At 71.3% G+C, this 56,202-nt stretch carries 57 protein-coding genes and 1 tRNA gene (2 of these 58 only partly in view); 34 read left to right on the forward strand and 24 right to left on the reverse strand.

All coding sequences use genetic code 11. From position 1 onward, the window contains the following. Positions 1–2,260 carry the 5' portion of a glycoside hydrolase family 2 protein gene (locus BM290_RS17815; protein WP_093615350.1) on the reverse strand. 209 nt of this gene lie to the left of the window's left edge, so 2,260 of the gene's 2,469 nt are visible here — the first part of the coding sequence; it begins with the start codon at positions 2,258–2,260; the stop codon falls past the left edge of the window. A gap of 108 nt (positions 2,261–2,368) precedes the next feature. On the opposite strand from BM290_RS17815, the gene BM290_RS17820 reads away from it, so the two are divergent. The 8 genes from BM290_RS17820 (at position 2,369) to BM290_RS17855 (ending at position 9,989) form a co-directional block, all read left to right on the forward strand. Beyond that, on the forward strand, positions 2,369–4,501 hold the full coding sequence (locus tag BM290_RS17820; RefSeq protein WP_093615352.1) for an alpha-galactosidase: 2,133 nt from the start codon (positions 2,369–2,371) through the stop codon (positions 4,499–4,501). Further along, positions 4,498–5,718: an ROK family transcriptional regulator gene (locus BM290_RS17825; protein WP_093615354.1), complete on the forward strand. Its 1,221-nt coding sequence runs from the start codon at positions 4,498–4,500 to the stop codon at positions 5,716–5,718. The genes BM290_RS17820 and BM290_RS17825 overlap by 4 nt, the downstream gene beginning before the upstream one ends. Positions 5,719–5,791: 73 nt before the next feature. Next, complete coding sequence (locus BM290_RS17830) at positions 5,792–6,352, forward strand: hypothetical protein (protein WP_093615356.1); 561 nt, start codon at positions 5,792–5,794, stop codon at positions 6,350–6,352. A 5-nt stretch (positions 6,353–6,357) separates the two neighbouring features. Next, the gene (locus BM290_RS17835; RefSeq protein ID WP_203779234.1) at positions 6,358–6,810 is read left to right on the forward strand and encodes a P-loop nucleotide/nucleoside kinase family protein; all 453 of its coding nucleotides are present in this window, start codon (positions 6,358–6,360) and stop codon (positions 6,808–6,810) included. Positions 6,811–6,891: 81 nt separating this feature from the next. Further along, the gene (locus BM290_RS17840; RefSeq protein WP_093615358.1) at positions 6,892–7,242 is read left to right on the forward strand and encodes a hypothetical protein; all 351 of its coding nucleotides are present in this window, start codon (positions 6,892–6,894) and stop codon (positions 7,240–7,242) included. A gap of 92 nt (positions 7,243–7,334) precedes the next feature. Then, complete coding sequence (locus BM290_RS17845; RefSeq protein ID WP_093615773.1) at positions 7,335–7,964, forward strand: HEAT repeat domain-containing protein; 630 nt, start codon at positions 7,335–7,337, stop codon at positions 7,962–7,964. Positions 7,965–7,986: 22 nt separating this feature from the next. Then, positions 7,987–8,994, forward strand: a complete 1,008-nt coding sequence (locus tag BM290_RS17850) for a HEAT repeat domain-containing protein (RefSeq protein ID WP_093615360.1) — start codon at positions 7,987–7,989, stop codon at positions 8,992–8,994. 32 nt (positions 8,995–9,026) lie between these two features. Next, positions 9,027–9,989 (forward strand): hypothetical protein, encoded by a 963-nt coding sequence (locus BM290_RS17855; RefSeq protein WP_093615362.1) that lies wholly within the window; start codon positions 9,027–9,029, stop codon positions 9,987–9,989. On the opposite strand, the gene map is transcribed toward BM290_RS17855, so the two are convergent. Next, positions 9,986–10,753 carry a type I methionyl aminopeptidase gene (gene map, locus BM290_RS17860; protein WP_093615364.1) on the reverse strand — a complete coding sequence of 256 codons (768 nt, stop codon included), beginning with the start codon at positions 10,751–10,753 and terminating at the stop codon, positions 9,986–9,988. The genes BM290_RS17855 and map overlap by 4 nt on opposite strands. Positions 10,754–10,817: 64 nt before the next feature. On the opposite strand from map, the gene BM290_RS17865 reads away from it, so the two are divergent. Next, positions 10,818–11,084: a helix-turn-helix domain-containing protein gene (locus BM290_RS17865; protein WP_093615366.1), complete on the forward strand. Its 267-nt coding sequence runs from the start codon at positions 10,818–10,820 to the stop codon at positions 11,082–11,084. Positions 11,085–11,191: 107 nt separating this feature from the next. Then, on the forward strand, positions 11,192–12,103 hold the full coding sequence (locus BM290_RS17870; RefSeq protein ID WP_093615368.1) for a GNAT family N-acetyltransferase: 912 nt from the start codon (positions 11,192–11,194) through the stop codon (positions 12,101–12,103). Here BM290_RS17870 and BM290_RS17875 read toward each other — a convergent pair. Genes BM290_RS17875 through BM290_RS17895 form a run of 5 tightly spaced genes read right to left on the reverse strand, consistent with a single transcriptional unit; the run spans position 12,100 to position 17,269 of the window. Continuing rightward, the gene (locus BM290_RS17875) at positions 12,100–12,900 is read right to left on the reverse strand and encodes an ABC transporter ATP-binding protein (protein ID WP_093615370.1); all 801 of its coding nucleotides are present in this window, start codon (positions 12,898–12,900) and stop codon (positions 12,100–12,102) included. The two genes, BM290_RS17870 and BM290_RS17875, sit on opposite strands and share 4 nt — an antisense overlap. Beyond that, positions 12,897–13,733, reverse strand: coding sequence for an ABC transporter ATP-binding protein (locus tag BM290_RS17880; RefSeq protein WP_093615372.1), 837 nt, complete (start codon positions 13,731–13,733; stop codon positions 12,897–12,899). Before BM290_RS17880 ends, BM290_RS17875 begins: the two co-directional genes overlap by 4 nt. Next, the gene (locus BM290_RS17885) at positions 13,730–14,608 is read right to left on the reverse strand and encodes an ABC transporter permease (RefSeq protein WP_093615374.1); all 879 of its coding nucleotides are present in this window, start codon (positions 14,606–14,608) and stop codon (positions 13,730–13,732) included. Before BM290_RS17885 ends, BM290_RS17880 begins: the two co-directional genes overlap by 4 nt. Next, positions 14,605–15,594, reverse strand: coding sequence for an ABC transporter permease (locus BM290_RS17890; RefSeq protein ID WP_093615376.1), 990 nt, complete (start codon positions 15,592–15,594; stop codon positions 14,605–14,607). Before BM290_RS17890 ends, BM290_RS17885 begins: the two co-directional genes overlap by 4 nt. 7 nt (positions 15,595–15,601) lie before the next feature. Next, positions 15,602–17,269 carry an ABC transporter substrate-binding protein gene (locus BM290_RS17895; RefSeq protein ID WP_093615378.1) on the reverse strand — a complete coding sequence of 556 codons (1,668 nt, stop codon included), beginning with the start codon at positions 17,267–17,269 and terminating at the stop codon, positions 15,602–15,604. Between the two features lie 205 nt (positions 17,270–17,474). Here BM290_RS17895 and BM290_RS17900 point away from each other — a divergent pair, with 205 nt between their 5' ends. Next, complete coding sequence (locus BM290_RS17900) at positions 17,475–18,851, forward strand: cellulase family glycosylhydrolase (protein WP_093615380.1); 1,377 nt, start codon at positions 17,475–17,477, stop codon at positions 18,849–18,851. 103 nt (positions 18,852–18,954) lie between these two features. Next, positions 18,955–20,568, forward strand: coding sequence for a methyl-accepting chemotaxis protein (locus tag BM290_RS17905; protein ID WP_093615382.1), 1,614 nt, complete (start codon positions 18,955–18,957; stop codon positions 20,566–20,568). 162 nt (positions 20,569–20,730) lie between these two features. Here the strand turns inward: BM290_RS17905 and BM290_RS51075 are convergent, their stop codons facing one another. After that, positions 20,731–21,099 (reverse strand): ClpX C4-type zinc finger protein, encoded by a 369-nt coding sequence (locus BM290_RS51075; RefSeq protein ID WP_093615384.1) that lies wholly within the window; start codon positions 21,097–21,099, stop codon positions 20,731–20,733. A 163-nt stretch (positions 21,100–21,262) separates the two neighbouring features. On the opposite strand from BM290_RS51075, the gene BM290_RS17915 reads away from it, so the two are divergent. The 13 genes from BM290_RS17915 to BM290_RS17975 all read left to right on the forward strand — a co-directional run bounded on the left by BM290_RS17915 (position 21,263) and on the right by BM290_RS17975 (position 31,650). Beyond that, positions 21,263–21,490 carry an SHOCT domain-containing protein gene (locus tag BM290_RS17915; RefSeq protein WP_203779235.1) on the forward strand — a complete coding sequence of 76 codons (228 nt, stop codon included), beginning with the start codon at positions 21,263–21,265 and terminating at the stop codon, positions 21,488–21,490. A 155-nt stretch (positions 21,491–21,645) separates the two neighbouring features. Further along, entirely contained in the window at positions 21,646–22,875 is a 1,230-nt protein-coding gene (locus BM290_RS17920; RefSeq protein WP_093615388.1) for an ROK family transcriptional regulator, read from the forward strand. An 89-nt stretch (positions 22,876–22,964) separates the two neighbouring features. Beyond that, positions 22,965–23,450, forward strand: a complete 486-nt coding sequence (locus tag BM290_RS17925; protein ID WP_093615390.1) for a flavin reductase family protein — start codon at positions 22,965–22,967, stop codon at positions 23,448–23,450. Positions 23,451–23,471: 21 nt separating this feature from the next. Then, a complete protein-coding gene (locus BM290_RS17930; RefSeq protein WP_093615392.1) occupies positions 23,472–24,530 on the forward strand; it encodes an ABC transporter substrate-binding protein in 1,059 nt (352 codons plus the stop codon). After that, positions 24,527–25,369 carry an ABC transporter permease gene (locus tag BM290_RS17935; protein WP_093615394.1) on the forward strand — a complete coding sequence of 281 codons (843 nt, stop codon included), beginning with the start codon at positions 24,527–24,529 and terminating at the stop codon, positions 25,367–25,369. Before BM290_RS17930 ends, BM290_RS17935 begins: the two co-directional genes overlap by 4 nt. Next, on the forward strand, positions 25,345–26,082 hold the full coding sequence (locus tag BM290_RS17940; RefSeq protein ID WP_093615396.1) for an ABC transporter ATP-binding protein: 738 nt from the start codon (positions 25,345–25,347) through the stop codon (positions 26,080–26,082). The genes BM290_RS17935 and BM290_RS17940 overlap by 25 nt, the downstream gene beginning before the upstream one ends. Further along, positions 26,072–27,385, forward strand: coding sequence for an LLM class flavin-dependent oxidoreductase (locus tag BM290_RS17945; protein WP_093615398.1), 1,314 nt, complete (start codon positions 26,072–26,074; stop codon positions 27,383–27,385). The genes BM290_RS17940 and BM290_RS17945 overlap by 11 nt, the downstream gene beginning before the upstream one ends. Beyond that, the gene (locus BM290_RS17950; RefSeq protein WP_093615400.1) at positions 27,382–28,716 is read left to right on the forward strand and encodes an LLM class flavin-dependent oxidoreductase; all 1,335 of its coding nucleotides are present in this window, start codon (positions 27,382–27,384) and stop codon (positions 28,714–28,716) included. The genes BM290_RS17945 and BM290_RS17950 overlap by 4 nt, the downstream gene beginning before the upstream one ends. A 26-nt stretch (positions 28,717–28,742) precedes the next feature. Then, positions 28,743–29,846 carry an LLM class flavin-dependent oxidoreductase gene (locus tag BM290_RS17955; protein ID WP_093615402.1) on the forward strand — a complete coding sequence of 368 codons (1,104 nt, stop codon included), beginning with the start codon at positions 28,743–28,745 and terminating at the stop codon, positions 29,844–29,846. Positions 29,847–29,850: 4 nt separating this feature from the next. Continuing rightward, positions 29,851–30,228 (forward strand): YccF domain-containing protein, encoded by a 378-nt coding sequence (locus tag BM290_RS17960; RefSeq protein ID WP_239143463.1) that lies wholly within the window; start codon positions 29,851–29,853, stop codon positions 30,226–30,228. A gap of 27 nt (positions 30,229–30,255) precedes the next feature. Continuing rightward, entirely contained in the window at positions 30,256–30,612 is a 357-nt protein-coding gene (locus tag BM290_RS17965) for a hypothetical protein (RefSeq protein WP_143133812.1), read from the forward strand. A 31-nt stretch (positions 30,613–30,643) separates the two neighbouring features. Then, positions 30,644–31,033, forward strand: a complete 390-nt coding sequence (locus BM290_RS17970; protein WP_143133813.1) for a hypothetical protein — start codon at positions 30,644–30,646, stop codon at positions 31,031–31,033. A gap of 59 nt (positions 31,034–31,092) precedes the next feature. Then, the gene (locus BM290_RS17975; protein WP_093615408.1) at positions 31,093–31,650 is read left to right on the forward strand and encodes an alpha/beta fold hydrolase; all 558 of its coding nucleotides are present in this window, start codon (positions 31,093–31,095) and stop codon (positions 31,648–31,650) included. Between the two features lie 245 nt (positions 31,651–31,895). On the opposite strand, the gene BM290_RS17980 is transcribed toward BM290_RS17975, so the two are convergent. Then, positions 31,896–32,105 (reverse strand): dodecin, encoded by a 210-nt coding sequence (locus tag BM290_RS17980; protein WP_093615410.1) that lies wholly within the window; start codon positions 32,103–32,105, stop codon positions 31,896–31,898. A 162-nt stretch (positions 32,106–32,267) separates the two neighbouring features. Here BM290_RS17980 and BM290_RS17985 point away from each other — a divergent pair, with 162 nt between their 5' ends. Genes BM290_RS17985 through BM290_RS18005 form a run of 5 tightly spaced genes read left to right on the forward strand, consistent with a single transcriptional unit; the run spans position 32,268 to position 37,786 of the window. Further along, positions 32,268–33,716, forward strand: coding sequence for a GGDEF domain-containing protein (locus tag BM290_RS17985; RefSeq protein WP_177319767.1), 1,449 nt, complete (start codon positions 32,268–32,270; stop codon positions 33,714–33,716). Positions 33,717–33,729: 13 nt separating this feature from the next. Beyond that, complete coding sequence (locus BM290_RS17990) at positions 33,730–34,269, forward strand: GrpB family protein (RefSeq protein WP_093615414.1); 540 nt, start codon at positions 33,730–33,732, stop codon at positions 34,267–34,269. Between the two features lie 45 nt (positions 34,270–34,314). Further along, positions 34,315–34,836 (forward strand): PadR family transcriptional regulator, encoded by a 522-nt coding sequence (locus tag BM290_RS17995; protein ID WP_093615416.1) that lies wholly within the window; start codon positions 34,315–34,317, stop codon positions 34,834–34,836. Positions 34,837–34,856: 20 nt separating this feature from the next. Then, positions 34,857–35,540 carry an ABC transporter ATP-binding protein gene (locus BM290_RS18000; protein ID WP_093615418.1) on the forward strand — a complete coding sequence of 228 codons (684 nt, stop codon included), beginning with the start codon at positions 34,857–34,859 and terminating at the stop codon, positions 35,538–35,540. After that, positions 35,537–37,786 carry an ABC transporter permease gene (locus tag BM290_RS18005; RefSeq protein WP_093615420.1) on the forward strand — a complete coding sequence of 750 codons (2,250 nt, stop codon included), beginning with the start codon at positions 35,537–35,539 and terminating at the stop codon, positions 37,784–37,786. Before BM290_RS18000 ends, BM290_RS18005 begins: the two co-directional genes overlap by 4 nt. Before the next feature lie 263 nt (positions 37,787–38,049). On the opposite strand, the gene BM290_RS18015 is transcribed toward BM290_RS18005, so the two are convergent. From BM290_RS18015 to BM290_RS18025, 3 genes are all read right to left on the reverse strand, one after another. After that, the gene (locus tag BM290_RS18015) at positions 38,050–38,667 is read right to left on the reverse strand and encodes a VC0807 family protein (protein ID WP_093615422.1); all 618 of its coding nucleotides are present in this window, start codon (positions 38,665–38,667) and stop codon (positions 38,050–38,052) included. Between the two features lie 106 nt (positions 38,668–38,773). Next, positions 38,774–40,285: a histidine kinase N-terminal 7TM domain-containing diguanylate cyclase gene (locus tag BM290_RS18020; RefSeq protein ID WP_177319768.1), complete on the reverse strand. Its 1,512-nt coding sequence runs from the start codon at positions 40,283–40,285 to the stop codon at positions 38,774–38,776. 170 nt (positions 40,286–40,455) lie between these two features. Next, complete coding sequence (locus BM290_RS18025; protein WP_093615426.1) at positions 40,456–41,109, reverse strand: hypothetical protein; 654 nt, start codon at positions 41,107–41,109, stop codon at positions 40,456–40,458. 32 nt (positions 41,110–41,141) lie between these two features. On the opposite strand from BM290_RS18025, the gene BM290_RS18030 reads away from it, so the two are divergent. Further along, positions 41,142–41,774 carry a TetR/AcrR family transcriptional regulator gene (locus BM290_RS18030; RefSeq protein WP_239143464.1) on the forward strand — a complete coding sequence of 211 codons (633 nt, stop codon included), beginning with the start codon at positions 41,142–41,144 and terminating at the stop codon, positions 41,772–41,774. 11 nt (positions 41,775–41,785) lie between these two features. Here BM290_RS18030 and BM290_RS18035 read toward each other — a convergent pair whose 3' ends face one another. The 5 genes from BM290_RS18035 to BM290_RS48365 all read right to left on the reverse strand — a co-directional run bounded on the left by BM290_RS18035 (position 41,786) and on the right by BM290_RS48365 (position 46,668). After that, a complete protein-coding gene (locus BM290_RS18035) occupies positions 41,786–42,793 on the reverse strand; it encodes an ABC transporter permease (protein ID WP_093615430.1) in 1,008 nt (335 codons plus the stop codon). After that, the gene (locus BM290_RS18040; protein WP_093615432.1) at positions 42,790–43,743 is read right to left on the reverse strand and encodes an ABC transporter permease; all 954 of its coding nucleotides are present in this window, start codon (positions 43,741–43,743) and stop codon (positions 42,790–42,792) included. Before BM290_RS18040 ends, BM290_RS18035 begins: the two co-directional genes overlap by 4 nt. Beyond that, entirely contained in the window at positions 43,740–45,272 is a 1,533-nt protein-coding gene (locus tag BM290_RS18045; RefSeq protein WP_093615434.1) for a sugar ABC transporter ATP-binding protein, read from the reverse strand. The genes BM290_RS18040 and BM290_RS18045 overlap by 4 nt, the downstream gene beginning before the upstream one ends. Positions 45,273–45,331: 59 nt before the next feature. Beyond that, positions 45,332–46,417, reverse strand: a complete 1,086-nt coding sequence (locus BM290_RS18050; RefSeq protein ID WP_093615436.1) for an ABC transporter substrate-binding protein — start codon at positions 46,415–46,417, stop codon at positions 45,332–45,334. An 86-nt stretch (positions 46,418–46,503) separates the two neighbouring features. After that, a complete protein-coding gene (locus BM290_RS48365) occupies positions 46,504–46,668 on the reverse strand; it encodes a hypothetical protein (RefSeq protein ID WP_177319769.1) in 165 nt (54 codons plus the stop codon). Between the two features lie 61 nt (positions 46,669–46,729). On the opposite strand from BM290_RS48365, the gene BM290_RS18055 reads away from it, so the two are divergent. Beyond that, a complete protein-coding gene (locus BM290_RS18055) occupies positions 46,730–48,244 on the forward strand; it encodes a ricin-type beta-trefoil lectin domain protein (protein ID WP_093615438.1) in 1,515 nt (504 codons plus the stop codon). Between the two features lie 45 nt (positions 48,245–48,289). Beyond that, positions 48,290–49,729: a GGDEF domain-containing protein gene (locus tag BM290_RS18060; protein ID WP_093615440.1), complete on the forward strand. Its 1,440-nt coding sequence runs from the start codon at positions 48,290–48,292 to the stop codon at positions 49,727–49,729. On the opposite strand, the gene BM290_RS18065 is transcribed toward BM290_RS18060, so the two are convergent. The 7 genes from BM290_RS18065 to BM290_RS18085 form a co-directional block, all read right to left on the reverse strand. After that, the gene (locus BM290_RS18065; RefSeq protein WP_093615442.1) at positions 49,696–50,220 is read right to left on the reverse strand and encodes a gamma carbonic anhydrase family protein; all 525 of its coding nucleotides are present in this window, start codon (positions 50,218–50,220) and stop codon (positions 49,696–49,698) included. The genes BM290_RS18060 and BM290_RS18065 overlap by 34 nt on opposite strands. 222 nt (positions 50,221–50,442) lie before the next feature. Further along, a complete protein-coding gene (locus BM290_RS18070; protein ID WP_093615444.1) occupies positions 50,443–50,967 on the reverse strand; it encodes a hypothetical protein in 525 nt (174 codons plus the stop codon). A gap of 555 nt (positions 50,968–51,522) precedes the next feature. Then, a complete protein-coding gene (locus BM290_RS18075) occupies positions 51,523–52,188 on the reverse strand; it encodes a hypothetical protein (protein WP_093615446.1) in 666 nt (221 codons plus the stop codon). A gap of 171 nt (positions 52,189–52,359) precedes the next feature. Beyond that, positions 52,360–52,487: transfer RNA gene (locus tag BM290_RS48370), tRNA-OTHER, on the reverse strand. Positions 52,488–52,742: 255 nt separating this feature from the next. Further along, positions 52,743–53,183 carry a hypothetical protein gene (locus tag BM290_RS47350; RefSeq protein ID WP_143133814.1) on the reverse strand — a complete coding sequence of 147 codons (441 nt, stop codon included), beginning with the start codon at positions 53,181–53,183 and terminating at the stop codon, positions 52,743–52,745. Positions 53,184–53,411: 228 nt separating this feature from the next. After that, positions 53,412–53,873 (reverse strand): DUF6924 domain-containing protein, encoded by a 462-nt coding sequence (locus tag BM290_RS18080; RefSeq protein ID WP_093615448.1) that lies wholly within the window; start codon positions 53,871–53,873, stop codon positions 53,412–53,414. Between the two features lie 328 nt (positions 53,874–54,201). Further along, entirely contained in the window at positions 54,202–55,521 is a 1,320-nt protein-coding gene (locus BM290_RS18085; protein WP_093615450.1) for a lipase family protein, read from the reverse strand. A gap of 292 nt (positions 55,522–55,813) precedes the next feature. On the opposite strand from BM290_RS18085, the gene BM290_RS18090 reads away from it, so the two are divergent. Beyond that, a protein-coding gene (locus tag BM290_RS18090; RefSeq protein WP_143133815.1) for an AfsR/SARP family transcriptional regulator crosses the window boundary here: on the forward strand, positions 55,814–56,202 show its beginning. 2,431 nt of this gene lie beyond the right edge of the window; only the first 389 of its 2,820 coding nucleotides appear in the window; its start codon is at positions 55,814–55,816; its stop codon lies beyond the right edge, outside the window.

Below are 56,202 nucleotides of genomic sequence, written 5' to 3' on the forward strand. Positions count from 1 at the left end.
TCACGGTCACCGAGTATCCGCCGTCGACGGCGACGGTGTGCGCCCGGACCGCGGCGGGGTCGTAGCGCAGGTCGGAGTCCTCGGCGAACAGGTGGATCGCACGCAGCCCACCGGCGTCGGCGACCAGCACCTCACGATCGGTCTCGGACACGTCGAGCAGTGCGGGGCCGAGATCGATCAGCGCCACCGAGCGTGCGGCCACGTCGAGGCCGGTGACGGTCTCGGCGAGGACGGCGCCGTCGAAACGGACACGCCGCAGGCGGGCGCTCTCGCGCCAGGGCTCCTCCCGGTCGTTGATCACGGCCAGGACGGTCCGTCCGTCCCGCTCCCGGATCGAGAGCACCACCGGGGCGTACGCCCGGCGCAGCGCGAACCACGAGGGCTTGAGCCGCCCGGCCGAGTCCACGACGGCCCACGAGGTGACCGGCCAGCAGTCGTTGAGCTGCCAGATGATGCTGCCCATGGTCCGCGGGGCGTGGCTGCGCAGGTGCTCGACCGCGTACGCGGTGGCCCGCGCCTGGTTGAGCTGGGTGGCCCAGTGCCAGTCGGAGAAGCCGGCCGGCACCCGCATGTGGTGGGCGAGCCCGCGGTCGAGTTTGCCGTTGCCGTCCTCGGCCTTCTGGTGCAGCAGGAACACCGGCGAGTCCTTGCGCAGGTCCTCCGGGGCGATCGCCGAGGTCAGCGTGGCCCAGGTGGGCGGCGCCTGCCAGCCGAACTCGGAGCAGAACCGGGGCACGAAGTTGTCGTGGTACGTGTAGTCCTCCCGGTTCCAGGCCTCCCACTCGTGCCTGGTCCCGTACCGGTCGTCGTTGGGGTGGACCACCTCGGGGTCGTGACCGGGGCTCGACGGGCTGCCCGGGTGGTAGGGGCGGGTCGGGTCCAGCTCGGCCAGCAGCGCCGGGAAGTCCTCGTAGTAGTAGCGAGCGCCCCACGTGCGCCCGGCCAGCTCGGCCTTCCAGCCCCAGTCCTCGTGGCCCCAGATGTTCTCGTTGCCGCCGTTCCACAGGATCAGCGACGGGTGCGGGGCGAGCCGGGCCACGTTCTCCCGGGCCTCGGCGAGGATCTCGGAGCGGATCGGCTCCTCCTCGCTGTAGGCGGCGCAGGCCAGCGGGAAGTCCTGCCAGACCAGCACGCCCCGTTCGTCGCAGACCTGGTAGAAGTCGTCGGACTCCCAGATGCCGCCGCCCCAGATGCGCAGCAGGTTCGCGTTCGCGGCGACCGCCCGGTCGACGGCGGCGGTGAGGCTCGCGCGGGTGATCCGGGTGAGCAGGTGGTCCTCGGGGATCCAGTTGAGGCCGCGGACGAAGATCTCCCGCCCGTTGACGACCAGGGTGAACCTGCTGCCGTACGCATCGGGGGTCTCGTCGAGACGGACGGACCGGAAACCGACCCGCGCCGCGTGCGTGTCGAGGGTCCCGGATCCGCTGGAGAGGGTGACGGCGACGTCGGTGAGCGGTTGGTCACCGTGGCCGGCCGGCCACCAGACCGGCGCGCCGGGGACTTCCAGTTCGAGGAGGGTACGGTCGGCGCCGGGCTCGATGACCGCCTCGGCGCGCAGGAAACCGGCGGTCAGCTCGACGCGCAGCTGCTCGTCGGTGGCACGCTCGACGGTGACGTGGACGGTCAGCCGGCCGGTGCGCCCGTCGGTGTCGAGGGTGGCCAGCGGGCGGACCTCGGCGAGCCGGGCGGTGTGCCAGCGCTCCAGGCGCACGCCCTTCCAGATGCCGGCGGTCTGCAGGTCGGGGCCCCAGTCCCAGCCGAACGAGCAGGCCATCTTGCGGACCGCGTTGAACGGATGGGGGTACGGCCGGGGCCGGCTGCCGACCTGCTCCTCGATGCGCTCGGCATGGTCGAGCGCCGAGTCGAAGCGCACGCTGAGCGGGACGCCGCCGCCGGTCAGCAGGTGCCGCACGTCGAAGCGGTAGCCGCGGTGCATGTTCGCGGTACGGCCCAGCTCCTGGTCGCCGAAGGTGACGGTGGCGACCGTGTCGAGGCCGTCGAAGACGAGGTCGACGCGCTCGCCGGGCCCGGCCGGGGCCGCGGTCACGGTGGTGTCGTACCGCCAGGCGCTGCGGTGGAACCAGGCGAGATCGGCCTCGTTGCCGCCCAGGTACGGGTCGGGGATCAGGCCGGCGTCGAGCAGGTCGGTGTGCACGGTGCCGGGGACGGTGGCGGGCAGCGGGGCGGCGGCGATCTCCGGCGGGACCGGTCCACCGGCGGCCCGGACGGTCCAGCCGGTGTGCAGGTCGGTCTTGTGCATGTCGGGAGACTCCCTGTCGAGTGGGTGCGGGGTTGCCGCCGCGCCGGGGCTCCCACATTCTTAAGCAACTGAACGAAGTCCGTCAACGCGGGTGGAGCGGAGGTACGGGTGGCTGATTTCGTCCATCTGAGCAGGGACGGCGTGAGTGTGGTGCTGGACTGCCGAGGGCCGTCACTGCCCGCGATCGTGCACTGGGGAGCGGCCCTCGGCCCGGTCGACGAGGCGGAGCTGGCGCTCGCCGCGGCGCCGCAGCCGATCGGGTTCTCCGCGGACGGGACGGTCCGGGTGTCGATCCTGCCCGAGCAGTCGGCCGGCTGGCTGGGGCGGCCGGGACTCGCCGGGCACCGGGACGGCCGCGCATGGTCCAGCGCCTTCGTCGTGTCCGGCATCGATCGGAGCGGAGTGGCCGTACGCATCCATGCTCGTGATCGGGAAGCCGGCCTGGAGCTGACCGCCGACCTGGAGTTGGCGCCCGGCGGGGTGTTGCGCGCTCGCGCGCGGTTGCGCAGCGTGGCGCCCGGGACGTACTGGCTGGAGCATCTGATGGTGTTCCTGCCGGTGCCGGACCACGCCGTGGAACTGCTCGACTTCACCGGTCACCACCTGCGCGAACGTTCGCCGCAGCGGACCGCGTTCACGCACGGGCTGCGGGTGCGGGAGAACCGGACCGGGCGCACCGGATACGACTCGGCGTATGTGCTGTGCGCCGGGACCGCGGGCTTCGCGAACCGGTCGGGGCAGGTCTGGGGAGTGCACACGGCGTTCTCCGGTGGGGCGCGGACCATTGCGGAACGTGACTATCACGGGCATGCGGCGCTGGGCGGCGGGGAGTTGCTGCTGCCCGGCGAGGTGGGGCTCGGCGAGGGCGAGTCATACACGTCACCGTGGGTGTACGGCGTGTTCGGGGCGGCCGGGCTGGACTCGGTGTCCGGGCGGTTCCACACCTGGCTGCGGTCCCGTCCGCATCATCCCACGCGGCCGCGGCCGGTCGTGGTCAACACGTGGGAGGCCGTCTACTTCGATCACGACCTGCGGCGGCTGACCGCTCTGGCCCAGGCCGCGGGCGAGGTCGGGGCGGAGCGGTTCGTGCTCGACGACGGCTGGTTCGGGTCGCGGCGCGACGACACGTCCGGGCTCGGGGACTGGCAGGTGTCGGCCGACGTGTGGCCGGACGGGCTCGGTCCGCTGATCGCGGTGGTGCGGGGGCTGGGGATGGAGTTCGGGCTGTGGGTGGAGCCGGAGATGGTCAACCCGGACTCGGACCTGGCCCGCGCCCACCCGGACTGGATCATGGGGGTCGGTCACCGTCTGCCACCGGCGGCGCGGTCACAGCAGGTCCTGGACCTGCACCACCCCGACGCCTTTCGATACGTGCTCGGGCGTCTCGACGCGCTGCTGACCGAGAACGACATCGCCTGTCTGAAGTGGGACCACAACCGGGATCTGGTCGAAGCCGGGCATCCCGGCAGTGGGCGGCCCGGCGTCCACGACCAGACCCTCGCCGTGTACCGGCTGCTCGATGAGCTGCGGGCGCGGCATCCCGGGGTGGAGATCGAGTCGTGCTCGTCCGGCGGCGGACGGGTCGATCTGGAGATCCTGGAACGCACCGACCGGATCTGGGCATCGGACTGCATCGACGCGCACGAGCGGGTGGCGATCCAGCGATGGACCTCGCTGCTGGTGCCCCTGGAGCTGATCGGGTCGCACGTGGGCGCGGCGACCTCGCACGCCACGCACCGCACCCTGCCGCTGGCCACGCGTGCGGCGAGCGCCCTGTTCGGGCACTTCGGCATCGAGTGGGACCTGTCGGCGGCCACGGCGGAGGAACGGGCCGAACTGGCCGCGTGGATCGCCCTCTACAAGGAGGTACGCGGGCTGCTGCACACCGGCACGCTGGTGCACGGCGATGTGGCCGACCCCGCGTACACGCTGACCGGCGTGGTCGGCGCGTCCGACGCGCTGTTCGCCCTGACCGCGACGGCGACCAGTGTGTCGTACCCACCCGGCGTCCTGACCCTGCCCGGCCTCGACCCGGACCGCCTCTACCACGTCCGCCCGCAGCCACCCGGCGACGTCCCCGACGGCAACGCCGCAGCCTGGGGCGCTGCGCTACCCTGGTGCACGCCGCAAGGCGTCCGCCTCAGCGGGCGCGCGCTCGGCGCCTCCGGGCTCCGGCCGCCGGTGCTCTACCCCGACCGTGTCCTGCTCGTCCGTGTGACCCCGACCGAGGTGGCTGAGTGAGGGAAACGGTCGGCGAGCCGGCGCCGAGCCGTCCGGGCCGTGGCCGCCGGCCCGCCGCCCGGGAGAGCATCCTCGACGCCATCCGCGCCTCCGAGCAGCTCAGCCGCGTCGAGCTCGCCGCCGTGACCGGCCTGACCGAGGCCGCCGTGTCGATGACCGTGCGCCGCCTGCTCGACGAGGGCCTGGTCGTCGAGACCGGCCGCACCCCCACCGGCGGCAAACCACGCACCCTGCTGCGCCTCGACCCGGCCGCCCGCCTGGCCGTCGGCGTCCACCTCGACCGGGACGTGACCACGTTCGTCCTGACCGGCCAGACCGGTGGCGTGATCTCCCGCCTGACCCGCCCGGCCCCTGGCGCCGCGGACGGCGGCCTGCTCGCCCACCTTGCCGCGGGCATCGCGACGCTGCTCGCCGCCTCCGGAGTGGACCATGCCCGCTGCCTCGGCGTCGGCGTCGTCTGGCCGGCTCCCGCCGGTGGCCTGCCGCCCGGCTGGGACTCGCCGCCGCACCTGCGCGACTGGGACGCCGACGGTCTCGGCCGCCGCCTCGCCGAGGAGACCGGCTGGCCGGTGCTGGTGGAGAACGACGCGACCGCCGCCGCCGTCGGTGAGTACTGGGTGGCCCGCGTCGGACCGGAACGCGCGTTCGCCGCCCTCTACATGGGCAGCGGCATCGGCGCGGGCATCGTCGCCGAGGGTCGCGCCGTCCGCGGCGGCCACGGCGCGGCCGGCGAGTTCGGTCACGTCTGCGTCCAGGTCGACGGGCCGCCCTGCTGGTGCGGCAGCCGCGGCTGCCTGGAGGCGCTGGCCGGCCCGCGCACCTTGGTCGTCGCCGCCCGCTCCGACCCGGCCGCGCTGGCCGAGGCGGGCCTGGGCAACACCACCGGCCGCGGCGTGGCCGCGGATTTCGCCGCGGTGGCCCGGGCCGCGCGCGCGGGCGCACCCCGGTGCCTGGCCCTTCTCGAGAATTCCGCGCGGTACGTGGCAGCCGCCGCCGAATCGGTCGTCAACCTCCTCGACGTGGACCTGGTGGTGCTGACCGGCCCCGGTTTCGCCGCGGCGTCGTTCGTCTACGGCCCGGCCATCATGCGCCGGGTGGCCCCGGCCGACACGAAGACGTGGCGCCGATCGGTGACGGTCACCGTCTCGCTGGCCGCCGCCACCGCCTCGGCCACCGGCGCCGCAGCCCTGGTCCTGCAGTCCCACCTGCGCCGCTGAGCCCCGTGACGATCATCGACATCGGACGATCGACGCCCCACCGTGCTGATCATCGTCGATAGGATCGGCGACCATGACGGGGACTCGACGGCCTGACGGCCTGATGATCGGATCGCTGATCGCGATCTCGTTCGGCACGGTGTTCGTGATGGTGAACAGTGCGGGACTGCCCGCGCCGTGGCCGCTGGTCATCCGCGTGACCGGCGCGGTGGTCGCGGCAGCCCTGCTGGTCGCACTGTTCCGGACGGCCCGCACCGGTCCGGCGGGCCCGCCCGCAGGCGGCGGCTTCCAGGACCGGCGCTACTGGGCGATCGTCGCGGTCGAAGTGGTCGCCCTCTTCGGCGGCCTCTACGTGATCAACGGGGTCCTGCACCGCTCAGAGATCGCGATCGCCTGGGTCGCGGTCGTCGTCGGCATCCACTTCTTCGCCCTGGCGTGGGCCTGGCGACTGCCGCTGTTCCACTGGCTGGGCACCGGGATGACCGCCCTGGGCGTGCTCGGCTTCGTCGTCGACGCGCTCGGCGCCACCCCGGCCACCGTCGCCCTGATCGCCGGCGTCGGCTCCGGGCTGTGCCTTTACGGCATGGTCCTGGCCGCCCTGCTCCAGGCACGCGGCCTGACACCGGGACAATAGCCGCCGTGACGGGTGTGCTCATCATCGTCTGCGGGCTGCCCGGAAGCGGCAAGACCACCACGGCGAAGCAACTGGCCGCCCAGCGGGGTGGTCTGCGGCTCGGGCCGGACGACTGGATGACGATGCTCGGCGTCAACCTGTGGGACTCCGGCATGCGCGACCGGGTGGAGGCATTGCAATGGTCGGTGGCGCGGGAGATCCTGGCCCACGGCGGGACGGTGATCCTCGAATGGGGGACCTGGGCCCGTTCCGAGCGCGACACCCTGCGGGAGCAGGCACGGGGGCTGGGCGCTGCCGTACATCTGCTGCATCTCGACGCCCCCGACGACGAACTGTGGCGACGCATAAGGGCCCGCGACGCCGAGGACCCGCCGATCCGCCGCGCCGACCTCGACCAGTGGCGACGCCTGTTCCAGCCACCCGACGAGCAGGAGCTGAGCCTGTACGACCCGTTCTAGCCGAGTCCGCAGCGAGCGACCGTCGCCCTCCGGCGAGAGCCGTTGCTTGATTCGAGCGGGGGTTCGCCGATAGATGTGGGCATGCCGAAGAAGAACCAAGCCCAGGCGTTGTACGGACTGGCGACCGCGAACGCCACCGAGACCTTGGTGGTCGGCACCCTTCGCAACAACACTCTCGTCCCGGCGACCCAGCTGGTGGCCCTGCTGCACAAGGCGCCGTCCGACGCATACGTGACCATGGTGAAACTCAGTGACGGGAGTTACTCATGGGGCACCACGGCCTACCCGTCAGGGCTGGACATCGTGCAGTCCGCCGGCGTGTGCGTCAACCCGGCGGCTCTCAACGGGCCCACGGACAAGGAGGTGCTCCTCGGAGCGCTGGCGGCTGTGATCGTCCTGGCGTTCATGGCGCTGATGTTCAGCTTGACGTAACTGCGTGCCCACACCTGCGCCGTGACCTCAACCGCTTGACCTTGACACTGTGACAACGTCTTCACTGGGGCGCGGAGGTGATCCCGGTGATCATGCAGGCTCTCCAGGCACTGGAGAATTCGAGCTCGTCGGTGCGGTTGCAGGCGGTCATGGCGATCGGCACCGCCCCGGATGTCGCCTATCTGGACCGGCTGGTCGCGCGGTGCTCGGCCGAGCCCGACTTCTACGTGCGGGACATGCTGACCTGGGCGATCACCCGGCATCCGGCGGCCGAGACGGTTCCGCGGCTGGTCGCCGAGCTGACGTCGGCCGATCCGCGGGCGCGGAGCCAGGCGCTGCACACGCTGTCCAAGATCGGGGACCGGCGGGCGTGGCCGGCGATCACCCGCGAGCTGCTGACCGACGCCGACGACGAGGTGGCCCGGACCGCGTGGCGTACCGCAGTCGTTCTCGTACCGGATGAGGATGTCGAAAGGCTCACGGCGGTGCTTGTCACCCAGCTCGGGCGCGGCGACCGGGCGACGCGGCTGAGCCTGAGCCGGGCGCTGGTCGGGCTCGGTGAGACAATCGGCTCGGCCTTGGCGGCCGCGAAAACCGACACCGATCCGGCGGTACGCGACCACGCGCTCGCCACGGAACGGCTGCTCCGCGACCCGGACGCCGGCTTCGAGCTGGCGGTCGAGGAGGCGAAACGCATCGTGGCCCTCGGCCCGGAGCGGTGACAGGCGGGAGTAGTGACGGGCGGTGCTGATCGGTGAGGTGGCGCGGCGGTCCGGGGTGAGTGCCCGGATGCTGCGCCACTACGAGTCGCTGGGCCTCGTGCAGCCGACCGGCCGCAGCCACGCCGGCTACCGGGAGTACACCGGTGAGGACATCCGGCGGATCTTCCACGTGGAGAGCCTGCGGTCGCTGGGCCTGTCGCTGCGCGACGTCAAACGCGCACTGGAGGACCCCGCTTTCACGCCCTCGAAACTCGTCGACGATCTGATCCGGCGGACCAGGGAGCGCATCGCCCGCGAGACGGAGCTGCTCACCCGGCTGCGCCTGATCGGTGACACGGAGCCGTCCGGCTGGCCGGACGTGCTGCAGGTCGTCGCGCTGCTGCACGCCCTCGGCTCGGACAGCCCGGAGCGCCGCCAGCGGGCGGCCCTCGCCACGGACACCACCGCCGCGCCGGTGGAGGCGCTGGTCGAGGCGGCGCTGAACGAGACCGACCCGAACGTGGCCGGCGCGCTGCGCTGGGCGCTGGCCCAGGCCGGCGACACCGGTCCGGCGCTGCTCGCCGACGGCCTGGCCGCCGCCCGTCCCGAGGTGCGCCGGCGTGCCGTGCGGGCGCTCGCCGAGATTCCCACCGACACCGCGACCGAGCTGCTGCGAACCGCCCTCACCAACGACGACCTGGCGGTACGGCAGCACGCGGCCCTGGCTCTCGGCCCCCGCGGTGTGGCCGAGACCGTACCCACGCTGATCGACATGGTCGTCGACGCCGTGAACGACGTGGACGCCGCCGACGCCCTGGGGGCTCTCGCGGCCGACCCGGAACTGGCCGAGCGGATCGCCACCGGGCTGACCGCCCGCCTCTCCCCCGGCTTCGCCGCAGCACCGGTGCGCCGCCGCCTCGCCCAGGCGCTGGCCGACATCCCCGGCGCCACGGCGACACGCACGCTGGAGACCCTGTCCGACGACGAGGACCGGGGGGTCGCGCTGACCGCCGCCTATGTCCTCACCCTGCGTGTCACCGTTAATCCGTAGGGCCACCGGCCGTCCTGCGCTTAGATGCGTCTATGCCTGATCTGCGCGGCCGCCTGCTCGCCCTCCTCACCGACGGAAAGTCCGGCGACGGCCGCGGCTGGCACAGCGAGGTACGGGGAAGCCTCGAACGCATCAGCGCCGTCGGGGGCGGCCTCCTCATCTTCGGCACCGTCGCCAGCCTGCTCGATGTGACCGGCTGGGCGGCCCTGGCGCTGGTCGTCGCCGGTGGAATCGGCTTCGCGACGGCGGTCGGCCGGTGGCGGTCGTCCCCGCGACAGGCGGTGACCGGCGGCGCCGTCGCCCTGGTGAGCCTGCTGTGGATCGGGTTCCTGCAAGCCGACGCCGACCCCGACTTCAGCCTGCAGGTCGCGGTGCAGGCGTCCGGTACGGAGTGCGGGGGCGGCTACGTCGTGCCCGGCGAGCCCGGCGACCTCGACGAGGTTCCCGGCACGGGCCTGGCGGGCTGGGCGGCCGAGAACGGCGGGATTCCGGCTGAGCTGCTCGGGATCACCTTGACCATCGACACGGAGAACGAGGAGAAGGTCACCCTCCACGACATCCGTCCCGTCGTGACCAAGAGGTCCCGCCCGTCCACCGGGACGCAGGTCTCCGTCGCGGGCTGCGGAGGTGATCTGGTCTACCGATGGATGAGCCTCGACTTCGACTCCGATCCGCCCAAGCGAAGTGTCCAGGTCGACGAGATCGCGGAGCAGGATTCCCCGCCGGCCGAGAGGAAGCCGATCGCGTTTCCCTATTCGGTGTCCAGCACCGACCCGGAGAACTTCTACCTCTTCAGCTCGACGTCCCGGGACGATGTCGAGTTCCACCTGGAGATCGACTGGGCCTTCCACGGTCGCCGGGGCACGCTGCGCGTGGACGACAACGGTTCCCCGTTCCGCATCAACGCCGTCGGCCCGGACACCCTGAAATGCATCTACCCCGCGGACCGGAACTTCCCCGCGGACACCCCCGCCGGCTGCCCCGGACGCCGCTAGGGGCGGCGGGTCAGGACCTGGGGGCCGGTGGGGGTGATGGCGACGGTGTGTTCGGAATGGGCCGTACGGGAACCGTCGGCGGAGCGGATCGTCCAGCCGTCCTCATCGAACTTGATCTTGTCGGTGGACCGGCAGAACCACGGCTCGATGGCGATCGTGAGGCCCGGGTCGAGCCGCATGCCGCGGCGGGCCCGGCCGCTGTTGGGGACGTGCGGGTCCTCGTGCATGGTGCGGCCGATGCCGTGGCCGCCGAACTCGCCGTTGACGCCGTAACCGTAGGAGCGGGCGACCTCGCCGATCGCCGCGGACACGTCGCCGAGACGGCCGCCGGGCTGGGCGGCGGCGATGCCCGCCTCGAGGGCGACCTCGGTGGCCTCGATGAGTTTGACGTCCTCCGGGTCGGGGGCGCCGACGATCACCGAGAGCGCGGAGTCGGCGACCCAGCCGTCGATGCCGACCGCCATGTCGATGCTGAGCAGGTCGCCGTCGCGCAGCACGTAGTCGTGCGGCAGGCCGTGCAGGACCGCGTCGTTGACCGACAGGCACAGCACGTTGCGGAACGGGCCGCGGCCGAACGACGGGGCATAGTCCCAGTAGCAGGACTCGGCGCCGCGCTCCTTGATCCGGCCGCGGGCGTGGTGCTCGATGTCCATCAGGTTGACGCCGACGGCGGCGACACCCTTCAGCTCGGCGAGCAACTCGCCGACGAACTGGCCGGCCACCCCCATCCGGCCGATCTCCTCGGCGGACTTCAGCTCGATCACGACAGCCTCCCTCTCCGTGTGCGGTATTTTTATACCACGCAGCCGGGGCGGCTATCCTGCGGGCATGGTTCGGCAACCACTCACTCCCGAGCAGATCGCCGCGGGCCGGCGTCTCGGGGCGGCGCTCCGGGCCGCGCGGGGCGGGCGCAGCCTGGCCGAGGTGGCCCTGGCGGCCGGCATCTCCCCGGAGACCCTGCGCAAGATCGAGACGGGCCGGCTGCCCGCTCCGGCGTTCGGCACCGTCGTCTGCCTCAGCCAGGCCCTGGACATCCCGCTGGCCGATCTGGCCGACGTCTGGCTGGCCGGCGCCCTGCTCCCCCAGGCCTCCTGAGCGGGCGGTGAGCCGCACGGGCCGGCGCCTCACCGAGTTCCACCGGACCGAGCAGGAGCGGCCGAATCCGGTTGCCCGCGCCGCGGGCCGATCCCTACGGTGCCGGCATGACGGTGATCCGGACGGCAGAGACCGATGCCGACCTGGCGGCCTGGCGTCAGGTGCGCCAGGAGGTCGTGCCGGGCGAGCGCAACCCGACCGTCGCGGAGTTGCGGGCGATGGCGTCGCCGCGGCGCCTGCTGCTGCTGGCCGAGTCGCCCGAGGGACATGTCACCGGCTCGGGCGTCGCCGACGAGTCCAGCCTGGGCGGCGGTTACGTCAGCGTCCGGGTGATCCCGGCGGCCCGCCGGCGCGGCATCGGCACGGCGCTGCTGCTGGCCCTGGCCCGGTGGTGTGCCGCCGACGGGCACGCCACCGTCTCGGCCGGCGTCCAGGACCCGGGCTCGCTGGCCTTCGCCACCCGGTTCGGGTTCGCCGAGATCGACCGTGAGGTGGAGCAGGTCCGCACGGTGGGCGCCGAGCCCGACCCGGTGATCCCGGCCGGGATCACGATCGTGACCGTCGCCGAGCGCCCGGAGCTGTGGGAGCAGGCCTACCACGACGTCTACGACACGTTCGGGGACATGGCGCTGACGTCGACACCGACGGTCCCGCTCGCGGAGTGGACGACCGAGTGGATCACCACGCCGGAGGCGTCGTTCCTCGCCCTGGCCGGCAGCGCCGTGGTCGGGGTGGCGTCGCTGCTGCTGGATCCGGACGATCCGGGCCGCGCCGAGAACGGTTACACGGCGGTCCGCCGGGCGTGGCGCGGCCGGGGCATCGCGGGCGCCCTCAAACGCACGGCTCTCACGTGGGCGGCCCGGCACGGCATCCGCGAGGTCTACACCTGGACGCAGCAGGGCAACGACGACATGCGCGCGGTGAACGAGAGGCTCGGCTACCGCTACGGCGAGGTGAGCATCCGGGTCCGGGCACCGCTTCCGCTGCCGGGATCACCCCTGCCGGGACAGCACGGCTAGCGCGGAGCCGGGCCGAAGCGGCGCTCCGGGTCGGGGGTGGCGTCGGCGAGCAGGCGGGTGTATTCGTGTTTCGGGTTCAGGATCACCTCGTCGGCGGGCCCGTGCTCGACGATCCGTCCGCGGTACATGACCAGGATGTCGTCGGAGAAGTGCCGGGCCGTCGCCAGGTCGTGGGTGATGTAGAGGACACCCAGGTCCTCCTCCCGCTGCAGGGTGGCCAGCAGGTTGAGCACGCCCAGGCGGATCGACACGTCCAGCATGGAGACCGGCTCGTCGGCGATCAGGATGCCCGGCGACGGGGCCAGGGCCCGGGCGATGGCGACCCGCTGGCGTTGCCCACCGGACAGCTCGTGCGGGCGGCGCCCGGCCATGGCGGGGTCGAGCTGGACGCGTTCCAGCAGGTGACGGATCCGCGCGTCGACGTCGGCGCGGCTCAGCTCCGGGTGGTGCAGGCGCAGCGGGCGGGCCAGGTGGTGGGCGACGTCGTGGTGCGGGTTCAGCGACGCGAACGGGTCCTGGAAGACCATCTGCACCAGCCGCCGGTAGCGGATCAGCCCGGCGCCGCGACGCGCGACCGGCCGCCCGTCCAGCCGGATCTCGCCCGCCGTCGGGCGTTCCAGCTGCAGCAGCAGGCGGGCGATCGTCGACTTGCCGCTGCCGCTCTGGCCGACCAGCGCGACGGTGCGCCCGTGGTCGAGGGTGAACCCGACGTCGTCGACGGCCCGCAGCCGGGTGGACCGCAGCCCGTCGCGCAGCCGGTAGTCCTTGACCAGCCCGCGCACCTCCAGACTGGTCATGACGCGACACCTCGGACGAACGAGCCGCGGTCGCCGGTGAGGCTGGGGAACGATGCCAGCAGCGTCCGTGTGTACTCGTGCCGCGGCGCGGTGTAGAGCTGCGCCGCGTCGCCGAGCTCGACGATCCGGCCGTCGCGCATGACCGCGATCCGGTCGCTGATCTCCAGCAGCAGAGGCAGGTCGTGGGTGATGAAGACGACGGCGAACCCGAGCTCGTCGCGCAACCGGCTGATCTCGCGCAGGATGTCGCGCTGCACCACCACGTCCAGGGCGGTGGTCGGCTCGTCCATGATCATGATCTGTGGCTCCAGGGCCATGGCCATCGCGATCATCACCCTCTGCCGCATGCCGCCGGAGAGCTCGTGGGGATAAGACCTCAGCCTGGTACGGTCCACGCCAACCCGTTCCAGCAGGTCACCGCAGCGCCGCCGGCGGTCGGCACGCGACATCCCCGGCCGGTGCGTCAGGAACACGTCCTCGAACTGGTCACGGATCGAGATCACCGGGTTGAGCGAGTTCATCGCGCCCTGGAAGACCATCGAGATCCGGTCCCAGCGCGCGGCCCGCAGCTGTTCGGTGCTCAGTTCCCCCCAGTCGACGCCGGTGCCGTCCTCGGCATGGAAGACAGCCCGCCCCGCCGTGACGGCCGCCGGTGGTTTGAGGAGACGGACCAGTCCGTACGCAAGAGTGCTCTTGCCGCAACCGCTCTCGCCGGCCAGGCCGAGGATCTCGCCCCGCCGCAGCGTGAAGGAGACGTCGCGGACCGCATGCACGACCGGGTCCACCAGATAGTCGACGCTGAGGTTCTCGACGGTCAGCACCGGACGGCTCACAGCGTCACCTCCCTGGCCCGGCGCAGCTGCTCGCGCGACATCCGCCAGCCACGGCGGGCCGCCCGTGTCTGGTTGCGCAGCTTCGGGTCGATGATCTCGTCGATCGAGAAGTTGATCAGCGCGAGGGCCGCGCCGAACAGGGCGAGGAGCAGGCCGGGTGGTACGAACCACCACCACGCGCCGAGTCGCAGGGCGAGCCCGTTCTGCGCGTAGTACAGCATGGTCCCCCAGGTGAACGACTCACTGGCGCCCAGTCCCAGGTAGGACAGGCCGGCCTCGCCGAGGATCGCGAAGATGACCGCGAACACCACCTGGGAGGCGAGCAGCGGGACCAGGTTGGGCAGGATCTCGACCAGGATGATGCGCCACCGCTTCTCCCCGGCCACCCGGCTCGCCAGCACGTAGTCACGGTTGCGCAGGCTCAGGGTGGAGCCGCGCAGCACCCGCGCCGATCCGGCCCAGCCGGTGATCGCCAGCACCAGCGAGACCAGCAGCAGGCTGCGGTCCGGCAGGTACGCCGAGATCACGATCACCACCGGCAGCCCCGGGATGACCAGCATGACGTTGATGAACAGCGAGAACGCCTCGTCCAGCCAGCCGCCCGCGTACGCGCCGACGATGCCGAAGAACCCGGACAGCAGCAGCGTGAGCACCCCGACGACGGCGCCGACGATCAGCGAGCCGCGGGTGGCGTACGCCAGCTGGGCCAGGACGTCCTGCCCGGTCTGGGTGGTGCCGAGCAGATGCCCGGCCGCGGGCGCGGTCAGCCCGATGTCGTCGACCCGGGACGGGTCCTGCACGACCAGCGGGCCGAGCAGCCCGAACAGCGCGATCGGCACGGCGATGACCAGCCCGGCGGTCAGCTTGCCGGTCACGACGTGACCCGGGTGCGCGGGTCGATGACCGAGTAGAGCAGGTCGACGATCAGGTTGGCGCCCAGCACCGACAGCGTGATGATCAGGAAGACGCCCTGCATGAGCGCGTAGTCGTTGCCGCCGACCGCCTGCAGCAGCGCGGACCCGATGCCGGGGTAGGAGAAGACCGCCTCGGTGACGATCGAGCCGGCGACCACGAAGCCGAGCGAGATGGCGAACCCGGAGATCGACGGCAGGATCGCGTTGCGTGCGGCGTACCGTCTCATGATCCGTCCGGGTCTGAGGCCCTTGGCCTCGGCGGTGATCATGTAGTCCTCGGAGAGCGTGGAGACCATCATGTTGCGCATGCCGAGCATCCAGCCGCCGATCGACGAGATGATGATGGTGAGCGCCGGCAGGGTGCCGTAGTAGACGACCGAGCCGAGGAACCGCCCGTTCCAGCCGGGCGTGACGTCGTAGACGTCGTAGCCGCCGTTGAGCGGGAAGACCGGCCAGATGCTGCCGAAGACGAAGAGCAGGATCAGGGCGAGCCAGAAGTACGGCACCGACTGGAACATCGTGGTGACCGGGATGAGGTTGTCCGTCCACGATCCCCGTTTCCAGCCGGCGAGCGTGCCCAGGCCCACGCCGGTCAGGAACGAGATGATCGTGGCCAGGCCGATCAGCCCGATCGTCCAGGGCAGCGTCTGACCGATGATCGAGCTGACCGGGGCCGGGAAGAAGACCAGTGACACACCCAGGTCGCCGTGGGCCAGCCCGGCCAGGTAGTCGGCGTACTGCGACCAGATCGGCCGGCTGGAGTCGGAGCCGAGCAGAGCCTCGATGGCGCGGCGGGTCTCCACGGTCACCGGGCCCTTCTGGCCCATCTTCGACAGCATGATCTCCACGGGGTCGCCCGGCATCATCCGCGGGATCGCGAAGTTGACGGTCAGCGCCGCCCACAGGGCGACCGCGTAGAAACCGAGCTTGCGCAGCAGGTGACGCACGCCGGCGCTACTTGGCGGGCCGGAGGTTGGCCAGCACGATGCCGTTGTCCCAGATCTTCCAGGAGGCGGGCAGCGCGTACTTGTCGTCGTTTGTCGGCCAGCCGGTCGCGCGGCTCGTGTTGAACTCGGTGAGGAGCGAGTTCACATAGATCGGGATGTACGGCAGATCCCGCACGATCTCCCTCTGGATGATCGTGTACTGCTCCTTCTGCACGGCCTCGTCGTTGGTGCCGCCGGCGACGTCGAGCGCCTTGTCGACCGTGGCGTTGCTGTAGCGGGCGAAGTTGCCGCTGGTCTGCGCCGCCTCACCGACCTTCGCCGTGGTGACCGTGGCGTATTTGGCCTGGTAGGTGTGGTACGGGTTGGAGTTGGCGCCGAGGCCGATCGAGTCCAGCGAGAGCTGGTAACGGCCCTGCACCTGGTTGTTGTTCCACTCGTTCCAGGACAGCTGGGTCGGCTTCAGCTCGATGCCGGCCTCCTTGAGCTGCTGCGCCATCGCGTCGTTGAGCGAGATGAAGTCGCTCCACCCGCTGACCGTCTGGATGGTCAGCGACAGCCGCTGCCCGTCCTTGGCCCGGATGCCGTCGGCGCCCTTGGCCCAGCCGGCCGCGTCGAGGATCCGGTCGGCCTGCGCCACGTCGGGCGTGCCCGGGACGGTCACCTGGGCCGGGTCGGCGATCCACTTCCGGTCCCGCTCGGGCAGCAGCAGCGTGGGCGAGGCGACTCCGGCGTAGCCGCCCCCGGCCAGCTTGTTGAGCTGATCCCGGTTGAGCGCGTGATGGATGGCCTGGCGTACGGCGGTGTCGGTCTGCGGGCCGGAGCATCCGTAGGCGGTGCTCGAACACGTGAAGATCGACGCGGTCAGGACCGGCGTGTTCACGTACGACAGATCCTTGTGGTTCTTGAGCAGTTGATCCAGACCGGGCAGGAAGGAGCTCATCCAGTCGACCTGGCCGGCGGTGAGCGCCGCGCTCGCGGCGTCGGCGGTGGCCAGCGAGATGTAGCGGACGTTCTGGATCTGCGGCTTGCCCGGCTGCCAGTATTTCGGGTTCTTCTCCAGGACATAGCTCTGGGAGGAGAAGGACTTCAGCTTGTACGGCCCGGTGCCGACCGGGTTCGGGTTGATCGTCTTCGCCGGGTCGTCGATCTTGCTCCAGACGTGCTCCGGGACGATCGGGGTGTGCCCGATGATCGACGCCTCGTCGGTGTACGACTTGGTGTTGAAGGTGAGGACCGCGGTCTTGTCGTCCCTGGCGACCGAGGACTTGAGGTCCAGGCCGGTCGCGTTGATCGCCTTGGTGCGCCGGATCAGGTCGAAGGTGAACGCCACGTCCCTGGCGCTGAACGGCTGCCCGTCGTTCCAGCTGACGCCCTCGCGGGTGGTGACGGTCAGCTCGGTGCCGTCGGCGTTCCACCGGTAGGCGGTGCCGAGCATCGGCGCGGGCGGCGCCTCGGACGCCACGTTGTACCAGAAGAGGGCCTCGTGCATGGTGCCGTTCGTCGGCTGCAGCTGGGTCGGCGAGAACGGGTTCCAGTTCTCCACGATGGTGCCGTTCGCGCCGTTGAAGATGGTGATCGAGCTGTTCGCGGCGCTCGGTTTCGCCTCACCGCCGGAGCTGGAGCATCCGGCGAGAGCGAGCATCACCGCGGCGGCCGCCGCGACGGTCTTCTTCATCGGCGGGTTCCTCGTTCCATGCAGGGATCAACTTCGATGTGGCTCATAATTAAGCGGCTTAAGTTTGCGATGTCAAGCGCCGCTTCCCATTGAAGATCATTAGCGGCTACCCACTTGACCGGCTTAGTTAAGCCATTTTAGATTCTCGTCGACCGTCCCCCGACGACTGTCCGTCACCGTCCCCGACGGACAGGGAGGAATCCCCATGAAAGCCAAATGGTGGGGCGGCCTCGCGGCCGTCCTGACCGCCGCCGCGGCGGTCGTCACCCTCGCGCAGCCGGCACAGGCCGCCGCCGGATTCACCGTCTCCGGCACCCGCATCCTCGACGCCAACGGCAACGCGTTCCTGATGCGCGGCGTGAACCACGCCCACACCTGGTACGCGAGCCAGACCGGCAAGTCGCTCGCCGACATCAAGGCGCTCGGCGCCAACACCGTCCGCGTGGTCCTGGCCAGCGGCCAGCGCTGGACCGCGAACGCCGCCTCCGACGTCGCCAACGTGATCGCCCAGTGCAAGGCCAACCGGCTGATCTGCGTGCTGGAGGTGCACGACACCACCGGCTACGGCGAACAGTCCGGCGCCGCCACCCTGGCCCAGGCCGTCGACTACTGGATCTCCGTCAAGAGCGCCCTCACCGGCCAGGAGAGCTACGTCATCCTCAACATCGGCAACGAGCCGTACGGCAACGGCACCGCCTCGACCGGCTGGACCGCCGACACCAAGTCCGCGATCAGCCGGCTGCGGGCCGCCGGATTCCAGCACCAGATCATGGTCGACGCGCCGAACTGGGGCCAGGACTGGCAGTTCATCATGCGCGACAACGCCGCCTCGGTGTTCGCCGCCGACCCCAACCGCAACACCGTCTTCTCGATCCACATGTACGGGGTGTTCGACACCGCCGCGGAGATCAACGACTACCTGGGCCGCTTCCAGAGCGCCGGCCTGCCGATCGTGGTCGGCGAGTTCGGCCACAACCACTCCGACGGCAACCCCGACGAGGACACCATCCTGGCCACCAGCCAGCAGCTCGGCATCGGATACCTCGGCTGGTCCTGGTCCGGCAACGGCGGCGGCGTCGAATACCTCGACCTGGTCACCAACTTCGACCCGGCCCAGCTGACGTCCTGGGGCCAGCGGCTGTTCAACGGCGCCAACGGCATCAAGGCCACCGCCAAGGAGGCCAGCGTCTACGGCGGGGTGAACCCCTCGCCGAGCAGCCCGTCGCCCAGCGGCCCGTCACCGTCGGCCCCGCCGTCGCCCTCGCCCAGCAACCCGCAGACCGGGGCCTGCACCGCCACCTACGCGGTCACCAACTCGTGGACCGGCGGCTTCCAGGGCAACGTCACCGTCAAAGCCGGCGGCAGCGCGATCACCGCGTGGACCGTCACCTGGACGTGGCCGAACGGGCAGCGGTTCACCAACACGTGGAACGCCACCGTCAGCACCTCCGGTGAGACGGTCACCGCCCGCAACGCCTCCTACAACGGGCGGCTCGCCGCCGGCGCCGAGACCAGCTGGGGCTTCACCGCCTCCCGCGGCGCAACCAACAACAACCCGGCTGTGACCTGCGCCGCAGCCTGAGCGTGGCAGGCGCCGCGGGCCGGCCACCCGCGGCGCCTTTCACTCAGACCGATCCACTCACCGCCGAGAGTCAGGCACCCACTCTTCATAGGAGAAGACTCCGGTGCGCATCGGTGACATCAGTGTCGGCGTACGTCTCGCCGTCTCGTACTGCTCCCTGACGGCTCTCATCATCACCTCCGCCGGAGCCGGATGGTGGGGACTGCGCGAACAGGCCGCCGCCGAACGCGACCTGGCCGTCCTGGAACAGCTGCGCGACGACATCCAGTCCGCCAAGTACGACGCCGCCGACGTGACCGGCTGGCAGGGATTGTGGATCTCCGACGTCGCGGCCTTCGGATACGCGTACGCCACCGGCCCGGAAGGCTACAACCGGCAGGGCGAGATGAAGTCCAAGAAGGCGCTCTACGAGAACCTGGCGAAGACCGACACCGGCGGCATGACCGACGCCGAGCGGGCCCGGTTCGCGGAGCTCGAACCGGCCTGGGACGACTTCTTCACCTGGGACGACACCGTCGACGAGTGGCTCTCCGCGGACAACCGGCCGGCCCTGGCCAAAGCCATGACCAGCGTCAACGGCGGTGAGGCGTCGGAGGCGTACGGCAAGGTGCTGGAGATCACCGCCGCGCTGGACGAATCCGTCAACGCCCGGGCCGAAGCGCTGCGGGCCGAGGTCGACCAGGTCCGCCGGACCGCGGTGACCATGCTCGGCGTGACGCTCGCGCTGGCCGTCGTGGTCGCCGTGCTGATGGGCATCGGCGTCACCCGGTCGGTGGTCGGCCCGCTGGCCACCATCGTCGGCGCGCTGCGGCGGCTGGCCGGCCGTGACCTGACCGTCAGCGTCGACCTGAACCGCCGTGACGAGCTGGGCCGGCTCGGCGAGGCCGTCAACCAGACCGCCTCGTCGCTGCGGGCGACCGTCGCGGCGATCGCCGGCCACGCCGGGGCGGTCGCCACCGCCTCGCACGAGCTGTCGGCCGTCTCCGAGCGGATCGCCGACGCCAGCACCGAGATGGACGCGCAGGCCGCGACGGTCGCCTCGTCCGCCGGCCACGTCTCCGGCAACGTGCAGACCCTGCAGGCCGGCAGCGCCGAGATGAGCAAGGCGATCGACGAGATCGCCCGCAACGCCGGCGAGGCGGCCCGGGTCGCCGGCGAGGCGGTGACCGTTGTCGACCGGACCAACCGGACCGTCGGCAAGCTCGGCGCCTCGTCCGCGGAGATCAGCACTGTGGTCGCGATGATCACGGCGATCGCCGAGCAGACCAACCTGCTCGCGCTCAACGCCACCATCGAGGCCGCCCGCGCCGGGGAGCTGGGCAAGGGCTTCGCGGTGGTGGCCGGCGAGGTCAAGGAGCTGTCCCAGGAGACCGCCCGGGCCACCTCCGAGATCGCCCGGCTGGTCCAGGCCATCCAGACCGACTCGCACGAGGCGGTCGGCGCGATCGGCCAGATCGGCGAGGTCGTCGCCCGGATCAGCGGCCTCCAGACGCTGATCGCCGCGGCCGTCGAGGAACAGACCGCCACCACCAGCGAGATGAGCCGCAACGTGGCCGAGGTCGCGGACAGCAGCGCCGACATCGCCGCCAACATCGCCGGAGTGGCCGGGGCGGTCGGCGACACCACGACGATCGCGACCAAGGCCCGCGAGAACGCCGGCACCCTCAGCCGCACCAGCGACGAACTACGCGAACTGGTCGCCGGCTTCACCCTGTGAATTGACGAGCCACCGGCTCACCTCTCACCGGCTTCACCCGCCCCGGCCCCTCCGGCTCCCCGATTCCCGGTTCCCCGGCAACCCGGTTCCCCGGCAACCCGGCTCTTCCGGCCCCCCGGCTCCTTGGCTTCACCCGGTGAGACCCCGAACCGGGGCGTGGGCTCACTCCTCGCCGGAGAAGCGCTCCCAGGCCGACTGGCGGGTCATCTGCAGCGCGGCCCCGATCCGCGCCCAGGTGACCCGCCGCTCGCGCAGGATGGTGACCAGCCGCTGCAGGCTGGCCTCGGTCTGGGCGCCGACCGCGGCGATGCGGGGCAGCACCTCGAGGATCTGCTCGTCGGTCATCGACTCCTCCCACACCGGCAGCGGCGTGGCCGGCTCGTCCGGTGCGCGCCGCTGCTCGATGCCGAGCACGTCGTTGCAGAGCCCGACGCACTCGTTGCAGATGTAGACCCCTGGGCCGGCGATCAGCTTCTCGACCGCGTCGGCGGCCTTGGCACAGAACGAACAGTTGAGCTTGACGTCGGTCATGGCCCCTCCCGAAGACTGTCAGGCGCACCCTGACATCGTCAGGCTACGCCTGACAGCCCGCGGTGGGAAGCCGGGACCTCGTGCCCTAGCCCCGCGGCCCTCCGGCGAGTACGACTGGGGAGTGAGGAGGGCGGACGAGATGATGTATTCACATGGTTCCGGCATGGGCTGGCTGTCCTTGCTGCTGGTGGCCCTGCTGGTCGCCCCGGCGCTGACCGCGCTGTTCGCGTTCCGGCCGTGGGCCGGAGGGTTCCAGCCGTGGGCCGGAGAGTTCCAGCCGTGGCCCGCAGAGTCCGCCGAGAGGGTCCTGGCCGACCGCTTCGCCCACGGCGAGATCGACGCCGACGAGTATCGGCAACGATTGGCGACGTTGCGTTCGGCAGCCGGCTGATCAGCCCCGGCCGACCAGGAGCCGACAGTCGGCCGACCAGCCCCGGCCGACCACGAGCCCGCAGCCGCCCGACCGGCCCCGGCCGGTGTTACCGGCCGTGAAACGACCGGTAACGGGACGCGACATCGACACGCGCCGCGATTTAGGCTGGCCGGATGATCGACGGCCGGCGCACGACCCGGCGCGACGACCTGCCGCTGACCGGGTCACGCCGGTCGCGTGACTCGGCCGGGGCGGTGCTGCGCGCCGTTCTGGACCACGGGCCGATCGCGCGCAGCTCGGTGGCCCGGGCGACCCGGTTGTCCGCGGCGGCGGTGAGCGGGGTGGTCGGGTCGCTGCTGGAGCGCGGCCTGGTGCGCGAGGCCCCGGAGGCGGCCGGCCCGCCGGGGATCGGGCGGCCGCACGTGCCGCTGGACCTGCCGGCCGACGGTCCCGCGGTGATCGGCGTGCACATCGCGGTCCCGAGGATCACGGTGTCGTTGCTGGACCTGCGAGGACGGGTCGTCGCGCGGGCCGAGGAGCCGCACGGGCGTACCGATCCGGCGAGTGTGATCGCGGCGGTCGCGGCGCGGATCACGGCGATCCGGCGGCGGCACGGGGCGCGGCGCCGGATCCTGGGGCTGGGCGTGGCGTCCGGCGGCTGGGTGGACTCCCCTCACGGCACGATCGTCGAGCATCGGGCGCTGGGCTGGCGCGACGTGCCGATCGCGGCGGCGCTGGCCGAGGCGACCGGGCTGCCGGTGCGGGCGGACAACCACTCGCGGGCCCTGCTGCGCGGGGAGCTGCTGTTCGGCGAGGTGGCCGGCCGGGCCCGGGAGAGTGCGGTGCACCTGTTCGTGGGCAATGTCGTGGACGTGGCCTTCGCCACCGGCGGCGCCGTCCATCAGGGACCGCGGTCGGCGTCCGGGGCGGTCGCGCACCTGCAGGTCGAGGGCTGCCGGGAGGCGTGCTCGTGCGGGCGGGTCGGCTGTCTGCAGGCGGCGGTGTCGGAGCGGGTTCTGATCCGGCGGGCGATGGCGGCCGGGCTGATCGACCGGCCGGGGATCCCGGCGCTGGTGGAGGCGGCGGCCGCGGGCAGCGCCGGTGCGGCCGAGCTGTTGCGGGAGCGGGCCCGGCTGGTGGGCCGGGCGGCGGCGCTGCTGCTGGACCTCTTCGACCCGGAGGTGCTGATCGTCGCCGAGGCGGGCGCCAACCAGCTGCCGGAGTCCCTGTCGACGCTGCGGTCGGAGATCGCCGCGTGGTCGTCGGCGGGCGCCGACGTGGAGCACGTGGTGCGGCCGTCGAGCTTCCCGGGCGCGGTGCTGGCGGTGGCCGGCGGGGCCGTCGCTCTGGATCAGGTTTTCGCGTCCCCACTGGATCTCGAAGTCCGCCTCCGAGCCTCCTGAACAGCGCTTATTTAATTCATTGTGGCGCATTGTTGCCTTCTAATCCTAGCTTCATAGTATGAATTCAGCCGCAGGACAGGAGCACACCGATGACCACCACTGTCTCCGTCGACGCCACCCTCTTCCGTCAGGTCTTCCGCCGCCACGCCGCCGGGGTCGCCGTCGTCACCACCGACGCCGGGCGTGGCGCCGCCGGCGTCACCGTCACCTCGCTCGCCTCGCTCTCCGCCGAGCCGCCGCTGCTGTCGTTCAGCATCCTGGCGACCGCCTCGGCCTGGCCGCATCTGCGCGACGCCTCGACCGCCGTGGTGCACCTGCTGGGCGCCGGGGACACCGAGCTGGCCCGGACCTTCGCGACCAGCGGCATCGAGCGATTCGGCGCGCCGACCCGCTGGCGGCGGCTGCCCACCGGGGAGCCCGTCCTGGAGGACGCCGCGGCCTGGCTGCGGGTCGCCATCGAGCACCGGCACCCGGCCGGCGGCGCGCACCTGGTCATCGGCCGGGTCGAGGAGGCCGGGCTGGCCGGCCACAGCTCCCCGCTGCTGTACCACGACGGCGGCTTCCACACCCTCTGACACCCGCAAAGAAGGAAAATCATGATCAAACACCCTCGGGGTACGGTCGTAGCCGCGCTCGCCGTCGTCCTGGCGCTGGCCGCGGGCTGTTCGGAGGAGCAGGCCGCGACGAAACTGGAGTTGACGGCCGCCCTGCCGGACCAGGTTCCCAGCGGCACCGTGCTGCGCCTCGGCGACCCGCAGATCCAGGCCATCGTGGGCGCGTCCGGGCTGGACAAGGAGCTCAGCAACGTCACGATCGAGTGGGCGAACATCAGCGGCGGCCCGCAGAGCATCCAGGCGTTCCGGGCCGACAAGCTGGACTGCAGCGCGGTCGCCGACATCCCGTCGCTGTTCGCCGCGTGGACCGGCACCGCCACGAAGATCGTCTTCCAGTCGGTCACCGTCGACCCGCTGGAGCACCCGATCTACAAGCTCGGGGTGGCGCCCGGGGTGAGCGTGACGTCCCTGGCCGACCTGCGCGGCAAGAAGATCGCCTACAGCGCCGGGCAGGCGCAGGGCGCGCTGGTGCTGCGGGTGCTGCAGAAGGCCGGGCTGAGCCAGAAGGACGTCCAGCTGGTCGAGCTGACCAGCACCGGCGACTCCTACGTGACGGCGCTGGGCAGCAAGGCCGTCGACGTGGCCCCGATCGGCGCGCAGAACATCAAGCTCTACGAGACGAAATACCCCGGCGCCAGCTCGATCTTCACCGGTATCCGGGACGACGCGTCCACCCTGTACTGCCTGACCTCGGCGGTCGAGGACGCGAACAAGGCGGCGGCGCTGAAGGCCTACATCGCGGTACGCACCAAGGCGCTGCTGTGGGCCAACGACCACCCCGCCGAGTACGCGAAGGCCTACTACCAGGACACCCAGGGGCTCAGCGAGGCGGACGCCAAGGCCGTCGTCGAGATCGGCGGGACGAAGGCCATCCCGGCGAACTGGGACGCCGCGGTCACCCGGCTGCAGGAGACCGCCGACCTGCTGGCCACCGAGCAGAACCACGACAAGCTGGACGTGACCACGCTCGTCGACCGCCGGTTCGAGAAGGTGCAGGCGGCCGCCGCCGGCGACAAGGTCGTCACGGGTGATGCCGCATGACCACCACACTGCACACTCCCCCGGTCAGCACCTCCGGTGACAAGGCCGACGCACGGGTCGTACGCCGCAGGCTCGGTCCCGGCCGTCGCATCCGTTTCGCCTTCTGGATCGGCCCGGCCCTGGCTCTCGCCCTCTGGGCGGTGGGCTCCGCGTCCGGCGTCATCAAGCCGGCGATCCTGTCCGCCCCGTGGGACGTGGTGATCGCCTTCGAGGACCAGTGGGTCAACCACGACCTGCTCGGCAACATCCTCTCCTCGCTGGAGCGGTCGCTGATCGGCCTGAGCATCGGCGTGGTCACCGGCGCGGTCCTGGCGGTCTTCTCCGGTCTGTCACGTGCCGGCGAGTCGCTCATCGACGGGCCGATCCAGATCAAGCGGTCGGTGCCGACGCTCGCGCTGATCCCGCTGTTCATCGCCTGGTTCGGCATCGGCCACGAGATGAAGATCATCACGATCGCGCTGATCAGCATGGTGCCGATCTACATCCACACGCACAACGGGCTACGCGGCATCGACGGCCGGTACGCCGAGCTGGCCGAGACGATCGGCATCAGCCGCGGTGAGTTCGTGCGGCATGTGGTGCTGCCCGGCGCGCTGCCCGGGTTCCTGCTCGGCATGCGGTTCGCGGTCACGTCGTCGCTGCTGGGCCTGGTGGTCGTGGAGCAGTACAACGCGGTCGCCGGCATCGGCCACATGATCACGCTGGCCGAGCAGTACGGCCAGACCGACGTGATCGTGGTCGGCCTGGTCATCTACGGCGTCTTCGGCTACTGCGCCGACAGCGCCGTCCGTCTCATCGCGAGGAGGGTGCTGTCATGGCGGCAGACTCTGGAGGGCTGACCACCGCGGCCGCGGTCCGCGTCCGTAACCTGCACCGCAGCTTCAACAAGGACGGCGGGGTGCTCAACGGGCTGGATCTCGACATCGCGCCGGGCGAGTTCGTGGCGCTGATCGGGCGCTCCGGCACCGGCAAGAGCACCCTGCTACGGGCCCTGGCCGGGCTCGACCGGGACGTCGCCGGGCACGGGCGGATCGAGGTCCCGGCGTCGGTGTCGGTGGTGTTCCAGGACTCCCGCCTGCTGCCGTGGAAGCGGATCCTCGACAACGTGATCTTCGGGCTGCGCGGCGCGGACGCGGCCGACCGGGGACGTCAGGCGCTGGCCGAGGTGGGCCTCGCCGGGCGGGAGCGCGCCTGGCCGTACCAACTCTCCGGGGGTGAGCAACAGCGAGCCGCCTTGGCGCGCTCGCTGGTCCGCGAACCGCAACTGCTGCTCGCCGACGAGCCCTTCGGGGCTCTCGACGCCCTGACCCGCATCCGCATGCACGCCCTGCTGCGCAAGCTCTGCGAGGCGCACCGGCCGGCGGTGCTGCTGGTCACCCACGACGTCGACGAGGCCATCGTGCTCGCCGACCGGGTGATCCTGCTGGACGCCGGCGTGGTCGACACCGACGTGCGGGTGGAGCTGACCAGCCGGTCCCGCTCCGACGCCGGTTTCGCCGGGCTGCGGACCCTGCTGCTCGACCGGCTGGGGGTGGCCGCCGATGCCGGATGAGCGGAAACTGCACCTCAACGCGTTCCTGATGAGCGTCGGCCACCACGAGGCGTCGTGGCGGCTGCCGGAGAGCGACCCGTACGCCGGCTGGGACGTCAAGCACTACCAGGAGCTGGCCCGGATCGCCGAGCGCGGAAAGCTGGACTCGCTGTTCCTGGCCGACAGCCCGGTCCAGCAGGGCGACCCCGGCCGCCGCCCGACCGGCAAGCTGGAGCCGACCGTCCTGCTCACCGCGCTGGCCGGGGTCACGTCCCGGATCGGGCTGATCGCCACCGCGTCCACGTCGTACAACGAGCCGTACAACCTGGCCCGTCGTCTCTCGTCGCTCGACCACGTGTCGGACGGCCGCGCCGGGTGGAACATCGTCACCACCGCCGGCGCCGACGCGGCCCGCAATTTCGGCCTCGACGACGTGCCGCTGCACCGGGAGCGCTACGAGCGGGCCGACGAGTTCCTCGACGTGTCCACGAAACTGTGGGACAGCTGGGCCGACGACGCGATCCTCGCCGACAAGGCCGCGGGGGTGCACGCCGACGCCACGAAGGTCCGCGCGATCAACCATCGGGGGCGGTTCTTCCGGGTCGACGGGCCGCTCAACGTGCCCCGCTCGCCGCAGGGCTGGCCACTGCTCGTGCAGGCCGGATCCTCCGAGGACGGCAAGGGCTTCGCCGCGAAGTGGGCCGAGGCCGTCTTCACCGCCCAGCAGACGCTCGCCGACGCGCAGGCGTTCTACCGCGACCTCAAGCAGCGGGCCGCGACGCTCGGCCGCGACCCGGACGGCATCAAGATCCTGCCCGGCATCGTGCCGGTCATCGGCGACACCCTCGACGAGGCGCGGGAGCAGGAAGCCGAGCTGGAACGGCTGATCAGCCCGGAGTACGCCCGCGCGCAGCTCGCCGAGCGCTTCCACCTGACCCCGGCCGACCTGCCGCTGGACGAGCCGCTGCCGGACGACCTGCCGACCGAGGACCAGATCGAGGGCGCGAAGAGCCGCTTCACCCTGATCGTCGACCTGGCCCGCCGGGAGAACCTGACGGTCCGGCAGCTCATCGGGCGGCTCGGTGGCGGACGCGGGCACCGCACCTTCGCCGGCACCCCGGAGCAGGTCGCCGACACGATCGAGGAGTGGGCCGACAACGGCGCCGCCGACGGATTCAACATCATGCCGGCGGTGCTGCCGTCCGGCCTGGTCGCCTTCGTCGACAAGGTGGTGCCGATCCTGCAGGAACGCGGCCGGTTCCGCACCGAGTACGAGGGCGCCACCCTGCGCTCGCACTACGACCTGGAGTTGATCAAACAGTGACCCGGCAACTGCACTTCAACCTGTTCCTGCACGACACCGGGCACCACGAGGCGTCGTGGCGGCTGCCCGAGTCCGACCCGCACGCCAACCTGTCGCTCGCCGCGCACCAGCACCTCACCCGGATCGCCGAGGACGCCCGGTTCGACTCGGTGTTCCTCGCCGACAGCCCGGTGCTGTGGAGCGACCCCGGCCGGCGGCCCGCCGGGAAACTCGAACCCACGCTGCTGCTCGCGTCCCTGGCCGCCACCACCACCCGCATCGGGCTGATCGCGACCGCGTCCACCTCGTACAACGAGCCCTTCAACCTCGCCCGCCGGTTCGCCTCGCTGGACCATCTGTCCGGTGGCCGGGCCGGCTGGAACATCGTCACCACCGCCGGGGAGGCGGCCGCCCGCAACTTCGGCCTCGACGAGCAGCCGCAGCACCGCACCCGCTACGAGCGCGCCGACGAGTTCCTCGAGGTGTCCACGAAACTGTGGGACAGCTGGGCCGACGACGCGATCGTGGCCGACAAGCGGGCCGGCGTGCACGCGGTGAAGGAGCGGGTCCGCGCGATCGGCCACCGCGGCCGGTTCTTCCGGGTCGACGGGCCGCTCAACGTGCCCCGCCCGCCGCAGGGCTGGCCGCTGCTGGTGCAGGCCGGATCCTCGGAGAACGGTAGAGAGTTCGCCGCCCGGTGGGCCGAGGCGATCTTCGTGGCCCAGCCGACGCTGGCGGAGAGCCAGGCCTTCTACACCGACATCAAGCGCCGGGCCGCGGCGGCCGGCCGCGACCCGGACCACGTCGTCGTCCTGCCCGGCATCGTCCCGGTCATCGGCGACACCCCGGAGCAGGCGCGGGAACTGGAGGCCGAGCTGGAACGCCTGATCGCGCCGGAGTTCGCGGTCGCCACCCTGGCCACCGTCCTCGGCGTGGACCCGGAGCGGCTGAAACTCGACGAGCCGTTGCCGGCCGACCTGCCGGCCGAGGACGAGATCGAGGGCCACAAGAGCCGCCGCACGCTGATCGTCGACTGGGGACGGCGGGAGAACCTGACGGTCCGCCGGCTGATCGGCAAACTCGGCGGGGGCCGTGGGCACCGCACCTTCACCGGTACGCCCGTCCAGGTCGCCGACACGATCCAGCACTACTTCGAGAACGGCGCGGCCGACGGGTTCAACATCATGCCCGCGGTGCTGCCGTCCGGGATCGAGGCGTTCGCCGGCAAGGTCGTGCCGATCCTGCAGGAGCGCGGCCTGTTCCGTACCGAGTACACCGGCGCCACGCTGCGAGAGCACTACGGGCTTCCGCGGCCCGCGAACTCGCTTCTCTCCCTGGAAAGCGCCAGATGAGCATTCCGCCGCCGCCGGAGCGTGTCATGACCCGGACCTTCCTCTGGTACATCCCGAACACCGTCGAGCCGGGACACCGCGGCGACGACACCGTGGCCGGGTACGGGACCCTCGACCACAGCGTCGACCTGGCCCGTACCGCCGAGGAGCACGGCTGGGCCGGCGCGCTCATAGGCACCGGCTGGGGACGGCCGGACACGTTCACCGTCGCCACCGCGATCGCCGCGCGGACCAGCACGTTCCGGCCGCTCGCGGCGATCCGGCCGGGCTACTGGCAACCCGCGCACTTCGCCGGCGCGGCGGCCACCCTCGACCACCTCAGCGGCGGGCGCCTGCTGGTCAACATCGTCAGCGGGCGGGACAACCTCGCCGCCTACGGCGACATCGAAGGCGATCAGGCGCAGCGGTACGCCCGGACCAGGGAGTTCATGCGGCTCGTCCGGCGGCTGTGGACCGAGGAGAACGTGACGTACGCCGGGGAGCACTTCCAGGTCACCGGATCGACCGTCGTGCCCCGGCCGTACGCCGGTGGTCCCCGCCTCTATTTCGGTGGCGCCTCCCCCGCCGCCGAGAGGGTCGCGGCGACCGAGGCCGACGTGCAGCTGTTCTGGGGTGAGCCGCTCGACGGCATCGCCGAACGTGTCGACCGGCTCCGCGGCCTGACCCGGGACCTCGACCGCGACCTGCCGCCACTGGAGTTCGGGCTGCGGGTCACCACGCTGATCCGCGACACCCGCGAGGAGGCATGGCGCGACGCCGAGGCCAAGGTCGCCGACATGGCGCGGCGGCACAACGCCGACCTGCTCCGCGGGCCCGCCGTGGGACAGCAGCGGCTCCTCGACCTGGCCGGCCGCGGCGACGTCCTGGACACCTGCCTCTACACGGCCCCGGGACGGCACGGCGGGGGCGGTGCCGGGACGACGTGGCTGGTCGGATCGGCCGACGACGTGGCGGCGGCCCTCCAGAAGTACGCCGACCTGGGCATCAGCCACTTCGTGCTCTCCGACACCCCGTACCGGCGGGAGACCGCCCGGGTCGGCGACGCGCTGATCGGACGCGGCGCTCACTTCGGCCCACCCGCCCCCGGCCCGGCGTCCGTGCCGGGCCTTGGCGCGGGTAGGTCATCATGAAGCGGTGCGCTTGATCCTCAACATCCTGTGGTTCATCTTCGGCAGCGGCTTCCTGCTGGGCATCGGCTACGGCATCGCCGCCCTGCTCTGCTTCGCCCTGGTCGTGACCATCCCGTTCGGTGTCGCCGCGATGCGGCTCGCGGTGTACTCGCTGTGGCCGTTCGGGCGGACCGTCGTCGACCGCCGGGACGCGGGCGTCGCCTCCGGCATCGCCAACATCCTGTGGCTCGTGCTCTTCGGCTGGTGGATCGCCCTGGCCCACGTCACCGCCGGCATCGCCCAGTGCGTCACCATCATCGGCATCCCGTTCGGCATCGCCAACTTCAAGCTCGTGCCCGCCGCGCTGTGGCCGCTCGGCAGGGAGATCGTCGACCTCGACTGACCGGCCCGGTTGCGCTCCCCTGCTTGCATGGAACGCATGGCAGAGAGCGCCTGGCTCACCTTCCACTGCGAGACCGGCAAGCAGGCCCGCGTCGCCACTTTCCGCCACACCGGCGGGGAGTGGCAGCTGGCCGAGGTGTCCGCCGACGCGCTGCCGGAGGGCGGCACGATCCCCGGGCGGATCACGAAGACCGGCCCCTTCGGCATCGCATCCGATTACACCGGCTGCCCCGGCTGCGGGGCGGACAGCTACGTCCGGTGCGGCGAATGCGGCGAGATGTGCTGCTGGCGCACCAGCACCAGCCACCACACCTGCCCCGGGTGCGGCAACCACGGCCAGGTCTCCGGGCGCATCCGGTCGGCCGAGGCGATGGACGTCGCCTGATCCCCGTCCGGGCGGTCGCTATCCTGAACCGGTGACCGCCCGCCCACACCCGACAGTGCGCGGGTTCGCGGTCCTGATCATGCTGGTGGCCCTGCTGGCCGCGTCCGCCCTCTTCTCCGTGCCGGCCGGGCACCACCACCCCGGCGCCGGCACCTCGGCGACGTCCGCCCTCCTCTCCGTGCCGGGCAAGCACCACCACCCCGGCGCCGGCACCTCCGCGACGTGCGTCGACCGGCTGCAGTCCGACGAGGCCGCACACGACCACCGGCACGGCAACGACTGGACGCCACGGCTCAGCCAGCGGGGCCGGGCCGTGATCGTCGCGGCTGTGCCGTACCCTCGCTGTGCGCTCGTTCTTCCCACCCCCACATCAACGGCGCCCGGCGTCGTGCTGAGCAGGCTGGGCGTGCTGCGCGTGTAGGAGCCGGGCTCCTCCCCACGACGTCACCCCCCGCCTGCTTCTCAGGAAGTTGACCCGACGTGCACCCACAACCTCCCCGGCGTACCGCCCACACCTACCGTGACCTGCTCGCCTACGACCGCTGGGGGCGCACCGGCCGGCCCGTCCTGCTGCTGCACGGGCTCGGCTACGACCGCACCATGTGGTGGCCGATGGCCGCCGAACTCGGCGACGACATCACCGCCGTCGCCGTCGACCTGCCCGGCCACGGCCAGTCACCGGCGCGCGGCCGGTGCGATGTCGACGAACTCGCCGAGGACCTCGCCATGCTGATCCACGGCCTCGGCCTGCGGCGCGCGCCGGTACTGATCGCCCACGCCGAAGCCGCCCACGTGGCCGGGCGATTCGCGGCCGGCTACAGCACCCACCGGGTGATCACGGTGGGCTGCGACGGGCCCGGACGCCTCGACGGGGTGCCCTCGCCGTACCGGCAGTTCGCCGTACGCCGCTCTCTTCCCGACGCCTACGCGGACTGGCCGGCCGGCGACCTTCCCCGGTCGAACCACCCGGACGCGGAGGACTTCCCGCACCTGCGGGATCCCGCAGGGTTCGCCGCTCTCCTCAACACGCTGCGCTGAGCGGGGGCCGCCTTTCACGGCTTCCCGCCTTCGCCGCGAGCGCCACCGCCTTCCTTCGCCGCGGCCGCCGTCGGCCTCCTTCACCGCGGCCGCCCATCAGCGTCCCCCACCGGGGCGTCAGCCGTCGACCTCCTTCGCCACGGCCATCAGCCGTCTGCCTCGTTCGCCGCGGCGTCAGCCCTCGACCTCATCTGCCGCGGCATCAGCCGCCGCGGCATCAGCCCTCGACCTCATCCGCCGCCGGCTCAGTCGTCGACGCGGAAGCCGAGCTTGAGGCGGACCTGGAAGTGGGCGACGTCGCCGTCGACGACCTGGCCGCGGATCTCCTTCGCCTCGAACCACTCGATGTTGCGAACCGTCTCGGCTGCCTTCTTCACCGCGGTCCGGATGGCGTCGTCGATGCTCTCCGGGCTGCTGCCGACCACCTCGGTGAGCCGGTACACGTGGTGCGTCACGACGATCTCCTCGCTTCTCCATTGATGTCCGGTTCCGACCCTATGCCAGGATCGGCGCCCCACAACCCCGCAGCGCCCCATCGGCCCGGCGCACCTTTCAAGGTGCCGCGACGGGAATCGCGGCCGCCTCAGCCGTGGCCCCGCCGTGCCGATACTGCTGGTGTGCCCGGTCCGCGCTGGAGAGCATGGCAGGCCGTCATCGGCGTATCCGCCGTGCTGGCGGCCCCGGCCGTCATCCTGCCGGGCACCGCGGCGGCCACCGTCTGCTATCTCGCCGCGCTGGCGGTGATCGCCGCAGGCCTGATCGCGGCCGCGCGATCGCTGCCGGTGGATCAACGCCGGATCTGGATGCCGTGGATCGCCGGGGTGGGCTGCGCGATCACCGGTTCGGCCGTGTGGCAGGTGCGCATGGACGTGGCCCTGGTCTGCTGGCTCGTCTTCTACCTCCCGATCACGGTGGCCGTGGTGCGGATGATCGAGGCGCGTGCGCTGCCTCGCCCGGTACGCCACGCGATCGCCAAGGACGTCGCGGTGGCGACGGTCGCGATGACGGTCTTCGCCTGGTACGTACTGATCCAGCCGACGCTGGCGAAGTCGGCCGGGGGCGGCGGCTGGAGCACCGTCGCCGCCTTCTGCTTCCCGCTCGGCGACGTGGTCATCGTCGGCCTCGCTCTGACCGTGCTGCTCGCTCCCGGGCGGCGCACGGCCTCCGAACATCTGATCGTCACGGGCCTCACCCTCTCCCTCCTGGCCGACCTGGGAAACGCGCTGCTGCCGCCGACGGCCCGGGCGGACATCTGGTACACGCCGACATACCTGCTGGTCAACGGGATGCTGACCGCTGCCGTCCTGCACCGGAGCCGAGCCACGCCGGCCGAGCCGGCGGTCCGCGCCGCGACAGCACCGGGCATGCGTGGCTGGCGGATGGCGCTCCTCGGCACCGCCCTGTGCGCCGTGGGCCTGAGCACGATCGCCCTGCCCAACCGCGGCTGGGACCGGGCGCCCGCCACCGCGGCGATGATCACCATGATCGCCGTCATCCTCTCCCGGCTGCGGCGCGCCGTCACCGACCTGGAGAACGCCGAGCGGATGCTGCGCCACCAGGCCACCCACGACCAGCTCACCGGTCTGGCCAACCGTGCTCGCCTGCTGCACGAGATGCGGGACGCCGTCCGCGCGTCGCCCACCCTCTTCTTCGTCGACCTCGACGGATTCAAGGCTGTCAACGACACCCACGGCCACCACTGCGGCGACATCGTGCTCAAGGTGGTCGCCAAACGCCTCACCGGCATCGTGCGACGCAGCGACACCGTGGCCCGGCTCGGCGGCGACGAGTTCGTGGTCTGCTGCACCGGCCTGACCGGCGCCGACGTCACGGCGCTGACGGCACGGATCGAGGGAGCCCTCGCCGAGCCGATCGACGTCGGCGCCGGCCCGGTCACCATCGGCGCCTCGATCGGCGTTCTGACCCTGCCGCCGGCCGACCCGCTCACCGAGCAGAGCGCCGAGGACCTGATCAGCAACCTGTTGAGCACAGCCGACGCCGCCATGTACGAGGCGAAGCGCGCGGGCGGCGGCACCCGCGTCGTCGACTATGTGTTGACCGCCTGACCAGTATGGTCGGATGACCATGGAAGTCGTCGCATACGACCCGTCATGGCCCGATCTGGCGGCGGCCGCGATAGCCGAGCTGACCCCCGTCCTGCGGGGCACGGTGACCGAGATCGAGCACATCGGCTCCACCGCCGTCCCAGGGCTCGCCGCGAAACCGACGATCGACCTGATGGCGGCCGTCACCGGATTCGCCGCGGTGGAAGCACGCGAGGACGCGCTGGCCGGCCTCGGATATCAGCGGCACACCAACGGGATGACCGACCGGCTGCTCTACGCACGACTCCACCGGGGCCGGCGGACCCACCTGCTGCACGTGGTGACCGTCGAGACATGGCCGACCCGCAACCAGCGCATCCTGCGTGACTATCTGCGGGCACACCCGGACGAGGCCGAACGCTACGCCACCCTGAAGCGCGGCCTGGCCGCGGCGGGCACCCACCCCGGCGACTACGCACGGGCGAAGACCGCGCTCGTCCAGGAACTGACCGATCGGGCGCGGGCCGAGCGTGGCCTGCCACCGGTGCCCGTCTGGGAGAAGGGAGGCCGCTGAGCTGCGTATGCACACGGTTTATACATGGTGTGTATAGTAGCGCGCATGTCAGTCTCCTTCGCGCTGCTGGGCCTGTTGGAAAACGGGCCACGCCACGGCTATGACCTCAAGCGCACCTACGACGACACGTTCGGGCGTGACCGGTCCCTGCACTACGGCCAGGTCTACTCGACCATGGCCCGCCTGTTGAAGAACGGTCTGGTCGAGGTCGAGTCGGAGCCGGGCGACGGCCCCGACCGCAAGCGCTACGCGATCACCCACGCCGGGATCACCGACGTGGCGGAGTGGATCGGCCGCCCGGAGAAGCCGGAGCCGTATCTGCAGAGCACCCTCTACACCAAGGTCGTGCTGGCCCTGCTGACCGGGCGCGACGCCAACGAGGTCCTCGACGCCCAGCGCGCCGAGCACCTGCGGCTGATGCGGGAGCTGACCCGCCGTAAGAACGACGGCGACCTCGCCGATGAGCTGATCTGCGACCACGCCCTGTTCCACCTCGAGGCCGACCTGCGCTGGCTGGAGCTCACCGCCGCCCGCCTGGACCGCCTGGCCGCCCGCGTCCGCCCGTGAATCCCCAGGGAGACCCCCCGATGACCGATCAACCGCTGCTGGTCGCCGACAGTCTGCGACTCAATTTCGGCGAGACCAAGGCGCTCGACGACGCCTCGCTGCACATCTGGCCCGGCGAGATCGTCGCGCTGATGGGGCCGTCCGGGTCCGGCAAGTCGACCCTGCTGCACTGCCTGGCCGGCATCCTGCAGCCCGAGTCGGGGCGCGTTTCGTATGACGGCCGCGACCTGACGGCGATGTCCGACAGTGAGCGCAGCGCCCTGCGCCGCGGCGAGTTCGGGTTCGTGTTCCAGTTCGGGCAGCTCGTCCCGGAGCTGACCTGTGTGGAAAATGTGGCGCTGCCACTGCGGCTCTCCGGCGCCGGCCGCCGCGAGGCCCACCGCACCGCCACCGACTGGCTGGAGCGCCTGGAGGTCGGCGACGTGGGCGCAAAACGGCCCGGCCAGGTGTCCGGCGGCCAGGGCCAGCGGGTCGCCGTCGCGCGGGCGCTGGTCAGCCGCCCCCGCGTGGTGTTCGCCGACGAGCCGACCGGCGCGCTCGACTCGCTCAACGGCGAGCTGGTGATGAAACTGTTCATCGCCGCCGCCCGCGACACCGGGGCCGCGGTCGTGCTGGTCACCCACGAGGCGCGGGTCGCGGCCTACTCCGACCGTGAGGCCGTCGTCCGTGACGGCCGGGTGCGTGAGCAGGAGTATGCACGGTGACCGGCCGTTCTCTGCGCCGGTGGATCTTCGAGCTCGGGCTCGGCGCCCGGATGAGCGTGGCGGGCGGCCGGGCCGGCTGGGCCCGGCTCGCACTGATCGCCGCAGGCACCGGTGTCGGTGTCGCCCTGCTGCTGTGCCTGGCCATCCTGCCGTCGGCGCTGGAGGCCAGCGGCGCCCGCGAGACCGCCCGTACCGAGGCGATCGACAGCGAGCGTGAGATCGCCCGTGGCGACGGCACGATGCTGATCGGCATCGCCACGACCACCTTCGGCGACGACTCGATCCACGGCCGGATGCTGCAGCCCGAGGGCTCCCGGCCGCCGGTTCCGCCCGGTGTCGCCACCCTGCCGAAACCGGGCGAGATGCTGGTCTCCCCTGCCCTGCAGCGGCTGATCGAGCGCAATCCGGTGCTGGCTCAGCGGTGGGATGCCCGGATCGTCGGCACGATCGGCGACGAGGGTCTGACCGGCCCCGCCGACCTAGCCTTCTATCTGGGCACCGACACCCTGGACGAGGAGACCGGCTTCCGGATCGACGCCTTCGGCCACCGGTCTGAGGACGCCGGCGTCGACCCGTTCATGGTGCTGCTCACCGCTGTCGGCATGGTCGTGCTGCTCACCCCGGTCGTGGTGTTCATGGCGAGCGCGGTCCGGTTCGGCGGCGAGGCCCGCGATCGACGGCTCGCGGCGTTGCGGCTGGTCGGTTCGGACGCCGCGATGACCCGGCGGATCGCGGCCGGTGAGACGCTCGCCGGCGCGGTGCTCGGCCTCCTGGTCGGCGCGGTCCTCGCCGTCGGCGCGGTGCTGCTGGCCCATCGGTACGGGACCGGCGCTCTGAGCTTCTTCCTCGCCGACATGCGCCCGGTCCCGGTGCTGGTCGCGCTCATCGCGGTCGGTGTCCCGGCGGTCGCGATCCTGGTGACCCTGTCGGCGATGCGGCGGGTCGTCGTCGAGCCGCTCGGCGTGGTCCGGCTCAGCCACACCGTCCGGCGGCGCCTCTGGTGGCGGCTGATCATGCCCGTGGGCGGGATCCTGCTGCTCTGGCCGCTGACCGGTGGTCTCGGCGACTCGCCGGGGTCCGGCACGATCGAGTTCCAGGCGGCCACGGGGGTCGCCCTGCTGCTGATCGGCCTGGCCCTGCTGCTGCCGTGGCTGGTCGACGCGGTCGTGCACCGGCTCGGTGGCGGCGGTGTCGCGTGGGAGCTGGCCGTCCGCCGGTTGCAGCTCGACAGCGGCACGGCCGTGCGCGCGGTGTCCGGCATCGCCGTCTCGGTCGCCGGTGTGATCGCGATCCAGGGGCTGGTGAGCGGCATCGAGACACAGATCAGCTCGCCCGGCGCGTCCTCGTCGGCCCAGTCCTGGCACCAGATCCTGCCGAAGACGGAGCTGCCCGTCACCACCTGGACCGGCGCGCTGCGGGAGACCCCCGGCATCCAGAACGTCGAGACGGTGCGCCTGGCACGGGCCACCCGGGAGGGCGTGGAGACGATCGTCCGCATCGGAGGCTGCAAGGCGCTCGTGACCTACGCTGTGCTGCCCGCCTGCACCGACGGCGACGCCTTCACCGTCAACGTCGCGAGCACCGGAGTCTTCGACATCGCCGGCGGCGGCCAGTGGACGGCGCCCGCCTCCACCCGCGACGTGACAGCCATCGATCAACTGGTCGACTACGGCCCGATGCTCCTGATCACCCCCGCGGCGGCGGCCGACAAATTCCCGCCCGGCGAGACGCGATACACGGTCACCCTCGACAGGAGCAGGCCGGACGCTCTCGAGCAGCTGCGCAACGCAGCGGCCCGCCTGGACCCTCAGGCCCTGGTGATCGACCCCGACAACACCGCCGTCGCCGACGTGCTGCGAACCATGCGGCAGAGCCTGCTGATCGGCACGATCGCGATGCTCGCGCTGATCGGCGCCAGCCTGGTGATCAACATGGCCGAGCAGATGCGCGAACGACGCCGCGTGATGGCAGTGCTGGTCGCCTTCGGCACGAGGCGGCGCACCCTGTCCGGTTCGGTCCTGCTGCAGGCGGCTGTGCCGGTCCTGCTCGGCATGACGCTGGCGATCGGTTTCGGCAGCGGCTTGGCGGCGCTGCTGATGGCGGCGGTGGAGGCCCCGATCACGGTCGACTGGTTCGGCATCGGCACCACATCCGGGATGGCCGCCTTGGTGGTCCTCGGGACGACGGCCGCAGCCCTGCCGACACTGCTGCGCCTGACCCGACCAGGCAACCTACGCAGCGAGTAGGCCTCCGGCAGACCACGCCGTCCAGCCGCGACAAGCAGGCTGATCCAGCAAGCGGCGCGCCGCACGGCCCCGCTGACCCCGACAAGCGGGCCCTCCCGGCAAACGGCGCGGGAGCCGATCTGGTGATGCCGCCGGCAGTGCGGCGTGCGAACCTGCGGCACTACACGTCGAGTATCCCGGATACGCCCGTCTCCTCCCGGCCCGGAAGGGCTGGGAGGAGATCGCCGACCACGTTCTCGACCGGGCGTTGCGGCAGGCGCGGGTCAGGCGGGAACCGGCGCCGGCCGGCGGGTGGCCAGGAAACGGGCGTTCCAGCCGATCAGCGCCGCGAAGGTGAGCACGGTCAGGGCGGTCGAGACGCCGACCATCACCTCGATCGGCAGGACGCAGACGAGCGCCACCCGGATCAGGGCCTCGGTGAGCAGGCCGCCGCCCCAGACCAGGGAGGCGAGACGGTGCCCGCGGCGTACGGCCGGCTCGGTGGCGTACGCCTCGGCCAGTTCGCCGGCCTTGCCGGGCATGAAGCTCTGCTGCGCCGCCAGGGTCAGCGGCCGTCCGCCGTACCGGGCGCTGACCAGGAAGGCCAGGCCGACCGCGCCGGCCATCGCGGAGTGCTTGATGATCAGGAACCGCGGGTCGCCGGTCAGCACCGTGAAGAGCAGCCCGACCCCGAAGACGGCCGCCATGACCATCGAGAAGGGACTGATCGTACGGCTGCGCACCGCCACCCAGGCCATCCGCAGCGCCGCGCCGACGGTGCCGGCCAGCAGCGCCGTGGTGTCCGGCGCCCCGGCGGCGTGCAGCCCGTAGTAGGTGACGAGCGGCAGTCCCAGATCCCAGGCCAGTCCACGGATCATCTCGCGCATCCCGTCGTGCTGCATCACGGTCCCCCTCGGTGGTGGCCCCCGGTTCCGGCGGCGATGCAGTAAATGCTGCCGCTCGGGGCGCCTTCGCCGGGACGACCGAGCCGTGGAGGGTGGTTGTCCGTCAAACGGTGGACAGCGAGACGTCCGTGACGACCCTGTTGCGGCCCTGTTCCTTGGCGGCGTAAAGGGCCCGGTCGGCGCGCCGCAGCAGGTCCTCGACGTCGGCGCCGGCGGCGAGTTCGGCCACGCCCGCGCTGAACGTGACGCGCAGCGGGCCGCGGGCGGTGGCGACGGTGGCGCCGGCGCTGCGGTCGCGCCACTGTTCGGCCAGGTCTGCGGCGGTGCGGGCGCCGGCACCGGGCAGAATGATCGCGAACTCCTCGCCGCCGTAGCGGGCGACCGTGCCGGTGTCGCCGACCGCCGTGCCGAGTTCCTGGGCCAGGCGGATCAGCACCTGGTCGCCGACGGCGTGGCCGTACGTGTCGTTGATGCTCTTGAAGTGGTCGACGTCGAGCATCACCACCGCGAGCGGGCCCTCGCCGGCCTGTTCCCGCAGCGTCGTGGTCAGGTGGCGGCGGTTGTACACGCCGGTGAGGCCGTCGCGGACCGCCTGGTCGGTCAGTTCGGCGCGCAACCGTTCCAGCTCGGTGACGTCGCGAACCACCACGACCGCGCCCGGGGTGCTGCCGTCGGCGTTGCGCATCCGGACCACCCGTACGTCGTACGTCGTGCCGCCGTCGGTCAGGGTCTGCTGCGCGTTCCCACCGCCGAACGCCGCGGTGAGCTGCGGCCCGACCACCTCGAACCACCTCCGGCCGACCACGGCGCCGTCCGGCACGTGACCGAGCGAGGCGAGCATCGCGGCGGCGGCCGGGTTGACGTCCAGGACCCGCCCGTCCGGGTCGAGCACCATCACCGCGTCGCTGAGGGCGGCGATGACCTGCTCGTACGCGACCGGGGTGCGCCGTGCCGGTGTGCCGAACCGTTCCGCCCACAGCCATACCGTCGCGGTGACCAGGAACAGGGCGGGGGTGAGGTCCACCTGGCGGTCGGTGAGGCCGGTGAAGATGCTCAGCCCGTTGCCGGCCAGGGGGGCGAGCGCACCGGCCAGGAAGAGGACGAACACCTGCCGGTGCCCGCGGACCGCCCGGCGCATGGCGGCGACCGCACGGACGAAACCGGCCGCGATCACCGTGTAGCAGTACGCCGTGTGCAGCCAGTAGAGCGGGCCGAACTGCACCGTCACGCCGCCGTCCGGATGGGCGTCGACGGCGCTGAAGAACAGGTGGTGCCACGGGTCGCTGACCACGGCGGCCATCAGCAGCGCCGGGTGCACGAGCAGCAGGCCGCGGCGGGTGATCGGGCGGCCGGTGAAGACGGCCGTGTGCCAGAGGAAGCCGGCGACGAGCATGGCGACGCCGGGGAACATGGCGTACGTGGCGGCGAGTCCCGTGGACGGCGAGCCGGCGGCGGCGGCGACCGCCTCGGCCAGCGACCACTCGGCGGCGCCCGCGGTGATCAGCGCCAGCGACGACGCGAGCGGGCCGCGCTGCCGTCGCCGCCAGGACAGCACGGCACACGTCGCCGCCACGAGAGCCGCGGCGACGTACAGCGTGACCAGTGCGGCTCGCATCCCACTCTCCTTCGCTCCGGAGAGGGGCATCGGCCGGTGGCCGGGGCATCTGAGTCACTGAGGCGCCGGTCACCGGCCAGAGGCTTTGGGCCTGATAGCCCCGCTATATGCCGGGTAAGCGACGCCGGCAACGACGCGGATCTCGGGGGCGGCACAGATGCGGACCACCTCTACCGCGGCAGGACGACGCCCTGGTAAAGGCGGTCCAGCACCCGGTGCAGGGGACGGTCGTAGGCGCGCAGGGCGTTCCGGCCCCCGATGTGGTTGCGGACGCCGTCACCGCCGATCGGGCCGCGGCCCGCGACGTCGAAGTAGATCTGCAGGCCGTGGGCGAAGTAGTCGTCGATGTCGCCCCCGCCACGGGTGTTGAGCCACCGCCCGAGTCGTTGCGCGGCCCGGCGGGCCCCGGCCAGCTCCTCGCTGACGGCGGGGGCGATGTGCCGCAGCGCCATCCGGTGCAGGGTGTGGCCGAACCCGTCGACGAAACCGCTCTCCGTGGACACGATCAGCGGAAACGTGTCGGTGGCGCCGCGCGGCGGGCCGCCGGGGAGTCCGGCCGCCTCGGGGACGGCGGTGACCGGCTCGCCGTCGGGGACGACGACCACGCGGACGTCCCGCCGGTCGAGTTCGGCGATCGGTGTCCGCGGGTGGGTGCGCAGCAGGCTGCCGAGCCGGTCGCGCACCCGTTCCAGCACGGCGTCGCCGGCGTGGTGCGGGGCGAGCACCGGCAGGCCCCAGGCGTCGGCGTGCCGGCCGTACCACCGGGTGTCCAGGCCGTAACGGTCGACGAGACGGGCCGGAACCGGCCCGGCGACAGGCCTCACCGCGGACCCCCTCGCCGGTCTACCCTGTTAGCGTGAACAATGCGCGGGCGGTGGCCGAGCGAGGCCGCGAGCTGTATGGCGGCCGGTCCCGCGAGGAGCGGGAGGCCGAGCGGCGTGAGCGTATCGTCGCGGCCGCCGTGCACCTGTTCGCCACCCGCGACTACGACGAGGTGACGGTCGCCGACGTGTGCGCCGAGGCGAAGGTGTCGAAACGCTACTTCTACGACCATTTCCTCGACCGCGCCGACCTGCTCTTCCGGGTGCACACCGAGCAGAACACCTGGCTGCTCGACGCCCTCGTGGCGGCCGGCCCGCCGTCGGGGACGGTCGAGGAGCTGGTGACGCCGGTGATGCACACGCTGACCCGGCTGCTGCGCGATCATCCGGACCGGGCCCGGGTCATCTACATCAACGCACCGCGGATGGAGCTGCGCCGCCGTGGCCTGCTGCGCGAGGAGGCGGTGCTGCTCGGCGACCTGATCCTGCGTTCCGGCGGCGCCCCGCCCGACCGGCGGCTGTTCGAGCGGGCGGTGCTGGCGCTGGTGGCCGGCGCGACCGAGCTGATCATCGAGTGGGTGGTCGAGGGCTTCACCGAGCCGGCCGAGGAGCTGGCCGGCCACCTCAGCGCGATCGCCGTCGCGACGCTGACCGGCGCCCTGGGCTGAGGCCGCCGTCGTCATTGCACGCGGCGCAGGCGGTTCAGGACGGTCTGGGCGACCACCACGACGGCCAGGAACGATCCGCTGATCACCTGCTGCCAGTTGCTGTTCAGATCACCCACCTGGTTGATCATGTTCTGGATGACGCCGAGCAGCAGCACCCCGGCGACGGTGCCGGCGATGCTTCCGGCTCCGCCGGTCAGCAGGGTCCCGCCGATCACCACGGCGGCGATGGCGTCCAGCTCCATGCCCGCGCCGAGCACTGTCACCCCGGACCCCAGTTTGGCGGCGTTGACGGCCCCGGCCAGGCCGGCGAGCAATCCGGAGAGGACATAAACCAACACTTTGGTACGGCGTACCGAAACACCCATGAGAGCTGAGGCATCCTCACTCCCGCCGATCGCGTACACCGACTGCCCGAACCCGGTCCGGGCGAGCACCAGCATCCCGATCAGCACCAGGCCCACGGCGAGCCACACCTGATACCCGACACCGAGCAGCGAGCCGGTCCCGAGCCGTCCGAAGGTGTCGCTCTCCACGAGGTAGGTGGTGGACCCCTCGTCACTGAGCGCACGCATGAGCCCCCGGGCGCCGAGCAGCGCCGCGAGCGTGACGATGAACGGCGCCATCCGCGTCCGGGCGATGAGCACCCCGTTGAGCAGCCCGATCCCGCCGCAGACGACGAGCGGCACGAGCACCGCGGCGACCGCTCCGTGGCGGGACGCCCACGCCGCGAGCACCCCGCCGAGCACGTAGAGCGACCCCACCGACAGGTCGATGCCGCCGGTGAGGATCACGAAGGTCATGCCGAGCGCGATCAGCATCGGCGGCGCGGCCGCGACCAGGATGGTGCCGGTGTTGTCGAGGCTGCGGAAGTCCGGGAACACCGCGAGGGCGACCGCCACCACCGCCACCAGCACGGCGAGCGCCCCTTGACGCTGCACGACCCCGACGATCCGGTCGGTGCGGTCGCCGCCCCGCGGTCCGGCGCCGGTCGCGGGCGGGGTGAGCAGGGCCGGGGTCATCGGGTCTTCCTCTCCCGGGCCACGTAGACGGCGACGAGGATGATGACGGCCTGCGCCATCTCGGCCGTCGACGGGCCCAGATCGTGCTTGATCATGGTGGCGGTCACGAGTTGCATGAGCAGCGCGCCGGCCACGGTGCCGAGGATCCGGACCCGGCCGCCGGTGAGCGGGGTGCCGCCGACGACGACGGCGGTGATCGCGGACAGTTCGATGAGCAGGCCGACCGCGGAGGCGTCGCTGGACTGGATCCGGGCCACCGACAGCAGCCCGGCGATCGAGGCGAGCACGGCGCAGGCCACGTACACGGTGATCAGCACCCGGGCGACCGGCACGCCGGCCAGCTCGGTGGCCCGCCGGTTGCCGCCGACGGCGAGCAGGCGGCGGCCGAAGACGGTACGGCGCAGCACGAACGCGACCACACCGGCCAGCACCGCGGTGATCCACACCAGCACCGGCACGCCGAGCAGGTCACCCGAGCCGAGGTTGATCAGGCCGGGGTTGCGGATCTCCTTGAGCTGCCCGTCGGAGATCACCACGGCCAGCCCTCGGCCGCCGACGAAGACGGCCAGCGTGGCCACGATCGGCTGCAGGCCGACCCGGGCCACCAGCACCCCGTTGACCAGGCCGACCACGACTCCGGCGAGCAGCGACACGACGATCGCCGCGGCCACGCCGTAGCCGAGGTAGAGCGGGATGAGGGCGGCGGCGAGCGCCATCACCGAGCCGACCGACAGGTCGATGCCCTCGGTGCCGATGACCAGCGCCATGCCGAGCGCGACGATCACGATCGGCGCGACCTGCACGAGCTGGATGCGCAGGTTGCTCCACTCCAGGAAGTACGGGGTGAAGGCCACGTTGTACAGGATCAGCAGGGCGATGGCGAGGTAGACGCCGTAGTCGGGCAGCCACGACCGGACGGCGGGCCGCGTGGCGAGGGCGAGTGGAGTCATGCGGGGTCCTCGGAGGGTGCTGCCGCGGCGGCGATGCCGGCCATCAGGTCTTCGGTGGTCACCCGGTCGCCGGTGAGGTGGCCGACCACGGCGCCGTCGCGGAGGACGACGACCCGGTCGGCGCCCTCGACCAGTTCCTCGGCGTCGGAGGAGACCAGCACGACGCCGAGCCCCTCGCCGGCCAGTTCGTCGATCAGGCTCTGCACCTCGGCCTTGGCGCCGACGTCGATGCCGCGGGTGGGCTCGTCGAGCAGCAGGATCTTCGGGTCGGTGGCGAGCAGCCGGGCCAGCAGGACCTTCTGCTGGTTGCCGCCGGACAGATCGCCGACGAGCTGGCCGGGGCTGGACGCCTTGATCCGCAGCCGGGTCATGTAGCGCTGCACGATCGCGTCGATCCTCGCTTCCGAGACGATGCCGAGGCGTGACATCCGGGGCAGCACGGCGAGGGCGATGTTGTCGCGGACCGACAGCCCGGCCACGATGCCCTCGGCTTTACGGTCCTCCGGCTGCACGGCGATCCCGGCGGCGACCGCCCGTACCGTGGAAGGCCGTCCCAGATCTTCGCCGTCGACCCGGATCGTGCCGCCGTCGATCGGGTAGGCGCCGCCGATCGCCTTGATCGTCTCGCTGCGCCCGGCGCCGAGCAGCCCGCCCAGCCCGACGACCTCGCCGGGCCGCACGTCGAAGCTGACGTCGTGCAGCCGGTTGCGGCTGGTCAGGCCGGTGACCGCGAGGATCGGCGGGGCGGTGTCGTCGGCGTCGTGGTCGCCGGCGAAGGCGGTGAAGCCCTGCCGCCGGGCCGGCGACATCTCGCGGCCGAGCATCATCGACACGAGCTCGATGCGTTCCAGGCCGGCGAGCTCTCCGGTGTGGACGAGCCGGCCGTCGCGCAGGATGGTGACCGCGTCGCAGATCTCGTAGAGCTCGTCCATCCGGTGCGAGACGTAGACGATGCCGATGCCGCGGGCGTGCAGGCGGCGGATCACGCCGAACAGGGTCTGCACCTCGCGCGGCTCCAGCGAGGAGGTGGGCTCGTCCATGATGACGACCTGCGCGTCGATCATGACGGCCCGGGCCAGGGCGACCATCTGCTGCGCACCGAGCGGCAGGGCGCCGAGCCGGCGGCGTACGTCGGTGGTCACGCCGTAGTCGGCGAGGATGTCGCGGGCCTCGCGCTCCATCCGGCCGCGGTCGACGAGCCCGAGGCGGTTGCGGGGCTCGCGGCCGAGGAAGAGGTTCTGCGCCACGCTCATCAGCGGGACGAGGTTGACCTCCTGGTAGATCGTGGAGATCCCGGCGCGCTGGGCGTCCATCGGCGCGGCGAACGACACCGGCTCGCCGCGGTACCGCAGCTCGCCGGAGTCCGGCCGGTACACCCCGGTGAGCACTTTGATCAGGGTGGACTTGCCGGCGCCGTTCTCCCCGACGAGGGCGTGCACCTCGCCGGGCCGCAGGGTGAAGGACACGTCGTCGAGCGCACGGACCCCGGGGAAACTCTTGGACACGCCGGCGACTTCGAGCAGCGTCACGCGTACCTCTCAAGGGGTGGGGAAAGGGCGCCCGGCCGCGAAGCCGGACGCCCTCGCGGTCAGTAGGCGCTGCCGACGTCGGTCTTGGCGTTGGTGGTGTCGTACGCGCGGTCGGCGATGATGATGTCCTGGCCGACCGGCTGGCCCGCGAAGAACTTGGTGGCCGTGTCGAAGGCGAGCGGCCCGAAGCGCGGGTTGGACTCGATGACCGCGGAGATCCAGCCGTTCACGATGCCCTCGACCGCGCCCTGGGTGCCGTCGATCGACACGATCTTGACGTCGCCGGCCTTCTTGCCCGCGCCCTTGAGCGCCGTGACCGCGCCGAGCGCCATCTCGTCGTTCTCGCCGTAGATGCCGTTGATGCCAGGGTTGGACTGCAGCAGCTGCTCGGCGACCTTCTGGCCCTCCTCGCGGGAGAAGTTGCCGGTCTGCTCGAAGGTGACCTTGATGTCCGGCGCGACCTTGGCGATCTGTTCCTTGAAGCCGCTGGTGCGCAGCGTGGTGACGTTGTTGCCGGGCGCGCCGAGCAGGATCGCCACCTCGCCCTTGTTACCGAGCGCCTTGGCCATCTCGTCGGCCGCGCGCTTGCCCTGCTCGGCGAAGTCGGAGCCGATGAAGGTGAGGTAGTCCTTGCACGGCGTGGCGTTGATCTTGCGGTCGATGGTGATGATCGGGACCTTCTTGGCCGACGCCTTGGCGAAGACCGAGTCCCAGCCGTCGGAGTTGAGCGGCGCGATCACCAGCAGCTGCACGCCCGAGTCGATCATCTGCTCGACGTCGCTGATCTGCTTGTTGAACTGTGAGTTCGCGTTCGCTGTTGTGAGGTTGGCGATGCCCAGCTTGGCGGCCTCGTCCTGGATGGACTTGGTCTCGGCGATCCGGAACGGGTTGGCCTCCTTCTCCGACTGGGAGAAGCCGACCTTGGCCGTCTTGAGATCGATCTTCGTGCCGCCGTACTGGTCGAGGGTGCAGGTGGCGGCCCCGGGCGCGGCCGACTGGACCACCTGCGACGCGGCCGGAGCGGGGCCGGCGGCGCTGCTCGCCGGGGTCTCCTCGGACTTGGCGCAGGCGCCCGCGCCGGCCAGCACCACGGCGGTGCCGAGCACGACGGCCACGGGCCGCCACCTGTTCGACCGAACACTCATCGCGTGAACTCCTTGCCAGAGAAAAGCGGCTGCCCGCCGCAGTGATGTCCAGGGGTGACCGCCGAGTGACTCGCGGTGGAACACATTCACACACCATCGAACTTTTCTGTCAAGGACTTGCGCGGAAAACTAACTGAAACGAACATGTTCCAGATGACAGCCTGGCGCATCCCGCTCCACCCGGCAACCAGGCGGCCGTAAGACATCGACATATTTTGTTGAACCTTGTTGACAGTCACCTTAGCGGTCACGAGACTCTGCCGGTGAGAGCGCTCTCTTCCCCAGTCACGTGCGAGCAAGAAAGGACGAGACATGATCCGTCCCGCACTGTTCGGCGCCGCTCTCCTCCTGGCCGCGACCCTGAGCCCCGCCCCCGGCTTCGCCGCGCCACCGGCACCGCAACCCCCGGCCATCTCCCCCGGCATGCTCGACGCCATGCAGCGCGACCTCGGCCTGGACCCCGGCGAGATCGCCCAGCGGCTGACCGTCGAGGCCGCCGCGCCGGTCGTCGAGAAACGACTGCGCGCCAAGCTCGGCACACGCTTCGCCGGCGCGTGGATCCCGGACGGCGCGACCCGCCTGACCGTCGCCGTCACCAGCCCGGCCGACGCCGCGGCCGTCCGCGCCGAAGGAGCCGTCCCCACCGTCGTCGCGCGCGGCGAGAGCGACCTCGCCGCCACCCGGGCCAAGCTCGACAAACGTGGCGACGCCGCCCCCGACGCCGTGCACGGCTGGTATGTCGACCCCGCGTCCAACAGCGTCGTGGTCACCGCCGCCACCGGCGCCGAGGCACAGGCCCGCCGGTTCGCCGCCGACAGCGGCGCGAGCGCCGTCACCGTCCGGACCGTCACCACGGCCCGCCCACGACCCATGTACGACATCCGCGGCGGCGACCAGTACGTGATCAACGGCAACACGCTGTGCTCGGTCGGGTTCGCGGTGGCCGGCGGTTTCGTCACGGCCGGACACTGCGGCGGGACCGGCAGCCCCACGCTCGGCTTCAACAACGTGGCCCAGGGGACGTTCGCCGGCTCGTCCTTCCCCGGCAACGACTACGCGTGGGTGCGGACCAACGGCAACTGGGCCTCCCAGCCGTGGGTCAACAACTACTCCGGCGGCAACGTGATCGTCGCCGGCTCGCAGGAGGCCGCGATCGGCAGCTCGATCTGCCGCTCCGGGCGGACCACCGGCTGGCGCTGCGGCACCCTGCTCGGCAAGAACGAGACGATCAACTACGCGCAGGGCGCCGTCTCCGGCCTCAGCCGCAGCAACGCCTGCGCGCAGCCCGGCGACTCCGGCGGCTCGTGGATCTCCGGCAACCAGGCACAGGGCGTCACCTCCGGCGGCAACGGCGACTGCACCAGCGGCGGCACCATGTGGTTCCAGCCGGTCAACGAGATCCTCTCGGTGTACGGCCTGTCCCTGACCACCTCGGGCGGGGGCGGCGGCAGCGCGGTCGTCAGCAACTGGAACAACAAGTGCCTCGACGTGCCCAACGGCGACTTCTCCGACGGCGTGCTGGTGCAGATGTGGAACTGCAACGGCTCGGCCGCCCAGCGGTGGGAGGCCGTCGGCGGGGCGCTGCGCACCGGCAACAACAAGTGCCTGGACGTGCCGTGGGGATCCACCGCCAGCGGCGTGATCCTGCAGATCGTCACGTGCAGCGGCAACCCGGCCCAGCAGTGGGTGCTCAGCGCCGCCGGTGACCTGGTGAACCCGCAGGCGAACAAGTGCATCGACATCAAGGACTGGAACGACGCCGAGGGCGCCCGGGTGCAGTTGTGGGACTGCGCCGGGACCCTGAACCAGAAGTGGCGCCGCGGCTGATCCCAGCTGCTCAGGTATCCCCCCGGGCTGCCGACCTTCTGCACGATGAAGCGGACCGGGTGGTGGGCGTACATCGTGTTCGCCGTGGGAGTGCTCACGGCGTACACGATCGCTCTGGTGACCGCCACCCCCGTCGCCGTCACCGGCGTCCTGTCGCTGACGGCGATGGTCGGCGGCATCACCGCCATGCTGCACGGCATCCGCCGGTACGGGTCGGCGTCCTGGTGGCCGTGGCTGCTGATCGCGGCACAGCTGCTGGTCACCGCCACGCCGCTGCTGCCGCCCAGTGTGCTCGCCGGCGCGCCGCACCCGGGCGCCGCCGACGCGCTGCTGCTGGCCAGCACCGCGGTCGGCGCGCTCAGCCTGCTGCTGGTCCTGCGGCGGCGCACCCCCGGATGGGATCTGCCGGGGGTCGTGGACGCCGCGATCCTGACGGTCGCCGCCGGGCTCGTCTCCTGGGTGTACGTGATCGCTCCCGCGGTCGGTGGCGCCGTCGACCTGACCGCGCGGACGGTCGTCGCCGCGTACCCTCTCTCCGATCTGCTCCTCGCCACGCTCGGCGCGCGGCTGCTGCTGGACGCCGGGCCCAAACCGGTCGCCGTCCGCTGCATGACCGGGTACCTGGCGCTGATCATCGTCCCGGACACGATCAGCAGCATCGCCGCGTTCTCCGGCGACCACCGGTGGATGCCGGTGGCCTACTTCCTGTGGACCGCCTCCACGCTGCTGCTCGGCCTGACCGGCATGCACCCGTCACTGCGTGACGTGGACGCCCGGGCGGCGACCACCACCCCCGACCTGAGCGCCACCCGCCTGGTCGCGCTCGCACTGGCCTCCCTGGTCGCGCCGGCCACCCTGCTGATCCAGTACCTGCGGGGCGCGCCGCTGCACGTTCCCGTGGTGGTGGCCTGCTGCAGCCTGCTGTTCCTGCTGGTCATCGCCCGCCTGGCGGGGCTCGTGGTGACCCAGCGGCGAATGGCGGCGACCGACGAGCTGACCGGCCTGCGGACCCGTCGCCACTTCCGGGCGGCGCTGAACAGCCCGGCACGGCAGCGATCGGCCACCGCGGTGCTGCTGCTCGACATCGACCACTTCAAGAGCGTCAACGACACGTACGGCCACGACGGCGGCGACCGGGTGCTGCGCGAGGTGGCCCACCGGCTCTCCGTCGCGGTCGGCAGCGAGGGTGTGCTCGCCCGTTACGGCGGGGAGGAGTTCGCGGTCCTGCTGCCGAACGCCTCCCCCGAGCAGGCCCGCGCCGTCGCCGACCGGATCCACACCGCCGTACGGGACACGCCCGTCCTGGTCGGGCCGGACACGGCCATCACCGTCACCGCCTCGGTCGGCGTCGCCTGCTGCCCGGCCGACGGCACCGAGCCACGCCAGCTCACGATCCTCGCCGACCAGCGCCTCTACCAGGCGAAAGCGGCCGGACGCGACCGGGTCGCCGACTACTCCACGCCGGTCGTGGCGGTGGCCGCCTGATGCTGCGCGGCCAGCTCCACGTAGACCGCGGCGTTCGCGGCGATGGCGGCATGCTCGTCGGCGGTCGTCTCCCGGCGCACCTTGCCCGGCGCGCCGAGCACCAGTGACCCGGCCGGGATCGTCGCCCCCTCCGGGATCAGCGCGCCCGCCGCGATGATCGACCGGGTGCCGACGTGCGCGCCGTTCATCACGATCGCGCCCATGCCGATCAGCACCTCGTCCTCCACGGTGCAGCCGTGCAGCACCGCACGGTGGCCGACGCTGACGTTGGCGCCGACGCTCACCGGATGCCCCGGGTCGGCGTGCACGACCACCCCGTCCTGCAGGTTCGTGCCCGCGCCGACGGTGACCGCGTCCAGATCGGCGCGGATCACCGTGTGATACCAGACGCTGCTGTCCGCCCCGAGCGTGACCCGCCCGGCGACGACAGCGCCCGGCGCGATCCAGGCGGTGGGCGCGGCATGCGGGACGTGCCCGCCGATCTCGATCACAGCGGGGAGCCTAGCCTGCCGTTCACCGTCCCGCCCGCGTGGACCGAGCTGCGGACCTCGGCTGCGAGATGAGGACGCACGACGTTGCCGCAAGTATCCCGGTCCGCCGTCCGGGATCGCCGGAGGAAGCCCGACCGGCAATTCCGTGCTGACAGAACGCCGCAATCCCCAGCAACTCGGACGAGGTTGGAACCAAAGTGCAACAGCGTGGCCGGATGCAGCTCACGGGTTCGTGGGCCAGCTGATCACATGTTCTTCGAGGGCTCCGAAGACTTCTCGCTCCCGGGCGAAGACCGCCTCGTTCTGATCGTGGAACCCGCCGGTCGCCAACCGCATGCCCGGCATCCACATCGGATCGACGAACAATCGGACACCGCCGCGAACTTCGAGCTCGGCGTAACGGACCACAGCCTGACCGACGTCCGGCAGGTGATGCGTCCAGTAACGCACCCGCGTCAACGGCGCCGGGCCACCGTCGAAGAGGAAGAGAGAGCCCAGTGATGCGACAGCGAATTCGTCGTCCTCGTCCAACTGTGGCGGCACAGTGATGCGATCGGTCCTCGCGAGAACAAGCACACCCTGGTCCGCGTCCAGTCGCAAGAACCCTTGGTTCAGCTCGAGGTAAAGAACGCTGCTCCACGGCACGAACTGCGGATGCCCGCCGCCACGCTCCAGCCACCCAGGGACGATGACGTCGTGCACCTGCTCGCCGGACAACGCGTGCAACGCCCCGAACAGAGCCGCCATTGCCTGCCTTGGATAGTCGCGGGACGTTTCTCCGCGATCCTATGAAAGCGGTCAAGAGGGATTCAGCCGTGCCGTCAGCACATACCGCGGGCGCGACCGTCGGCTCCCGACGAGCGGATCGGGGCTAATTGGGTGTCCATGAAGCGACCATCAAGTCTGGAGTGATCTACGCCAAGTCGTCGGGGAACCCGCCATCGATGATCCCCGCATCGTTGTAGACAGCGAAGCGCCACGACCCCTCCGGGTTGTAGAGCACCAGCGTGCGAGCGGTCGCCTTCCAAGCAGACCGTTTACGGTCGGGCGTGCGCTTCATGGCGCCAGAGCCATCCATACGGCCCGTCTGTCGCCATGGATGCGGGCACGGCTCCGAGTCCGAGCCGCCGAGCGTTGCGCCTGACCTGGGAGCCCGGCACGATCGGCGGCAGGAGAGTGAGTCGGCCAGAGGGCAGCGCTACGGCGTGAAGCGGTTGTGTCAGATACTGGGCGTGGCCCGGTCGAGCTACTACTACTGGACGGGCGCTCTCAAATCCGCGATCGACTGCGTTCTTGTACAGGTCAAGGCTGTATCTCTTCGTCCTCGGCCAAGGTCAAGTCCTCCGGAGCGACGGTGAGCTGCCCCTCTCCGTCAGGATGCTCCACGGTGTATTCCAGTGGTGGGCCGATTATCTTGCCCAACGGATGCTTGTGGCTGATGACAGTCGTTACGGCGCCTGCGAAGTCGCCGGCAACCAGTCGCACCCGGATGCCCGGCGTGTAGCCGGTCGAGCCGGCCAGCGGGGGTACGGCGCGATCTCGCCAATGCGGTCCGGGAGCGCGCGTTCTCACCAGAAGGCCCTCCTCCCTGTAGTCGTCCACATCCCGCAGGACTGCGTATCCGAGGGATTGCAGAATCTCCTCCAGAGCACTGCTCATGGCAGCTCGGACGACGAACAAATGCCGGAGGGCCGGATGCCACTCAGTGCCCCCGGCACCGTCGCGACGCCAGGCCCCGACCCGCCGCGCACGCAATGCTGCCTCGGCCAACGGACTGTTGATCCACCAAGACACCCACACGCCACCCTGGCCCGGCTCGAAGTCATCGGCCAGCTCGACCAAAACGCCGCTGACCTCATCACCGCGCTGGTCCTCGTGGCCAGGGTGGATCGGCAGACCGGCGGCCGCAAGCTCGGCACGCACCTCGTCAGCAAAGGCAGACAGCTCGGCTCGGTGACTTTCAGGCATGGGCGGAGGCAACAACGGCATCCCTCCATGATCCGTCCTACGTTCGCCGTTCCTGACTATCGCCGGCCTGGTGAGAATCAGGTTCGCTTGACCAACATCGCCACCCGAGGCGCTGACCACCCCGCCGATCTGGTCAGGGCGGCGAGCGGATCACGGCATGACAGTGCGTTGCGGGCCGAAGGGGATTTGAACCCCTGGTGGGGCATGGCACGCCAGCGGCCCCACGCGCTTTCAGGTCGCCGTGCGTACCCGGCTGTCGGCTTGTCGGCGCTGCAATAACCCGGCTCTGCCACCGGCCCGCCGCAGTATCGCGGCGACGGTGCCCACCCCGCACCCGAATAACCTCGGCGCCGGAGCGCTATCGGCGGCATGACAGTGCGTTCAACTTACCTGCCGCACGTGGCGTAGAACATCTATTCCCTCAGGATCAACGGACCACAATGAGGTGCGTAGATCGGACAACGGCAGTACGGCCGATGCCTCTTCTTGCAGCGCGATGACGGTCTGTGCGGAGATGAACCAGTCACATTGACCTCGGCACTCCCAGAGCATGATCATCGCGCCGTTTCGCTCCCACCGATGGACGGTATGACCCGGCCAACCTGTCGTATATCGGCGCTGTAGCGCGTTGAGCGTGACATCGTCGAGTTCGGCGCCTGCGCCTGCAACAACGGGCCTTGCGAGAAGCAGGACTCGTCCCATCGCCGTGTCGCCGCGAACTCAGCCGCGTCACGGCAGTACCGCGTGGTGCCGCGCGTCCAGCCACCAGCGTTTTTGATATCACCACCGACAAGGATCTCAGGGTTCTCACCCCCGAGAGGAACACCCCAGGCGCAGACGCCCTGGTTCTCGACGGAGAGGACCAGAACGGGACCTGCCCAACCGGGGAACCTTCGATCGACCGACTCCGGCAGGTCAATCATCACCGTCTCGGGAAATACGACCTGATCGGTGTACGGAACAGCGATCTCCCGTGCAACCTCGGCAGTGATCACGGACCGGACACCATCCGGTACGGCCGACAGGTTCATGCGCGATGTCTAACATACGGCCGGGCCGCCAGGTCGCGACGCCACGAACCTCCCGCGCGAACGCGGCGGTATGAGCGACCAGGTATAACTACCTGCCGAACGGCCCTGCGATCTGACGGGGAAACGGAAGTCATCGCTGGAGTTCCGGACGCCGGCCGCCCTGCCCCGGAATCCGGCGCGTACGACCTTGGCTCACTCGAAGCCTCGGAAGACGCCGTCACCGTCCGTGTTGTCGACAAATTCTTCCCAATCCATATTCGAGATGGTCAGATTGTTCTGAACAGACCACATTTCGGATGGCACGACGCGAAATGTGGTGCCGTACTGCGGTCCCTTGCCCTGGTCCGTCAGGCCTTCGACATAGTCGTAGAGGTTGACTACCAGGATCGGCATGTCGGGGTGAGTCAGGGCCTTCGCGTCGACGAGGAAGGCAACGCCATGGTCCGAGTCTGCGGGCACCAGTTCCAGGAGCTGCGACAGTGTGATCCCTTCGTACGCACGATCATCGACGAATTCAACGAAGGCAGTGAAGCCCTCCTCTGTCTGTGGCTCAACGATCGCGGCTTGGATCTCCACCCATTCCTGCAGATGGGCGAAGTCGGTCCGGACGACCAGAGAGACATCGGAACGCTGGTGCCACACGCGCTTGTCCACGAGCGCGAGGGTAGGCCAGACCGTGGGCCTGGCCGCGCGTACTCGGCTGCGCCTCGCCCCACCGCGGAAACGCCCGACGGACCCGGATCGACTCACCCCGCCGGGGTACGACGCAGGTTCGGACCCTCCGCGTGCGGCGAAACCGAGCCATAGCGGCCCCGGACACCCCACCCGGCACGCCACGGTCACCAAGCCCCGCCGCACTGTTTCGAACGGCAGGGCCAGTGCCTGTTTCGGAAGGGGAACGGGAGCGGGGCCGAGGTCCGGGCGAGCGGCTCGGCCGGGCCATGCCGCGCCCCGGCCTTTCCGGAGAACGGCGCCGGCCGCCTCAGGGCATCAGCGGCAGCGCCGCGCAGTTCGACGACGTCTTCGCGCCGGCGAGGCGCTGGGCCAGCCAGTCGACCGCCGGGCCCTGGTCGGACAGCAGCGGCCCGAAGTGGTTGAGCAGCGGGCTCACCGTCCACGGCAGCGCGACCGGGGCGTAGACGACCGAGCCGCCGAGACGGCACCAGGCGGCGGCCATCGTCCGGGCCTGGCCGTGCGGCACCAGGTTGTCGAATACGCCGGTCGCCACCCGGACCACGCCGGCGGGCTTGCGGCTGCCGATCAACTGCTTGCCGAGGTACGCCCGGAGCGTCGGCTCGGCACTGACGATGTCGGAGACGGACTGCCCGTTCGTCGTCCAGGCGGTGCTGCGCCGGCCCGCGTACGCGAAGATCGCGTCCCCCACGCACATGGTCGACAGGTCCTCCAGCACGGCCCGGCCGGACGCGCTCAGGTAGCGGTCGAGCAGCGGCCGCAGATCGGGCTCGGACTGCGCGAACCCGTTGACCGACCAGCCCAGCGCGCCGAGCAGCTCACTGCCGTCGATGGCTTTCATGACCGCGGTGAGGTCGGCCGGGGGCGCGCCCGCGTAGGTGGCGGTCACCTGGACGTCCGGCGCGTACGCCGCCTGCAGCTCCGCCGCCGCTGCCACCGCGCCGCCGCCCTGGCTGTAGCCGTAGAGCCCGACCGGCGACGCCCCGGTGATCGACGTGCCGGGCAGCGCCCGGGCGGCACGGGCCGCGTCGAGCACGGCGTGCCCCGAGTCGACCCGGTTGACGTAGGTGTGCAGCCGGTCGGTGGCGCCGAGCCCCGGATAGTCGGTCTGCACGACGGCGATGCCCTTCGCCAGCAGCCGGTAGATGGCCAGCACCTCGTAGCCGATCGACACCGTCGTCTGCCCGTCGCCGGCGCCGAGGACCAGCCCGCGCTGCAGGGCGAGGGAGGTGGAGCACTGGTCGCCCTGTCCCATCGTGCCGGGCGCGAGGACCACGAGCGGGCGGACTCCCCGGTACGACGCGGCCGGCTCCAGGTAGGCGCCGGTCACCGCGACCGGGTTGCCGGTCGAGTCGGTGGATTTGTACATGATCCGGGTGGCCCGTCCCGGCAGGGTGCCGTCGATGCCGGGCAGGGACAGCGCGAGTGGCAGCGGCTCGGTGCGGATCAGGGCGCCGTCGGCCGCCGGCAGCGTCGCGGGCGGCGTGTAGAAGCCGGGGACGGTGACGCCGCGGGAGGTGACGGCGGCGCGGGCCGGGCCGGCGGGAAGACCCACCGCGAGCAGGGTGGCGGCGATCAGAGCGGCGGAGAGACGGGTGCGTACGGACATGTACGGCCTCCGGGGACTCAGCATCGAATCCACTCATAGGTGTCGATGAGCGAAGCTGTGTTACCGGACGGTAACCAGGCGAAACGAGAGACTCCAGAGCCTTCATTTCTCGTCTCGCCGGACCCGGTGACCGCGCCCTCCCCCTCCGGCGGCGCGATCACCGGGCCGGGCCCACCATGACGGACTCCGCTGAGGCGCGGCTGAAGTCCCGCTGAGCCGATGATCTCGGCTGCGGAAATCCGACAACGTCGCCGTTTCTGCGGCATGTCCCCTTCGTGCCAGAGTGGACGGCATGCGGATCAACCTGCTCGGTCCGGTCGAGGTGGTCCGCGACGGCGTGTCCCACCCGGTGACCGGTCTGCGCCGCAAGGCGGTGCTCGCCGTGCTGGCGCTGCGCCGGGGCGAGGTGGTCGGCGTGGAGCGCCTGGTGGACAGCGTGTGGGCGGGCGGCGCCCCGTCCACCGTGGCCAACTCGCTGCAGCAGCACGTGTCCCAGCTCCGCCAGCTGCTGGGCGACCGCGGCGCGATCGTGGCCCGCTCCCCCGGCTATCTGCTGCCGGTCGACGCGGCCGACACCGATGTCGCCGCCGCCGAGCGGCTGATCCGCGCGGCCGGCACGAGCACCGATCCGGCCGAGCGCGCCGGTCTGCTGCGCTCGGCGCTGGCGTTGTGGCGCGGCGC

The organism is Actinoplanes philippinensis, assembly GCF_900113015.1.
In the GTDB taxonomy this organism is placed as follows: domain Bacteria; phylum Actinomycetota; class Actinomycetes; order Mycobacteriales; family Micromonosporaceae; genus Actinoplanes; species Actinoplanes philippinensis.

What these genes read in the sequence shown, in the direction of transcription:
- BM290_RS17940 (WP_093615396.1), top strand. Translation starts at nt 25,345, where the DNA reads ATGGCGGCAGACTCTGGAGGGCTGACCACCGCGGCCGCGGTCCGCGTC.
- BM290_RS18000 (WP_093615418.1), top strand. Translation starts at nt 34,857, where the DNA reads ATGACCGATCAACCGCTGCTGGTCGCCGACAGTCTGCGACTCAATTTC.
- BM290_RS18060 (WP_093615440.1), top strand. Translation starts at nt 48,290, where the DNA reads ATGAAGCGGACCGGGTGGTGGGCGTACATCGTGTTCGCCGTGGGAGTG.
- BM290_RS17935 (WP_093615394.1), top strand. Translation starts at nt 24,527, where the DNA reads ATGACCACCACACTGCACACTCCCCCGGTCAGCACCTCCGGTGACAAG.
- BM290_RS17900 (WP_093615380.1), top strand. Translation starts at nt 17,475, where the DNA reads ATGAAAGCCAAATGGTGGGGCGGCCTCGCGGCCGTCCTGACCGCCGCC.
- BM290_RS17925 (WP_093615390.1), top strand. Translation starts at nt 22,965, where the DNA reads ATGACCACCACTGTCTCCGTCGACGCCACCCTCTTCCGTCAGGTCTTC.
- BM290_RS18015 (WP_093615422.1), bottom strand. Translation starts at nt 38,667, where the DNA reads ATGCAGCACGACGGGATGCGCGAGATGATCCGTGGACTGGCCTGGGAT.
- BM290_RS17875 (WP_093615370.1), bottom strand. Translation starts at nt 12,900, where the DNA reads ATGACCAGTCTGGAGGTGCGCGGGCTGGTCAAGGACTACCGGCTGCGC.
- BM290_RS17830 (WP_093615356.1), top strand. Translation starts at nt 5,792, where the DNA reads ATGACGGGGACTCGACGGCCTGACGGCCTGATGATCGGATCGCTGATC.
- BM290_RS17895 (WP_093615378.1), bottom strand. Translation starts at nt 17,269, where the DNA reads ATGAAGAAGACCGTCGCGGCGGCCGCCGCGGTGATGCTCGCTCTCGCC.
- BM290_RS18040 (WP_093615432.1), bottom strand. Translation starts at nt 43,743, where the DNA reads ATGACTCCACTCGCCCTCGCCACGCGGCCCGCCGTCCGGTCGTGGCTG.
- BM290_RS17965 (WP_143133812.1), top strand. Translation starts at nt 30,256, where the DNA reads ATGGAACGCATGGCAGAGAGCGCCTGGCTCACCTTCCACTGCGAGACC.
- BM290_RS17990 (WP_093615414.1), top strand. Translation starts at nt 33,730, where the DNA reads ATGACCATGGAAGTCGTCGCATACGACCCGTCATGGCCCGATCTGGCG.
- BM290_RS17930 (WP_093615392.1), top strand. Translation starts at nt 23,472, where the DNA reads ATGATCAAACACCCTCGGGGTACGGTCGTAGCCGCGCTCGCCGTCGTC.
- BM290_RS17995 (WP_093615416.1), top strand. Translation starts at nt 34,315, where the DNA reads ATGTCAGTCTCCTTCGCGCTGCTGGGCCTGTTGGAAAACGGGCCACGC.
- BM290_RS17955 (WP_093615402.1), top strand. Translation starts at nt 28,743, where the DNA reads ATGACCCGGACCTTCCTCTGGTACATCCCGAACACCGTCGAGCCGGGA.
- BM290_RS17845 (WP_093615773.1), top strand. Translation starts at nt 7,335, where the DNA reads ATGCAGGCTCTCCAGGCACTGGAGAATTCGAGCTCGTCGGTGCGGTTG.
- BM290_RS17920 (WP_093615388.1), top strand. Translation starts at nt 21,646, where the DNA reads ATGATCGACGGCCGGCGCACGACCCGGCGCGACGACCTGCCGCTGACC.
- BM290_RS17865 (WP_093615366.1), top strand. Translation starts at nt 10,818, where the DNA reads ATGGTTCGGCAACCACTCACTCCCGAGCAGATCGCCGCGGGCCGGCGT.
- BM290_RS51075 (WP_093615384.1), bottom strand. Translation starts at nt 21,099, where the DNA reads ATGACCGACGTCAAGCTCAACTGTTCGTTCTGTGCCAAGGCCGCCGAC.
- BM290_RS18055 (WP_093615438.1), top strand. Translation starts at nt 46,730, where the DNA reads ATGATCCGTCCCGCACTGTTCGGCGCCGCTCTCCTCCTGGCCGCGACC.
- BM290_RS17945 (WP_093615398.1), top strand. Translation starts at nt 26,072, where the DNA reads ATGCCGGATGAGCGGAAACTGCACCTCAACGCGTTCCTGATGAGCGTC.
- BM290_RS17870 (WP_093615368.1), top strand. Translation starts at nt 11,192, where the DNA reads ATGACGGTGATCCGGACGGCAGAGACCGATGCCGACCTGGCGGCCTGG.
- BM290_RS17915 (WP_203779235.1), top strand. Translation starts at nt 21,263, where the DNA reads ATGGGCTGGCTGTCCTTGCTGCTGGTGGCCCTGCTGGTCGCCCCGGCG.
- BM290_RS17855 (WP_093615362.1), top strand. Translation starts at nt 9,027, where the DNA reads ATGCCTGATCTGCGCGGCCGCCTGCTCGCCCTCCTCACCGACGGAAAG.
- BM290_RS18020 (WP_177319768.1), bottom strand. Translation starts at nt 40,285, where the DNA reads ATGCGAGCCGCACTGGTCACGCTGTACGTCGCCGCGGCTCTCGTGGCG.
- BM290_RS18035 (WP_093615430.1), bottom strand. Translation starts at nt 42,793, where the DNA reads ATGACCCCGGCCCTGCTCACCCCGCCCGCGACCGGCGCCGGACCGCGG.
- BM290_RS18075 (WP_093615446.1), bottom strand. Translation starts at nt 52,188, where the DNA reads ATGCCTGAAAGTCACCGAGCCGAGCTGTCTGCCTTTGCTGACGAGGTG.
- BM290_RS18050 (WP_093615436.1), bottom strand. Translation starts at nt 46,417, where the DNA reads ATGAGTGTTCGGTCGAACAGGTGGCGGCCCGTGGCCGTCGTGCTCGGC.
- BM290_RS18070 (WP_093615444.1), bottom strand. Translation starts at nt 50,967, where the DNA reads ATGGCGGCTCTGTTCGGGGCGTTGCACGCGTTGTCCGGCGAGCAGGTG.
- BM290_RS17840 (WP_093615358.1), top strand. Translation starts at nt 6,892, where the DNA reads ATGCCGAAGAAGAACCAAGCCCAGGCGTTGTACGGACTGGCGACCGCG.
- BM290_RS18085 (WP_093615450.1), bottom strand. Translation starts at nt 55,521, where the DNA reads ATGTCCGTACGCACCCGTCTCTCCGCCGCTCTGATCGCCGCCACCCTG.